Below are 45162 nucleotides of genomic sequence, written 5' to 3' on the forward strand. Positions count from 1 at the left end.
ACATCTCTTCGTGGATCCCGCTCCTCGATGCGAGGAGTCGCCCGACCGGTTCGGTCGGCACTTAGCATTCTTCCTTCGACCGTCCTGTGTGGCGTGGTTCGTCTCAATCAACCTCGCGTCATGGTGCGTTGGCAGGCCAACGCCCAGATCCATGGACCACCTCAGACTGAACCAAGCCCACAGGGGCCTCTGCCTTGGCAGAGGCCAATGCAATCAGCTTCGCCGTTCGTGTTGTTTCTCCCCGTCCTTTGGTGTCGATCCTCATGCCGCAGGGGCGGCGGAATCCCCCTCCTTGCGCAACCGTGGCGGCGGTCCGCCAATCGTGTACGGTTCCTGATACGTGAGCATGTGCCACAGGATCGTCGTGATTCGGCGCATGACCGCCACGCGTCCGATCTTAGAGCCACGTCGCAGCTTTATCTTTCGATACCACTCGCACATCTTTGGATCATATTTCAGTACGTGCACCACCAGTTGCCCGAGGATGAAGCGTGCCGTCTTGCTTCCTTGTTTGGTAATCGAGCCCAACCGGTCCTGAGCGTTGCCGCTATTGCGGCACCCGGGCGTCAATCCAAAGTAGTTGGCCAGGCTGCGAGGCCGTGGAAAACGCTCGATCGGGCCGATGCGACTCGCCAGGGTCAGGCCACTGTAATGCTTGACTCCCGGAATGGTCATGAGGATCTGCGTGGCATTGATGAGGCCGACGGGGACAGTGCGACTCACGCGCTCGGCAATCTCGTTGTCCACCTGGTCAATCTGTTCGTCGCAGATCTCCCACTCCTTGAGAAGCATCTCCATTTCCAGTCGATCGATGGGCGGTAGGGGAACGTCAGCGAGCCAACGGCGCCCGGCTCGGGTTTGAAACGTCTTGGTTGGGTACTGCCAGATCAGATTGTGGCGATTGACGATCCGGCGAATCTTGTTGACCACGCGGATGCGACGTTGTCCCAGATTCTTCCGTAGTGAGGTGAGTTGCCGGTCTTCGCGCTCTTGCTGCGTCACCATGTAGACACGGCGAAGCCCCCGCACAACCTGGCCAGTAGCCAGACGCTGGCGATTTAGCCACAGCAGATCGGCCAGCTTCTGAGCATCCCTGCGATCGGTCTTCTTCTTGGAGGGCTTTTCGGGATGAATCAACACAATCTCCCGGCACTTCCATTTTCGCAGTTCTTCGACCAGCCAATCGTTGAAACCGCACACCTCGAGAATCGCCATAAACTGGGCGGCCATCTTGGTGAACTGCTCGAAAAACGCGGCGATCTTCTCGGGACGTGTGCTCACTTGTCGGCGCAATACGGTGTCACCGTCCTCATTGCGGACACAAACGGTGAGCTGCTTGGCATGTTGGTCGATGGCGAGGTACAACATAACTGGGTTCTCCTGGTGGTTTTGGCGAGCCAAACGGCGACGCCGTGTATAGTTAACTAAACCAGGAGAACCTATTTTCTTGACCCCGTCGCCTCTTTCATAGAATCAACTTCGTTCAGTTAGGGAGTTCGCCAAGTTGCAGCGGTGGGGTGTAGGCGAGGCTACCGCTGCGCTTTCCCATCGTTCACTCTGACTGGTGGCGGTGAACACCTCACGAGCCGCGCGTTGAGGATTCGGTCTCCGAGGTGTCTTCTGCAGAGCATCACCTCCGAGCTTTGTCGGGGATACCGTCGTACCGCTATGTTCGAGTAGATGCCCCCTAATGCCAATCGTCAAACACGGAGGCCAGCGATGATTCGAGGATCGCTGGCGAGGTTTGTCGTGGCTGCTCCTCGCTAGCTGAGTCGAAGTCAAGCAGCTGTGAATCGTCGCTATCGTCCTCTTGTTGTCGCAGCAGTAGAAGCAGCGATGGCTGGTCATTGATGCCGTTTGACGTCGATGATGATTTATCTCGTGATGTTCGGGAATCGGTCGAAGAACTTTCCGGTGAATTGTACGTTGCAAAGGCTACGTCAGCTGCAGGACTTGATGCGTCGCCAGCGGTTTCACCAGTTGCTCCCGATTCAGACGTAGCCGTTGCACTCAGCGTCGCGACGGGAGAGGTTGCTGCCGTGACTGATAATGGATAAATATTCCCAAAGTTGTCTTTCCACAGTTGGTAGTCTGCCGTGTCGACGCCGTTCATGCCGTCGCCATGATTGTTGATGCTGCTTTCGTCGGCCGCGCCCAGGTTGTTCCGCCAGACGACATAGTCGGCCAAGTTGACCGTGCCGTCGTTGTTGAAGTCGCCGGGATGTTCGACCAAGGCGACTTGCAACTCGAACGCGCCAATATCGATTCGGCCACCTGTCACACGATCAAACCCCCCGCCGCGTTGATCGAACTCGGGCACGTCGCCCACACCGGCAACGGCCGCCGGGTCGCCCGCGTCAATCGCCGGGCTGCCGGGCAGCAGGGAGTGGGTGAGAGTCGGCCCGCCGTTATCTTGCAGCGGCCCCAAAAGAGGATTGATCGGGCTTTCGCTGCTACCAACTAAATTGCCATCGATGCCGTTGGCCAAGCCTCCCGTGCCGATGAGATTGTGCGTGCCGCCGATAACGCCCCCTCCGATATCTGGAAAGCCAAAAGCCATGTTCCCGGCGATGAGACTGCCGCTGAGAGTCACGTAGTTTCCATTGAGAATACCCCCGCCATACTGAGCAGAGTTGCCCGTGACGGTGCTGCCCCTGACGGTTGCCGTACCTTGGTTTTCCATACCGCCGCCGTGCCAACCCGCCGAGTTGCCCGAGAGCGTGCTGTTGGTAATGATCACCCCTCCACCATACTGATTGGAGATGGCGCCGCCATAATAGGAGTAGTTGTTGGTGAGGGTACTTCCGATGAACGTCGCTGTGCCTGCATTGTTGTTATAGATACCACCACCATAGGTGAGCGTTAGGTTGCCCGAGAGTGTGCTGTCGAGGAGGGTCACCGTACCACTGTTGTAAATACCGCCGCCGGCATAGCCCGCCGAGTTGTTAGAGACACTGCTGTTGATTAGGGTTGCCGTGCCATCGTTGAAGATCCCGCCACCTTTGGAGCCCGCCGAGTTGCCCACGATGGAGCTTCCGGTGATGGTGAGATTCTCTCGATTGTAGATCGCGCCGCCATAGTCGAATCTGTCTCCGCCGGTGAGCGTCAGGCCGCTGAGTTGAACGACGATCTGGTGGTTGGAATCACCGTCGTTGATGTTGAAAATGCTGAAGCCGTCTCCGCTCAACGGGAAATGGTCGATACCGTCTCCCGCATCGATCGTCAACTCGGCGAGAAGGGCAGAGGCATCAATCGTCACGACTCCAGCAATACTCAGCTCGCTAAGCAGTTGGATCGCGCCGCCAGAGAGCGAGGCGGCAAAGTTGATCGTGTCGGCACCGGCGGTATTATTCGCTGCTACTATCGCTTCGCGGAGCGAGATACCGTCGTGGCCGTCGTTGTTTGTCAGCTTGGCAATCGACATGACATTGCCGTTGACCAGGTCATTGAGATTGCTGACTGTGACGATCGACAGCATCCGGCGGTCTTCTAGCGGTTCGATTGCCATTCGTCGCTCTCGTGCTTGGCGAGCAAGCTTCGAACTCTGTTTCAGGCCGCGCGCATATCGATCTCTGTTAGCCAATCGACCGAACATACGATTCACCTTCGCCGCGCTTTGGACTTGAAAGCTACATCCGCCGAAGACGCGTACGGCAATGGAGCTACGGGAGAGGGGCTACTCAGTCGCCATTCTGCGAACTGAGAAACTCACGCGAGCAAGCCAAACACTCTTGGATCAGCGTCGATCAGCCTGCGCAGGCAGCGAGTAGTGCGGAGAAATTCCAAGAAACGCCAGAGAGGCAGAGGGAGTGGTACATAGTGGCGCCGCTTCGCATTGGAGAACAACCGGGCCAAGCTTAAGTCGAATCAATCCTACACCCTTGGAGAGGGGTGTCAATCAGAGGTAGCTTTAGGCAGTCAAACCAGATTCTCAGGGCCGCCGTCATTTTTGCTTGTCTGCAATGACCTTCCCCCGTTTCTTGACCCAAGCGCAGTGCGAGATTATTCATTATCTCGCACTGCGAAGGATGCGGATCACACGGTACAAGTGGGTGTCAAGGTCGCTGTCTTCGCCCACATACTTGGCATTCAAACTGACTGAGGGTGCATCGGCCGAGGCGGCTGGGGGCTTCACCGAACTGACGGAGGTAGCCTCGGCAAGGAGACACTGCTGGGAATTCTCGCCGGGCGTAACTCGCAGCAACTGGTCCAGCTTCGGCAGATCCGATCTACCCTCAACTGGCGGCGGTGTCCACACCGCAGCAACTTGGCAAGGCCGATACCAACCCATGGCGACAACGGAAGCTGCTCACCAGCACGAGCACCGTCAACCATACGCTGGTACTCGGTTCGGGTACCGTGGCATTGGCAATGGAGTTTGGTGGCGGCAGTGTTGCCCCAAAGTTGTTCTTCCAAGCACCGTATTGTGCCGTACCAATTACCCCTGCGTTGGGGTCGTTCACCAGTGTGCCGGCAGCAGCACCAACGTTGTTGCGCCACACGGTGTAATCGGCCAGATTGACGATGCCGTCGTTGTTGTAATCGCCAGGCAAGCCGACAGTCCCCAGCAATGTAACTTCGCCAGTGGCGTAGAGCTCGGATAGATCCCAGTTGTATGGGCTCACGACATGAAACGCACCATTTGGCGTGACGCCGGTCCAATCAAAGAGATGAATCGTACGGCCGCTTTGGGTGGCGACGTTGACATCGGAGGCGAACCCCAATTCCAGCGTGCCGCCGAGTATGACGGAAATGCCAGGTTCAAACGAAACCGTTGAATCCCAGGTGTCCGCGTCGAACTCCATCCGCAGCGTACCAGTAGTGTCCATCGTGAAATACTCTTCTATAAAGATCGGCAGTGGGCCCGCCGGAGGACTCGCGACCGGATTCCCATCGTAGTCACGCACGGTCAGCGATTGATTGGTAGTGAGATTGAGCCCCGCGACGTGCCCGTCGGTTTGAATCAGATTGGTTGTAACCGCGTCGGTAGTCGTTGCAAATCGAAAACTGGCGCCTCGCGAATCGGCACCGGCTAAGTTTGCGCCGGTTAGGTCTGCACCGGCGTAGACGAAGTAACCGTAATAAGGATTGAATTCTTCCAGCCCCGCGAAATTCGCATTGGTCAGGTTAGCGTGGCTCAGGTTCGCGCCAGTCAGATCGGCACCAGGAGAGTAATCGAAAGCAGCGAAGTCGGCGTTTGTCAAGTTCGCGTGGCTTAGGCCGGCATTGACCAATGTCGCGCGTCGAAACCGGGCGTTTGCGAGGTCTGCCCCGGTGAGCACCGTGGAAGACAGGTTGGCAGTGAAGAAGTCTTGGCCGGCGAAGTTCGCGCCACTCAGATCGATGCCAAAAAGGTTGGTGCCGTGAAGATCGTACGCCTGGTAGCTCGCGGTCGAGTAGAGTTGTGCCGCTGAAATGCCAGTTGCGTCGAAGTCGGCAAGGGCAATGTTGGCACCTGCGAAATTCGCCTGGTCGAGAATTGCGAAACTGAATGTGACCCCACGCAGGTTCGCGTTCGAAAAGTCGGCGCCGGTGAGATCGGTGGCAACGAAGTCCGCAAACACGAGTAATTGGTTGGCCAGATTCACGCCACTGAGATTGCTATCACCCAGGTAGATGCCGTTCATCTTGCCCGTTTGATAGCTGGCCGTAGAGTAAAGCTGCGGCAAGGTGATTCCGGTCGAGTCCAGGTGGGCGAACTCAATGTTAACGCCACTAAGATTCGCTTGGCTAAAATTTGTGCCCGTGGCATTCGCGGACCTTAAGGACGCGTTTGTCAGGTTCGCCCCGATAAATGTCGCGCCCGCCAAGGCTGCGTCGTCAAACAATGCATTCGTGAGGTTTGCATGGCTCAAGTCAGCATTCGTGAGTGTGACGGAGTGAAAGCGTGCGCCACTCGCATCGGCGCCTGAAAGGTTCGCGCCGCGGAGGTCCGCTCCGCTGTAGTAGTAGCCATCGCTGGAGAAATCGGCATTAGTCAGGACGGCTTCGCTGAGATTTGCGTTTTGAAGCGTGCCGCCGCGGTAGCTAACGCCAGTCAAGTTTTGCCCGGCAAGGTTTGCGCCGGCGAAGTCGTTGCCGGAGAGCACGATGCCGGTCAGATCTTGAGACTGATAACTTGCGGTCGAATAGAGTTGGGCCACACTGATGCCAGCGCTAGAGCCATAGTATCCTTCGAAGTTCGCGCCTCGGACTTCGGCCCCGCTTAAGTTTGCGCCGGTGAGGTTGACTCCATAGAGATTGGCGTTGGTGAGGTTCGCGTGGCTGAGATTGACGTTGGAGAGGTTTGAGCTGGTGTAGTCGCCATGAAGCGTCGCATTCGTGAGATTGGCGTAGCTTAGGTCTGCCCCCGTCAATTCGGTGGCATCGAAGTCGACGTTCGAGAGGTTGGCGTGATATAGATTCGCACCGGCCAGCGTAAGCACATAGAACGCCGAACCGGATAAATTCTGGCCGGCTAGATCTACACCGGCAAAGTCCCAGCTCAGTCCAATTCCACGCAAGTCCTGGGCCTGATAGCTGGCGGTGGAATAGAGTTGTGCGATGGAAAGCCCCTCCCCCGTACCATTCATGAGATCCGCGCCGCTTACATACGCCCCGGACAGGTCCGCTCCGGTCAGTCGGGTGAAGTAGAGGTTTGAATTGCGGAGATCTTGGCCTGACAGGTTTGCACCGCCAAAGTCCAGGTTTCGGAGACTGATTCCGGTCAGATCATGTGATTGGTAGCTGGCCGTCGAATAAAGTTGTGGCAACGAAATGCCCGTGCCATTCCAGTTAGCGCCATCGTTAAAGCGGGAGAAATCTGCCCCCCGAATCTCAGCCCCGGAGAAACTTGCGCCAGTAAGTGTAGCGCCGTTGAGGGACGCGTCGATAAGAGACGCCTGGCTGAAGTTGGCGTTGTTCAGCTTTGCCCGAAAGAAGTCGGCATTCGTCATGATTTGGTCAACGAAATCTGCTCCCAATAGTTGGTTCCCGGCGAGACCGATTCCTGCAAGATCACGGTTCTGATAGCTCGCCGTCGCGTACAGTTGAGCGGCGGTGATGCCAGTGCCACCGGAATAGCCATCCAGCTTGAAGTTCGCGTCCCGCACATCTGCATTTGTAAAGTTCACGCCAGTCAACGTAGCATGCTGAAAGTCCGCTCCGCGCGCATTGGCATTGCTCAGGTTCGCGCTGGTCATTGTAGAACCTTCGAAGGATGTGTCCGTCACGTTGGCTTGGTTGAACTTTGCGCTGGTCAGGTCCGAAAACCTGATGAAAGCCCGCGTCAGATTGGCCTGGCTCAGATTGGCACCGGCCAGGGTGCCATAGAATCGCGCACTTGTGAGGTTCTGACCGACCAAATTGACGCCGGCAAAGTTGTCAGTCAGGGCGATACCTGACAGGTCTTGCGCCTGGTAGCTTGCGGTGGTGTAAAGCTGCGTCGCAATAATTCCGGTATATGAGAGACTCGTCCCGCGCACATCGGCTCCCGTCAGAGTTGCACCCGTTAAGTTTGCGGCATCGAAGTCTGCATTGGTTAGAACCGCGTTGGTGAGGTTGGCATTGGTAAGTGTCGCGTAGTGAAAAGTTGTGTTGGTGAGGTTCTGGCCGGCGAGGTTGACGCCCATCAGGTTCAGGTCTGCTAAGATGATTCCGGTCAAGTCGTGGGCCTGATAGCTGGCCGTTGTGTAGAGCTGTGCCGCGGTGATCCCGGTGCCGCTGATAGCTCCGTAGGTACGGAAGTTCGCCCCGCGCACTTCGGCCCCGCTTAGGTCGGCGCCCGAAAGATCGGCGGCCCAATTCGCGTAACTGTTGTTACCGACGGTAATGCCCCAAAATGATGCGTTGTTCAGATTAGCCTGGCTTAGATTCGCCCCGGTCAGGATGGCGCCAAACAAGGAGGCGTCGGTGAGATCGGCCTGGCTAAGATTCGTGCCAGTTAGATTGGACGCGTAGGCTTGGTCGGACCAGTAATCGTGATAGGCACCGAGAGACGCACCGACGAGGTACGCTTTGGTGAGGTCTCGATAAGGGAGGTATGCACCGGATTCAATATTCGCTCCTGCGCCATCAGGTGCCAGTATCGCGCTCTGTTGCCTACCCATACCGGGGTTTGCCGGATCGATGTACTCCCACTGATAAATGTCAGCGTGGGCAACTAGGGTCGGACCGAGCAGAATTGCCAGCGAAGCGGTTTTGAAGACTTTCCTGTTAAAGTACATCGGAATCTTCTTTCTCGTTTTTCCGCGAGCCGCAATAGATCAACGACATGGCACCAATGGCCGCGAACAGAAATGAACGTGGTTCGGGCACTTGCGAGAGCCGAAGCACCTGACCGCCTCCAGGCGAAGTTCCCAAATTCGAGACGTAGAGCGCTCCATCGGGTCCAGCAAGAACGCTTGTGGGGAAGAGGAGCCCGTCGCTCACAATAAGGGTGCGTTCGTCCGTCATGCCATCAATCTTAAATAGCGCGCCTGGCCCTGGACCCATCATCGACGCCAGCCCGTTCGACGAAATCTGCAACACATAAAGGTTGCCCTCGTCATCGAACATGAGGTCGATAATGTTGGTGAAGCCCGCGTGAGCGACCGAGAGCTCGTTAGTATCTGGGTCAAAACGGTAAACGTTGGCCGCACCAGGCGGGAACGGAAAGCCGGTAAGTTGCCCGAAGTAATAGGCGTCGTCGGGACCGATGGTAAGCCCGGTGGGCACCGATTGGTAAACTGGTGGACCAAACGGCAACGGATTGGGCTGGGCCGGCAGCACGGCCAGCGTCGACACCACCCCCAATGGTGTTGCGCGAAGCAGGTCGTTGGCGCCAGCGTCTGTTACTACGAAATCGCCACTGGCCGTGCGCGCCATCCCGAATGGATTGCTGTCGAGACTTCCGCCGGCAGGATTGAATGTCCGTTCGTGGGCGGCGATGTCAGCGATAGGCTCTATCGTGCCCGTCCCATCCAGCGAAAGTCGTGCGATCGTGCCGAGTGGGGCGCCCGCCGGACCAAGATTGTCATCTCGCTGCGTGGCGTCCGCACCGAACGCGAAGAGCCCAAATGCCTGTCCGCTGCCATCGAAGGCGATTTCCTGCAACCCTCCCGCATCTTGCCCTGAGGCCGTGGCGACGGACGGCAGTCCGTTTAGCACGCGCTCCTGGATACCACCCACAAGTCGAGACAATCCGCTCGTGGATCCGAGAAGCGCCGTACTTCCATTGCCCAGTACGACAATGGGGCCATCGCCTCCGCTACCGGCTTCCGCCACGTACAACCCGCCGTCGGGTCCCCAGGCCAGCCCACGAGGACTAACGAGGCCGCCCATTACTTCTTCCATCACGTAGGTGGCGGCAAAAAGCTCTTGCTGAACCGCCGCCATCCACGTCAAAGAACAGACCGCTATCGCGAGGCAACGACTTACTTTCATGACAAGGCTCCAAGTGAAACGCACGATAAGGCCGTCGGCCCGTGGGACCGAAGCTCCAGACCTCATTAGTCAGTGCGACGTCTTGCACGAGGTCGCGCAAATAAACTGGAAAAATAGCCGTCCAGTTCGTAAGCAGCCAAAGGTGGTGTCTAGCTGGCAGTCCGATGCCCCAAGCGAAGGTGCTCCCTAAGGACGCTCATAGCTCCCGAAAGAACTGCCCGATAGGCAAGATGAGGTGGTAGTTGCCGTCGTTCGAATGCCTTTGTGGTCGGGTTAGTCCTCGTCAGCCATTGTTCTGGCCAATTTGCGGACAAGCGACTGGAAGTCATCCCTACCGAGCAAGCTAGAAAGATCGCTGTCATGTTGAATCTGTGCGACGTCGTGGTAGCCAACCGCAACGGCCTGAGTAAGCCAAGCCATAGCGCGATCGGACTCTTCCTTGGCAAACCGGGCCGATTCGACTTCCGAGGTGAGTGAGTCCTGTGCGACGACCGTGGCGGTAATCGCTCGGAAACAGGCTGCACAATAGAGGCCGCTCGCATCGGTACGACCAAGGTTCTCCCACATTTCGACAGTCCTTCGGCAGCCGTCGCTGTCGCCAACGGTTTGGAAGTGTCGCATGCGGAGCTTCAGCAAACGCCAGATCATTGATGGCTGAATTGGTTTGCCCTCCGATCGCTTCAGGCATTCGTCAATCAGCGGCCACGCCTCTAAGTTACGATTTAAGTCCGCGAGGCTAGACGCCACGCCCCACATCGACATCAGGGTGTCGGGATGATCGGAGCCAAGTTGGGCACGCTGAAATTCCAGGGTGGCTTCGTGTAGTTTCAGCGCGTCGTCGTACAGTCCGAGGGCGGTGTAACTGGTCGCCAAGTTATGCATGTCGCGCCAGGTGGAGGGATGGTCTGACCCAAGCCTTGCCTTGTCGAGCATTAGCGTCTCTTCGCGGAGTTGGAGCGATTCGGAGTGACGGTTGAGATTGAAATAACTTGTAGCCAGGTTACCCATGACCCTTAGTGTGTCCGGGTGGCTCGGCCCCAGTTTGTTCCGAGTTAGAGCCAGGGTTCGTTCTCGGAGCATGGCGGCATCTGAGTTTCGGCCGAGATGAGAGTAGCTGTTGGCAAGATTGTTCATCGTGAGAAGCGTCAAACGATGATCGGGGCCAAGCGTGATTTCTTGCTGCGCAAGGGTATCTTCCCGTAGCTTGCAGGCTTTCTCATGCCGACCGAAAGTTTCGTAGCTATTGGCCAAGCCGTGCATGCTCACCAGCGTGGCGGGGTGTCCAAGACCAAGATGATTTCTTTGCAGCTCGAATGACTTTTCTCGCAAAGAAAGAGCATCTCCGTGCATTCCAGCTTCATCGTATCGGTTGGCCAATGCATCCATACTCCAGAGTGTGTCCTTGTGAAGTGGGCCAAGCTCGGTCTTTTGCAAAGCCAATGTTCTTCTCTGAAGCTCCAATGCCTCATTTCTTCGACCTGCGGCCGCGTAGCTGACAGCCAAGTTCCCCATGGTCTTAAGCGTGTCCGGATGCACCCGGCCCAGATAAGTCTGGAATAGCAGGTAAGCTCTTTCCTCATGCTCTATCGCCTTCGCAGTTTCCCCGAGGTCGGAGAACGCCTTACTTAGCGTGGCCCTAAGTCGCGCTTCAACGATCGGTTGATCGGAAAAGCTTGATTCGATGTCAGTTACAGAAGATTCGATGGCCTCTTGCAGCGTCACTTCGCGACCAAGCCCCCCGTCCGTACCTTGCGGCCCAGCAGCTGCCAAAATCTTATTGCGCACGAAATCTAGTACAACGCGGGCCTCGGCTTCGCGGGACTCCGCGTTATGACGCTGGCTCGCTTCTGCCTGACGAGCCCGCTCCGCGCGGAGGAAGCCGATCGTGGTGCCGACTACTCCAATGAAAAGCGTTAGCAGTAGAAGTGACGCCACTATCACCGGCCCTCTATTTCGCCTGATCGCCTTTCGAAATTGATACAGACGCGATGGTGGACAAGCCTGCACAGTATCGTTATTCAAATAGCGTAGTATGTCCGCGGCTAACCCATTCGCGCTGGCGTAGCGGCGGTTGCGGTCTTTCTCGATCGACTTTAGAACGATCCAGTCCAGCTCACCTCTAACTAACTGGATTAATTTCTTACCGTCGGAACTTCTGTTAGCTGCAATCGCGGACAACCCTTTTGCCGTGGAGAGTCGTGTGCTTGGTATAGGGGGAGTCTCATCTCGAATAATTCGCAACAATTCGTCGAAGACGGCTGCATGCAATCTTTTACCATCAAACGGTAGCATTCCAGTCAGGAGTTCGTATAGCAGGACGCCGAGCGAATAGATGTCGCTTCGCGTGTCGACATCGATTTGATTTAGCCCGGCCTGCTCGGGACTCATGTATTCCAGTGTCCCAATGAGTTGCCCCGTTTCGGTAAACAGCGTGCAGTCTGTCAAACACAGAGCAGTGGCCTTAGCAACACCAAAGTCAATGACTTTCGGTATGGGGTGGTTGTCGTATTCCGCTACAAGGACATTCGTGGGCTTAATGTCGCGATGTATCACTCCTTTTTGATGGGCATGCTGCACTGCTTGACATACTTTGAGAAACAAATTCAGCCGCGTAGCCAATGGCAGTTGCTTTTCGTCGCAGTACTCTGTAATCGGCACACCTCTTACCAGTTCCATGGCGAAGTATGGACGACCATTGTCGGTTGTGCCAGCATCGAGCACCTTCGCAATGTTGGGGTGATCCATCATCGAAACGGCTTGCCGCTCAGCATCGAACCTGGCAAGCACTTGTCGCGAATCCATGCCGGGCTTGATGATCTTTAGGGCGACGGTCCGTTGCAGCGGCTCCGCCTGCTCGGCCATGAAGACCACCCCCATTCCACCTTCACCGATTAGGCGCAAGAGCTTGAAAGGCCCGACCACTACACCAGGTTGCTCAAAATCAGGCTGATCTGTCTCGGTGCCCCCAACGACCGGTGGTATGTCGAGTATGAAGGTCTCTTGACGTTCGTGTTCGGCAAGCAGCAGGTCGACACGGTGGCGCAAATTGGTGTCGGAACTGCATTCCAGGTCCAGAAACTCTGTCCGATCGGCCGAATTGTCGAGGGCAATCGCTTCAATAAAAACATCGCGTTCGCGCATGGCCGACACCAATCCACGAGTATGACACATTTCCTACACATTTAGTGCGACAATAAGGGCTTAACCGCGCAAAGAATTTTGTCACCATCGCTCTAGCGTGGCTACGACGACTCCATTTCATGCCTCAGCCAAGCACGAGCAAAGGACCACATAAAATCCGCTTTTCGGGGAGATACACCGAGTAACTCCGCGGCTCGGGGCACGGTCATTCCAGCGAAATAACGAAGTTTTACTAATTCTGCAGATTGAGAGTCTTGCTCCGCTAGTCTCGACAATGCTTCATCCAAGGCGAGCAAATCGTCGCACTCCTGGGGGGCGGCGATAGAGGAGATATCCAACTCTTCCCATTTTCGATTTCCTCCGCGTTTAATCCGCGCGCGTCGCCGAGCGTTCTCCACCATTATTCGCCGCATGGCTTCGGCAGCCGCGCCAAAGAAGTGTGCTCGCCCGTTCCAATTTTGGTCGGGATTCCCCTTAACCAGCCGCAGGTACGCTTCATGAACAAGTGCAGTTGCTTGAAGTGTTTGACCGGGTTTCTCCTGGGAGAGTCGTGCGGCTGCGAGCCTACGCAATTCGTCGTAAACCAATGGCAATAGCTCGTCGGCGGCGGACGGATCGCCGCGTTCAATCTCCGATAAAATGTGCGTTACTTCTAACAAGGACGCCCCTGTTTTTGTAAGGTTGCCCCTTGGTCACGACGCAGCGACTCTAAGCCAATGGTCGAAAGTGGTCGCCGACTGACTCGACGTCGGATTTCGCGAGAGGGATTAGCAGCTGACCCCAGAAGCTTCCGGCGTGGACGCCTCACTTCTCGATTCAAGCCAATCGGTTCGGCAGAGCACCACGACCCTGCAACTTGCGAAAGGAGTGGTTTGAAGTGACTACATTATCCGATGACACAAGTCCGTGGTCAATCGGACAACCCGAACCGCGAACATAAAATCCCAAGTTTGAATGGTCCCTTGGGATGACAAATCCCAGGCGACTCGGCGGGAGTTTCCCCCGATCTGGCTCGGCGTCTTCAACGAACTCCGATGCCGCGGTTCCTTCTTTGCAATACAGCGATGGTCGGTCCCACGGCCTGCAATTCCGCCTTGCCCTATCTGCAGCAGTCGGGTGCATCGGCCTTTGCGGCCAAGTATTCCGCGGAACTACTGGTGGTGTCCCCCAGAGACAGACCGCTAAGACTTAGCTGCGGGCTACTTAGACAAAATTGGTCCAGCCGCCTTTACATCGGAATCTCTCGAAGTGAAGTAGGTGGCTCGAACGCTCAACCATTGCGACAGGTCCTCAGTGAGTCACGCCGCGCCGATCTCAGCGAATAGGCAGGAAAGAACTTCCACGTCGATGACTTTCGTAGCGGCCGGCTCTATTGCCAGACGTCGATTGGGCACCAGCCGCGATTTAGCGGTGCGGGCGGATTGAGACAGGTCCATGGTCTCCAAGGCCATGTCTTGAGCGCGAACCCACGGTGTCATCTCAGGCATCGCGATGATGCCTTTCTTTGCCTGTTGCAAAGCAGCACGCCTTAGAGCGGTGGGAGCCGAAGGCATCGGCGGAAGTGTGGACGCCGTGGAATCGACGTCAATCGGATCGGCCATGAAGCTGGCCGATAGTCCATCCTCCACTAGAGTGGATACTTCTGCCAAAATTGCGGCCCCCAGGTGATTACGCCATACTGTATAGTCGGCCAGCGTAACGACGCCGTCGCCGTTGCCGTCGCCCTGCGTCCCAGGTGACACGTTCGAGCCGAAATTGTCCTTCCAAATATCATAGTCCGCGGCGTCTACAGTACCGTCGCCGCTGTAGTCCCCCGGCAGGTAGGCGGTCACCGTTTCGATGCCCAAATAACTAACCGGCATGGCATTGTCGAAGGTGAACGCCCCCGCTCCCACGCCGGTGGGTGTTTGCGTATAGCTACTTACGCCGGTCAGCGCCACCCTGAGTGTATCGCCTGGCGAGGCAGTCGGGTTGTTGCCTAGCACCGTCACGCCCGCGTTGGGTAACGGCTCGGCCAAGATGATGTCGGCCCCACTTCCCAGGCTGAGGTAAATGCCTGGCGCGGCGGCACTTAAGAAGATCAGGTCTTGGAACGTCAACGAGCCGCCAGAGCCGAACAGCGTATCCTCCAATCCGGCCCCCACGCTCGACTGACCGACGTGCACCAGATCGCCCGTCGTATCAAGTCCGTCCCACAGGCTGACGTAGCCGCCTCCGGCCCCGGCGTTGTAGAACACCGGACCGTGGATGTTCTCGAGGGTGCTGACATTGTAGCCGAGAGCAAGGCCGTCCACGCCGCCGCCAGCATTGAAAATGGTGGTGAAGCCGGGGCTGGCCGCATCGACGTACAAGCCGTCGACCGCCGAACCAGCGTTTAGTTCGAACACTTCGGTGTTGGCATCGGTAAGGTGAAACTGCAATCCTGCGGGTACGTAAGCGTCGGTCGTCCCGACGTTGCGGTAATAGGTTTTGCCCGAAGTGTTCCCTGCGTCGTTGAACCGCAGCGTGTCGGTACCGTCTTGTCCGTTGAAGTGAAACGAAGCCATGAGGGTCACCTCGTTTGCCACCACACTGGCTCCGAAGTTCACCGCGTCGTTGCCTCCGCCGCCGTTGACTGTCAAATTGCTTCCTGATTGAAAGCTGTTGATGCTTACCGTGTCGTCGCCGCCACCCGCGCTGATAGTGATATTCTCGATGTTGCTGCCAGCCCCGAACCCGGCTGCTCCCATGCCGCCGATATTGGTCGTGCTGGGGCCGAATTGATTGTAGAACGTGTAATCGATGGGGAGCGACGAGGCGGTGTCGTTGATGAATAGCGAGTCGACACCGCCGCCGCCTGAGATGCCCAAGTTACCATTGATGGTCAGATTGCCGTTGTCGTCGTGCGGCCGGACGTCGAAAATGTCGTTATCGGGCCCTCCCAGGATCGTCATTTGCTGACCAGCGGGGATGTCGGAGGAGGTGCCAAAAACAAGATAATCGTTGTAGTATTGCCCCGCATACAGATTGACGGCCTGGAACGAGTCGTAGTCGAAACGCATTCCCAGCGGCCCGCCATCGTACCCGGTAATTTGCTCGGGCGAGATAACGTACGATCGCGGACCCGAGGTCGCGTCGTCGATCGTCAGGACATTAAATCCAGTCCCACCGTCGATGGAGATGGGATGATTGAACGGCGGTTCTTCGTTCTGGGTGTAGAAATCGCGGAAGCTGGAGATGTCGTTCAGTTCAACCGTGTCGTTTCCACCACCTGTGTTCAGCGTGACGTCCTGCGCCATGGTGCCGTTGATTTGCACGTTGTTGTTGCCATTGCCGGCGAGCACGGTTACCGCTTCATAGCCTTCCAGGTCGTACGCCTGCAGGCCCAGATAGACGGTTTGAGGGTCGAAGCTGTTATCTCCCAGGATAGCCCATGGCAGGTCGTGGGTGCTGAGCGAGTCGTTGAGCGTGAGCGTATCGACACCGTCGCCGCCGTTTCCCGTAAACAGTCCGATACCGCCGGCCAGATTGTTGCCGTTGCCGATAACGAAGTTGTCATCGCCGCCGTTACCGTTCACGATGGCACTGGATATAGTCGTGGAGTTAATGGTGACGGTGTTGGGTCCTTGCGAGGCGCTGAGTTCGATCGAGCCCACATTGAAGTAGGTCACTCCGCCGAAGAAAAACGGATCGCTCCGCGTGATCGTGTCGTTAGTGATCAGGTAGTCGACGGAGAATGCGTTGGCGCTGTCGTCCAGCTTGATCTTGCCACTGTCTGCGCCCGCGGCAAAAGTAACGAGACTACTTACGGCGTGCAATCCGCCACTGCCGACATTCAGGGTGTCGAAACCGGCTTCGCCGTTGACCGTAATCGGGCCTTCGAGCTTCGAAATCGAGAATGGGTCGTTCGGTGCCAGATTAATGGTGTCGTTTGCCGGTCCACCATATACAGTCAAGGCAACGCTCGCGGGCAGTGCCGAAACGTTGAACGTGTCGGCACCGTCGAATGCCGTCATCAAGACAGTCTCCACCGAGTAAAAAGAGAATGGTGTCGAGTTGTTCTGGCCGTGGGTGCTATCAAGTATCCATTGCGTATCGGCGTCACTGGTACCCTGGAGCACCAGATGATCCGTGCCGCTGCCACCGTAGACAGAGACTGGTATCGACAGCGCACTGAGCTGCCCGAACAGGTCGATGGTGTCGTCACCGGCTCCTGGGCTGACGACGATGCTGCTGACCTGAGTGCGGGGAAACTGCTGGATCGCCGAGCCGCCAAAGATGTCGTCCTGCACCACGATCATATCGGGGCCAGAGTTCCAGCTGATCTTCAGGTTGTCGGCCGCCCCCTCGAAGCCGGTCACCGTCAGCACGCCACCGCTAAGTGTCGCGAACGAGCCCGCGTTGCCGCTTATAGTGTACTGCCCGATGCTGCCGTACGCGTTGTTCTGCGGGCTAACTCGGAGTACGAAGCCTTGCCCGGGCGTTGCGTTGGTGGTGCTTATGGTGGCAGACGTGTTGGTGGTAGTGAGCGTTACCGCTGGTGTGTTTCCGCTGATGGGAATGAGTTCCAGGGTCGGTGCCAACATGCCACCGAGCGCCGCGTTATTGACCGTGAAACTAAGAATTGGGCCCACCGCGACGAAAGTAAACGCATCTTGATCGCCATTGGTTTCGATAATCCCGGCGCCGGTCACAACGCCCGTCTGCGGGTTAAGATTAAGCGAACCACTGCCGCTGTAGCTGCCGAAATCGTCGGCTCGGTAGGTAACCACGTTACCCGGCCTGATAAGTGTCGCGAGGTCGTCTTGCGGACCAGTAGAGACTGGATTTCCACTGGAGTCGCTCGAACTTGTCGGACCGCTGAACCAGATGCCGCGTTTGGCGGAATTGTTGGAGGATCCCCCCATGATGGGAGACGTGATAGAATCGCCATCGGAGTACACTTTGACCACATTGTTCGAACCGTCAATCACACTCTGATGGCGGAGCCCCAAGACGTGTCCCGCTTCATGGGCGACCGACTCGGCAATGAAGTGCCGATCGCCGGCGTTAAGAGTGACCGAGCCGGCGTCAACGGCATCGGCTGAGAAGACGAAGCCCGTGTTGTTGAGGTCGTTACGCGTAAAGGATTCTCGCCACGCTACCCCGCCCGCGCCCTGATTGTACCAATCGGCGTCACTACCGCCGACGACGATTTGCAACGCAACTAGGTCGTTGTAGTTTGGCGGCGCAATAGTCGTGACGTTGATGTTGAACGGCGAGTACTTTTCGGCGACATGTTGCCAGATGGCGGTCATTCCGTCGAGTTCGGCCTGCGAAAAATCATTGACGTTCCCATCGATGGAAAACGCCGGAATGGGATCCGAATTCCCCGCTGCCGGACCGCTCGCGAAAACGCCCGGCGCCCACTCGAATGCTGGATTCCCATCGAAGTCGATGTGGATTGTAACCGGCGCGCCCGGCAGGCTGCTGAGTGCGGGTGGGATCAGGGCCAGGAGACGGCGGTCTTCCAGTGACTCGGCGGCTAATCGACGCGAATGAATCCCCATGCTTCTACCTCGCCGGTCAGTACGGCGGGCGCTGGTGCGATTGTGATTCGAGCGATGGAAGTGGAACATGATTAAGAGTCCGAGAGTGACTTTTTTGGGGAGGGGGCAGTTGCACGACGCTGGGATCGCTCGTTTAGACGAGGCGCAACAGAAATCGACATCCAATGTGGGTAGCAACGAAGAGATGCCTGACGCTGGTCTTGCCAGCGAAGTAGGCGAGCGCTTGAAAAAGGGAAAAGACTGCCCTAGCCCGCGATAGCGACCAACAGGGAGCAGAACTCCCAGGATACCGTGCAGAGATGATTTGCCGTATGCACTTCCAACCCTCACGCAAAGGTTCAGGGTTCGCGGCAGCGTTGATCCAACTGGAATGTAACAGCTTCCAGGGGGATGTCAATCACGCATCTGGCCGGGCAAACGCGACTGGACCCCTTAAGTGAACGTGACCGGGGGCGACGTAATCATCACAACTGCCAGCTTTCGGACCGCAAATTCTTCAGTTCTGTCTTCCGGCGTTTTGCTTGTCATCAACGTAGGCGGAGCCTGGCATGCCAAGTTAAAGTGGGTTGCAGCCGCCCCAGAGGGGCTCTGACCGGACTGCACGTCCACCAGCAGGTGCAGAGGTCGCGCCACCGCCGGTATTTTGCTGCCACTCTAACTCAAGGCGGGTGCATCGCCTTCGGCATTTAAGCTCGGGGCGCAACTCGCGTCGGTCTTGACGACCTATGTAGTTAGCCAGCCCGGCAGACCCACCCTTATGGGGGACTATCGAGCCCGATTCATGTCTTCCCCAATCTGCAGCGGTGCAGCTCACCTCGGTCAGTTCCGGAAGCCTCAAAACTGCGTCGGCTTCATCGGCCGACGCAGCTTCGGGCTCACTCCCAATAGCGAGCCCCCCTATCCATCGGTGCCAAAACAGTCGAAGTGGCAGGCCAAAATCGCTTTTGCCTCCTACTGTGTAGTTGGGGCCAGATCGACCGTGAAGCAGCCAGCCGGATCGCACATTTTGCACATCATCAACCCAAAGGATACGAAGATGATCTTTCGCACCATGCTATTGCTATCACTCGTCGGCGGGACAGCCGTCGCTGCCGATGAGGATGCGGCTCGAACTGTTCTTAATTTCGAGAACGACGAGGCTTCCAAGCAGTGGGGGACGGTCAACGATGGGGTGATGGGGGGCCGATCGGATGGGAGGTACGAAATCACCGACGACAATATGCTGCGATTCTTCGGCACGCTGTCGCTTGCGAATAATGGCGGGTTTGCCTCGGTTCGTTCGCAGCAAACTGAATTTGGTCTCGTCGCAGGCGACAACCTAGTCATGCGTGTCCGCGGCGATGGCAGGACCTATTCGATGAATCTCTACACGTCGGCTCGCAGGATGGCCTTCTCCTATCGGGCCTCGTTCGAAACAGTCAAAGACGAGTGGGTCGAAGTCAGCATTCCTGTTGAAGATTTTGTGGCCATGTCGTTCGGTCGCGTGGTTCGCAACTCGCCTCTCGACCCTACGCAGGTCAACCGGGTTGGCGTCGTGCTGGGTGATAAGAAAGCTGGCCCGTTCGAATTGAAAATCGAATGGATCAAGGTCTCGCCAGCGTCAACAGCGACAGAGGCTTCGCATTCCAAAGAGCAAGAGCTTGCTGAAAAGTGGAAGGCATTTTTGGAGAAGGAGTAACCTCAGGTTGTCACAGAGGTAAGACTGATTTGTTGCTGCGCCGGCTTCATCGTCCGACGCACTTTCGATGAGCGGCAGGGCAGCCTGTTAGGACGTCCACCGAGTGGTCACTCGGTGAAGGTGGCGTGTAGGTCATGCTTCGGTTCGTAGCTGTCGCCAGACATCCGGGACTCCATGGGGCCTATTTCGACCCGGTCAGGAAGAACCTGGTAGTGGGCAACCAGGTGTACAGTGGTGATTGCCCATATCTGGTGGGGATGATCGGGGTAGAAGAGAGGGATAGCCCGGTCATGCTCGTATGCGATGGTGTCTTGAAGTGTCTCAAGGAGAGTGGTGGGGTTGACGGCGCACTCACTCCAGGCGAAGTAGTTAAAAGCTTCATCGAGGTGGACGTAGTCAAATTCTCTGTCTCCGATGTCTGGGTGTTTGTGTCTCATGTTCTCCTCCGTAAGTTAAAAAGTTTCACTCAGCACAACTTTTTCTTACGGGGGAGAGCGTAAGCTCGGCTGGCCGTTTCCCACTTTGCCGAGCAGGGGGAATGACAGGCTTCGACTGGCGTGAGCCCTGCCGGGCGAGGCTCCGGATTGGCCAGCCGTTGAGCGTGACTGAGGCACAAGTAGCCAGACATGCCGAGTAAGATGACGCAACGTCCTTGTCTGATGAATCGATTCTTACCTGTGCGAGTGGGAGGATGGGCGGCGGTCCATCCGTAACGTGAAGACGTGCTTGATGGTCACTGCAAGAGCGAGAACCGCAAGCAAGAGTAGCGAGAGCAAGGCTCTCGCCACCATTTCGCTTCGGTAGCTCACAGTGCAGCCTGCTCGCTTGCCCTGGGTTCTAGCGTAGTGGGGCTAGTCATCGCTGACGCATCCTGGTCGATGCCAGCGTCAAGCTCAGAGCATTTCTGAGCGGCCATCTCCGCTACCTTGGCAACAGCCTCTGCGTTACGTGGGTACATCCGGTCGGTGTACTTAAACTGTCCGCTCGTCTGGTTCTTCCAGCAGCGGCTCATCGTAAAGTAGTGCGACTGATTACCGTCCGGTGACTGGGCGACAAAGATGCTCGCTCCGATAGCCCCTTCACGTACGGTTGCAACTGGCTTTGTCCCCTGTTTGGGGTTGGTTTTATTCTTGGTGTCCATGTGCGTTACCTCCATGCATTAGTGAACAGCAGAGAATATCACAGCACCAGAGGTAAGCAACCTTCTCGCGACAATTGCTGGGGGGAAGCAATTGCGGGTCCAGGCCTCCAGAGACCAAGACGGTATAATGTCGGGACAGGCGAACGACGGGGCTCCAATAATGAAGGGCAGTTAGATGGCAGAGGGCAAGCAGGGTCGCACGGTAACCGAAGGGCAACTACTACTTGAGTTCATGACCGAGGAGCCAGAATACGTGAGGGCAACCGCCAAACGGGTTATCGAGCGTTTCGTGGAAGCAAGAATCGGCGAGCGGCGAGCAGAATTTACTGACATCATCGACAGTGCTATCAAGCAGGCGATGATACGCGTCGCGGCTGACGAGTCGCTGCAAGCCTACGCGAAGTTGCAGCAGGCTGTAGGCGAAAAGCCACTCGCGGAAGAGTTTAGAGCCGCCGCACAGGAGGGCCTTACAAAAACACTCCAGCTCTTGCTAGGAGAAATGGCACGAATGAAAGTGAATCTTCGCGAGCTACGTGAAGCGGTCGAAGGGGATAGCGAGTGGTGGCGCAATGGCGGCGAACCACCAGGAGGTGACGACTGATAAGGCGTAGGGGCCGAAAAAGCCCCGCGTCACTAGCTCCTAGCAGGTGACGCGGAGCAAAAGGAGTTCAGCGAGTGTTCGTTCTCGCCGTGCGGTCAATTATCGCAGGACCAGGCGGCACCAGTCCAGGCGGGTATAATCTGCACCAGGAGACCGCCGTACTAGCGAAAGGAGCGTAGAGCATGTCCGCCGACCATCACCTGCAACGATACCTGAAAGAACACCCCGAATTCATCGACGCGGCTGTCGAGCGGACAGTCGGTCGCTATGTCGAGGAGATGCTGGAAGACCGCAGAGGCGAAATCGAACGAGCGGTGGAGCAGGCCCTTGCCGAACATCTCCATCAGCTGGCGCTGCGTGAATTCCTCGATGTGTTCTTGCTCTCTGAGAAAGCAGGGCAGTACGTCAAACCACTTGGAGACGCGGTGCGAGACGCCACCCGCGCCAGGGTGGCCCGTTCGATGCGATTTCAGTGGCAAGAGCTGGCCCATCTGAAGGTGAAACTGCGTGAACTGCGGGAGGTCATGGAGGGTGAACGCGAGCCGTGGACCTACGACGACAAATGGCCTTACGACGATGAGCCGTATGAGTAGGTCCGGGCAGGTCTAAGCGTGGCGGGCTTGCTTCAGGTAGTGTTGCAGCTCTTCGATGGTGAACGGGGGAGACCGCCTGTGTAGCATGGCGTGGCAGTTCGGGCAGACAGGCCTGAGGTCTTTCACCGGGTCGACAGTGTACTCGCCTTGGAGTTCCGCCAGTGGCGCGAGGTGATGGACGTGGACAAAACCGTGGCCAAGCGGGCCGTAGGTCTTTTCAAAATCGAAGCTACAGGCCATGCACTGGCAGCCGTAGTGAGCGATGGCCAGTGCCCTGGCCTGTGGGTCACGTTCGTAGCGGTTCACCACAACCCTGGTTGCCTCTCCTTCCGTAAAATGTTCCGTTGCCGGCAGTTCATCGGGGAAGGGCAAGGCGTCACCTTTGGTAACAATGGTAAATCCGTTCTCTTCGAGAACGCGGAATCACTTGGACTTAAGGCCCCCCCTTAAAGTCTTTGGGCCCCAGTGTGGTGCCGGTCAGATGTCCGGCGGCCAGCCCGACAACCGCCTTGGGCGGATAACGACGGTTGGCGTGCAGCACGTCATACGTTGTCGAGTCAGCAAATTTGTGCGGGACGTTTCGGTCAAGGTCCTCAAGGGCCTGTAAGACGTGGGTAGAGGTAATGCCGTGGGGGATGTTGTTCGACATATTGCCGGTGCTGAAAATAGGGGGAAGGTGTTGGCACGGGATGTAGGCCAACAACGCAGTAGCGAGAGCGGTTTGCAACCGTACGCGAAGGAGCCATTGGAGCGAGCATCTTTGTCGCCCAGTCTCCCGACGGCAACCAGTCGCACTACTTCACAATGAGCCGATGACGGAAGAGCAACTGATAGCGAAATTTGTTGAGCAGCGGCCTGAGCTGGTCGAGGAACTTGTTTCGAAGGCCATCACGCGATTCGTGGAGGAATGAATCGAGCTATGGCGTGATGAGTTTACCACCATGACCGGGCCAATCAATTTTGTAGGCGGGGGAACAAGAGAGGCCAGGCAGCGTGTGCGCGCGTTAATCCTTAGCCTCTGTCATCTCCAGGGGGTGCGAATCGTTGACACAGCTTTCTGAGCAGTAAATGCCCGCGAAAGCTTCCAGGGCCGCATCCCCCACAAGAAGCGGTGTACCACACCACTGGCAGGCTGTCTCTTGTTGCCAGTCGGTCACACGGTACCAATCAGCGTTCGCAACGCGAGGAAGGGAAGTCGGTTTCATCACCCTACCTCCTCAGCCCGCAGGCAAACCACGTATTCGGCGTCGCGACCGGCGAACTCCACGAGTTGTTCCACGTGGCCGCCAGTGGCGTAGCCGGACTCGACGTAATGCTCGAGCAGTTCGACCATTGTCGTCACGTCGTCATCGGTCGGACGTTCCGGGTAGACGTAGCGGGCAGGGCCCTCTTCGCCGTCATACAAAACGACTCGATACTCTGATGGGGGTGTTTTGCTCAAGGGAGCCTCCTTTCATCAGTTACAGGACGGTCACAGACAGTCCGTAAGAAGTGTTGTGAAGTGCCGCGAGGAGATTCTTTTTCTCATCGGACACCGAGTACTGGGTCCCGCCAGAGACAATCATGTCTCCATCAAGGCCCACAAACGGAGCTTCTCCGTAGAGGAGAAATCTGCCGTCTTCATCTCTGTCCGCACCGAGTGTTCTGAGCACATGCTCCACTTGCTCGGGGCTTCCAAACCAACCATTTTGCATTTGTCGTATCCTCCAAATAAAAACCATCCAAAATGCACGCACACAGCTGCCAGCCTCGCCCGGTCGCAACAGCTTGCAACCCGGCCTGACCAGCAGCCACATAGGGGCGTCTACCCAAAAGCAGTGATGTGAAAGAACGTGCGGCGTTAGCTGGCCTTGTTGAGGACCACGAGCCGCGTGCGAACGCCCGTCTGGCGAAAACTATCGGCTCCTTTAAAAGCGTCTTCAGGGAGCTTGAGGGTTTCCCCTCTGCAACTGCCAAGCCACCTTTGAAACTCAACCGACCTCTGGTCGCTGCGGCCAAACACCCCTTCGCTCATAACCGATACCAGTCGGCCGCCAGGAGCGAGAAGTGAGTAGGCATGCATCACGTGCACCGCGTCCTGCCCTTTTTCAAATGGCGGGTTCATAAGAATGCGGTCATAGGTGCCGTGGTGCTCAAGGAAGTCTGCAAACTTTGCTTCAATGCCCTTGGCTGCGAGTACTTCAGCGAGCGTGTGGTTTCTTTCGATAGCCGTAATCCGGGCGTGAGGCTGGGTCCGCTCTATTTCGGTGACGATGTCACCTTTACCACAAGAAGGTTCTAGCACCGTGTGGCCGTCCCCGATTTCAGCCAGTTCAAGCATCTGGTCGATAACCGGCTTAGGAGTGGGGAAAAAGCCGGGCAGGTCCCGGCCGATGAGTTCCCGCTCAGCGACCAGTACCGGGTCGTCACTTCGGGTTGCGGCCCGATGAGGCAGGTATTCTCTAAGGGCCGAGCGAAGCTCGTGAACGGTATGAATGTTTGCCCGCTGCAGCCTGCGGTAGCTCTCGAACCCCGAGGCCACCGACTGGACGTCGTAACCGCTTGATTTGGCCCGAGTAAGGTAGTCCTCGCATTCTTTGATATCGCTATCGTACGTTAAGGTGACATAGTCACGCGTTTCTCGGCGAAGAAGTTTCTCGATGCGGCGGCTTGCCATTGTGAGGCCTTTTTTGCCGGCACAGGCCCTCACCATGTCTTCCAGGTGACGACGGTAGAAGTGCGGGTGGGGGTACTCGGTGAACCGGATGTCGGTTTCCCCAATGGGCTGCTGTTCAAGCTCCCCGGTCCGCAGGTGGTAATCGTAGTGCGATTCATCGTCCGTCTTCTTGATGGCCCGCACGCGAGCCCAGCGGGCAAGGCGAAGGGTAGTGTCGAGCGTCTCTATATGCGTGCGGTGACGCACGCCGTCAAGAAACTGGGCCTCGCCGCGAGACAGGGCTTCGGCCACCGAATGCATCGTGCGAGCGAGGGCCGCTTCCGCAAAAGCCCGGCCGCGAACACCAGCCTGGATATCCGCACGTCTTGCCGTGTTTTGAAGCGACTGGTTACTCTGTTCGATGGTGTCGTCAGACCGGCGAAGCATCTCGTTTGCCAGTTCGTGGAGCCTTTCTGAGGTGGTCTGCTCTTTGTGAGCCTTCCGGTCTGCTAGTACGTCCGAGCGGTCGACGTCCCCGGAGAGAAGCTCAGTGAACTTCGTGGCCGCGTCCTCGGTTAAGAACTGAAAACCGGCATCCGTCTTTCTGAAACTACTCCACCAGCCTCCGAGCATCCTGGCCTTGGCCTTTAGTTCGCCGAATGTCTCGCGTTCTACGCGAGTACTGAGCTCCACAATCCAGAGCGGGCATTCACGTTTGGTGTGGTAGCCTTCTTTGATGGTAAAGCCGACGCCGGAGAGTTCCTTGCTTTCAAACCGAGGCACCTCGGTTGGTTTCTGGCTGCGTCGCTGCTCGCGAGTCATGTTGGCATGAAGCGTGTCCCAGCGGGCAAACTGCTCATCGGTAAGGGCGGCTTCGCCCCGGGCGTCGATGAACTTGCGATAGTCCGCCAGATTCTGAGGGTCAGAAATGGATTCCTCGTAGGCCTGCTGTTTTTCGCGAAGCTCCTCAAAGTGAGCGTTGAAGCTCTCTTTCGTGACGGCCCGGACTTTGCTTGCGACGGCGTCTTCGTACTTTTCTCCCATCGAGAAACGGACCGTGCCGTCTAGCAGGAACATGCCAAGCATCTTGCGGTAAATGCTTTCCGCGTTTTGCAGTTTGGTATTGCTGCGGGCACTGAAGTCGCCGAGATTACCGGCAATGTTTTTCAGCACCGGAGCCTTGTAGCTCGACTGAAGCTCAGCAAGAATCTCAACCCGGCTTGCCATCACTCGCTCAAAGTTCCTCTGGTAGGCAGCAAAGCTCTCGTGCTGGCCGCGGCGTTTCCACAGTTCCTTAAATTCTGCAAACGTGTAAGGGACGGCATCTGTCGGTGTAGCTTCTACGACCGTACTGCCAGTCGAAGGCTCTGCCTTTGGTGTCTCAGGTGCGTCGGGCGAATGAAGCGATGCCTCTATCCAGTCGTGGACGGCGTTTTGGTCAGCCAGGCCTCGGACAAAAACCTGGCGGACATGTTTTTGCGTGAAGCCCCACCGCTCAGCAAAAGCCTTGATGGTCCACCCGTTTGCACGAAGCAGCCGTCGCACCTCGGGTCCTGCGAGTGTCGTTGGGCAGTGAGCTCGTGTGAGCTTGCTGACTGACTCGGGGAGCCCTAGCACCGAAAAACGGGCCTCACCAAAGCGGGGCTCTTCGACGTGGACGAGCCCGCGGTCTCTCAGGTTGTTCAGTGCCTGATGGACCGGGTTATCGAGCGGAGCAGTGGGGTCGAAGTTTAGGTGGCGAAAGTGTGCACGAAGCTCTGACGCAGCGAACTCTTTGCCGGTTGAGGCTTTGAGGTGAGCCAGGACGTCATCTGGGCCAGCGGGGAGTGGAACAAGGTCAGCGTCGTTAAATCCTTCGGGCGGTGCGTGCTTGTTGTTGGCCTGGGTGATGCTTTCCGAGAGCGGCACTGAGTGCGGCGTGGGCTCGGTCAGTGGTTCGGGGCAGGGGTAGATGGCACCGACAGCAAACCACTGTCCTTCCGTGCCCTCAGAGAAACGGACACGGACCTCCTTGCGGGCGTGGCTGATACCGACAACGATGCCGCGGTGAAGGTTATCCTTGCCGAACCAGGCTTCGACATAGTCACCTCGCTTGATGATAAAGCGGTGAGCTGGCCCGTCGATGTCCGTACGCACCCGGTCGACCGTTATCGTGTCATGGTCACACAATGGGGCCGCGTCAGGCCACGCGTCGGGATTTGCCGCGTCGTAGACAATTTGGCGGTCGGGCCGCACAAGCGGCGGCGGCATTGACGTATCACGAGCGACTTGTTCTGGCTCTTGCTGCTTGGAAGTGGACTCCTGCTGCGAGGCAGCAGGAGGGTCAAAGCTGAATGTTTTCTGGTACTGCATGGTTCGTTTTTTAGTGTTGTTCATCGTGTTATGTCTCCATGTAAGTGTTGTGTGACTTATCGGGCTAGCGGGGCTTATAGGCCCCGGGTGCGAGCATCTGTTCCGGGCGGGCTTCGGCGGCCGCTTCGGCGTACTCGACTTCCCAGTCATCGTGTTCTAAATCCCAGTGGTCAGTATCTACCCCACTGCCGATATCAAGAGCCTCGTCTTCCGAGTCGGCTTCGACGTAAATGGCGTACCGGAAGAAGGAAGAGGCCACGACGCGATAGACTTGTTGTGTACCTTGCGGGGAAGGCTCTTCCACGGCAGTGGTACTTCTTGGGGAGCGTCCGCCTTCTGGAAATGGATAGACCTTGCTTTTCCGTTCAAGCGAGCGGTGGATTGCGGCCCCCGGTGCTTCGATGGGAAGCGTTTCGAGCCATTCTTCCACGGCCAAGATAGACCAATACAGCAGGTCACCGGTTGGTTCCCCCGCTTCAGCGAGGTTTTCGTAGTGAGCTTCGTGGACCTGGCCAAGGTCTTCTACAAGGTTCCAGATGTGCAACACGGTCTGCCGTGAGATAGTGGTTTTGAGTTGTGGATTGAATATGTTCATGGTTGATTCCTCCATAAATGATTGAACGCTTTGAGAGCGAATCTCTCGCTGCATTCGAAGAAGTTGCACGCGAGGTCAAGGGGAAGCCTTTGCGAAGCAAAGCAGCAGCGTTGCCACCGAAGGTGGCACAAGCGGCCCTTGAGCCGTGTGCTACAATCAGAGAATGTCGAGAGAGAGTTATTATTAACTCAGAGAACGAGCGAAGAAAAAAAGGCGGCCTCTCACGTGGAGAGACCGCCTGGTGAATGGTCAATATTCACTGGGGAGAAACAGGGTCCACTGGTGGCCATTCCAGGCAGCCCAGACGTCCACCGAGTGGAGTGGGAAGTCTGTCTGTTGGATGAATTCGCGAATGAACGGCTCGCCCGAAGCGTCCACACGTGCTTCAAGAACAGCCGAACGGTCGGCGTCCACCGTAAGCTTCCAGAAGTGCATCTCAGCGATGCGGGGGTCTTGTTCGACGTGCCGGGCAAGGTGCGTCTCCTGGAGCCACGCGGCAATCGCGTCTAGCAGCCAACAGGCATTGCCCGCTTCAGCAACGTATTGAACGCCGTCGGTGTAGACGACGGCTTCGTTGATTGAGTGTTGGTAGCGGCTGACGTCGGGAACAAAGTTGTCAACGGTATGTCTGTCTAAGGTAGTCATGATGTAGTCCTCCATTGCTAATAGTTATGCTCGAAACAGCTCATCGTGATACTCACGAAGGCTTAGTGACCCCTCGCGAGCGAGAATGATGTGGTCAAGGAGCGGAATGCCCAGCAGTTTCCCTGCGTCAGCAAGGCGTTTAGTAACCTCCTGGTCGGCTGGACTTGGCTTTGAGTTCCCCGACGGATGGTTGTGGAGAGCAATAATTGCTACGGCCGCGTCAAGTATCGCGGGGCGAAAGACCTCGCGGGGGTGCACCTGGGTGGTGTTGGCAAGGCCCACTGTAATCGAGTGAGTGCGGATAACTCGGTGGGCACCATCGAGCGAGAGGACATAAAACTCTTCTTGAAGGCTCTGCTGGGTGATGTGTCGGAAATGCCGTTCGCAGAAGCGAATTGTTTCGTCTCCGCCAGAAAGTGTGGCGGTGAGCGGGCATCGAGTCCGTGCTTCTCTTTCTGTCAAATACCTCGCAGTGGACGCCTCGCTGACAAACTGGGCAGGGGGGCAAGTGGTGCGGCTCTCATGAGGCCGCTGTGAGAGCTTGATGCCGGTGGCCCGAAGCTCGCTAAGAACCTGGTTGGCGTCTTGCCGTGATAAAGTGATGTGGTTATCGCTGATTCGTTTCATGTGTGATTCCTCCATGAATGATTAAACGCTTTGAGAGCGAACCTCTCGCTGCATTCATCGAGGGGTGCACGCGAGGTCAAGGGGAAGTCTCAGCATCGCTGAGCAGCAGCGTTGCCACCGCAGGTGGCACAAGCGGCCCTTGAGCCGTGTGCTACAATCAGAGAATGTCGAGAGAGAGAAGACTAGAATTCCTCGTAGTCACCGCTCGCTGGTAACGAGCACGGAAAGAGCACTTTCCGTCTACTTGGAAATCGACGTGGATGGCCCCTGGATAAAGACGATCCGCCCCCAGCGGATGCCGTGTTGGAACGGGCCGAGGTGAGCCGAGACCGGTATGCTTGGCCGTTTCGCCCTCGCCCGCTAAGTACAGAGGTCGTCAAGACCGCTGCGAATTAGAGAAATCGGCAACTGACCGAGGATGATGCATCCGACTGCAGGAAGAAATAGCGAGATTGGTATTGGTTGGACTACCTCAGTAATTCTGACGGCCCACGGTCGAATTTGCTCCACCGACCCAAATCTGCTGCAAGGTCAACTCTCTCGGCGCTTACTTCAAAACCTCCGAGTCGAGCTTTTTCAAGAGTGATCGAAACGCTCCTTCCTTGGGAGGACGCCGGAGGTGACTCCAGAACTAAAACACTTCCGGAAGTTGGGCATGACTCCATTGAACAATCGCATAGAAACCTCGTGCGCCGCAAAACACGGCACAGACGATGGTGGCCAGCATGGCCGAAAGACTGTGTCGCCGTCCATGAGCCCCATGCGAGTCGGGGATCTGCTGGAGTCCCGACAGCAAACTCCCTGCGTGAGCGGTATTCAGGACAAAAAAATCCTTGAAACGCAGGTCGAAAGTCCATTCCCCCCCCCAAGGTAACCCGCAGGCGGCTGTTTCAAGAAATACTCGATACTGACCTTTGGGCGGCCAATGGTATCCGCCACCGCGAATCCCGTAGCGCCGTCGGGCCCGTTTATCGATCTCTTTCCGCAGTTGCTGTACAGGCCGGTGTTCCGCACGTAAACTTGAGATGCTCATTTCGAGCGATTGCGGTTCTCGCGTTCCGTGGGAGGAAAAACCATGTCTCGAAAATCTGTCGGATCTGTATTTGCCTTAACGCTTTGCCTAGTCGTGTCGGTTGCCGCCGCCGCCCAGCGAGAACGCGGGGGTGATGAGCGCGGCGGAGGACGCTCGGGGGAAGCGCGGGAGCGCGAACAGCAGGAAATGCGCGAGCGCGAGCAACGCGAGACGCAAGAGCGCGAGCAGCGCGAACGTCAACAACAGGAGGCGAGAGAGCGGTCGCAGCGCGGTGCCGCAGGGCGCGGGCGAGCACCGGGAGGGGCGTGGACCGAGCACAATCCAAACTGGCGACAAGGCGGATCGGGTGCCGCGAACTTCCGCGGCGGGACGGCGAATGCGGGCGCTGCCGCCGGCGCGGCCGCAGCCAACCGACGCGAACCCAGTGTGCCGGGCGCTGAAGGCGCTGCCGCCGGCGCGGCTGCAGAGAGGAATCGCGACCCGCGGCTCACCGGCGCTCAGGGCGCAGCGATTGCCAATCGCAACGACCCCGCCGTCTCGGGCGCGGCCGGTTTCGCCGCCGGACAACGTGCCGTTCCCCATCCGGGCAACTACGATCGCGGTTGGTACGCAAGAGGCGCGACGGCCTGGGCGCCGGTCGGCTATGACGCCGCTGCCGCGTGGGCGCCGGTTACGTGGGATGCCCTGGCCAATCAACTGGGTTACGCCAACGCGGCCCCGGTCAATTACAACTACGGCGACAACGTCAACTACGCCAACGGCAACGTGAACGTGAACGGCCAACCAGTGGGCACTGCCGAAGAGTACAGCCAGCAGGCGGCCGACATCGCCCAGCAGGGCGTTGAGGCGCGACCCACCGACGACCCCAGACAGTGGATGTCGCTCGGCGTGTTTGGCCTGGTCCGTGATGAAAAACAGCAGCCGCATTTGATCATGCAGCTTAACGTGAATCCGGACGGCGTCATTCGGGGTTATTTCACCGACGAAGTGACCGCTGCCACTCAGCCAGTACAGGGCTCTGTCGATAAGCAGAAACAGCGCGCGTCATGGACGGTCGGCAACAACCAGCACGTCGTCATGGAGGCAGGACTGTACAATCTCACCCAGCACGACGTGCCGGCACTGATTCACAAGAATGGCACCACCGAGAAGTGGCTGTTGGTGCGGCTGAAGGATCCTGAGGCAGGGAGTGGTGAAGCGGCCCCCGCCGGGGATACGCCGGGGTCGGCTGCTGCCGCCGGGCAGGACAATTCGAGCGGGAATCAGTAGGGGAATCTTTCGCGTGATTGCCGCGTATACAAGAGACAAACCGTATCACTGAGTAACATTTGCTACGGCACAATTACAAAGGGGATAGAGCAATGAAACGACGTTGTCAGTTTTTTGGAAGCACTGCACATCTGTCGCTTGGACTAAGCGTCGCGCTCTTTTTGAGTGCGACGGGTTGTCAGCAGGCCGCTAGTGAATCGCCTGCGAAGGGATCGACAGCGGAGGCGAAAGCCGCTGAAACTCAACAACCGCCGGTTCAGACAGCGGCCTTCAAACCGCGGGTCATCGGCGAACCAGGCTCTCCCAGCGCAACCACCACCCTGGATGGAAAGCAACTGCCCCCGCCCGCGCCGAAGTTCGGTGGCGTGATCAAAGACAACGCGATGGAATCCAAGCCCTGGTGGCCGCCGCGTATAGTCCCCCCGAAGGAATCGCCCGATATCCTTCTGATCATGACCGACGATGCCGGTTTTGGCGTGCCAAGCACTTTTGGCGGCGTCATTCCAACGCCGACGATGGACCGCCTCGCTATGGCGGGGCTGCGCTACAATCGCGTCTGTTCTACAGCGCTCTGCTCTCCCACACGGGCGGCACTGATCACCGGGCGGAATCACCACTCGGTCGGCTTTGGTGTGATCGCCGAGCAAGCCACGGGCTTTCCTGGTTACGACAGCATCATCCCCCAGAGCAAGGCCACCATCGGCCGCATCCTCCGCGACAACGGCTATGCGACAAGTTGGTTCGGCAAGGACCACAACACGCCGACGTACGAAGCCAGCCAGGTAGGCCCGTTCACGCAGTGGCCAACCGGGCTGGGTTTCGACTACTTCTACGGGTTCGTCGGCGGCGACGCAAACCAGTGGGGGCCGAACCTGTTTCGCAATACAACGCAAATCTATCCGTTCAGAGAACACCCAAGCACTCTGAAGATGGATCGATCGGATCCGGACGCCAAGATTTGGCCGGTCACCGGCAAAGAGAGCGACTGGAATCTGATCACCGCGATGGCCGATGACGCGATTGACTGGATGACGCGGATTCACCAGAGCGATCCCAACCAGCCAATCTTTATGCACTACGTACCCGGCGCCTCGCACGCGCCACACCATCCGACGAAGGAATGGGTGGACAAGATTGAGGCCATGCACCTGTTCGACGATGGATACGAAAAGCTCCGTGAGCGGATCTTCGAGAATCAGAAGCGGCTTGGCGTCATCCCCAAGGACTTGGAATTGACGCCCTGGCCGAAAGACCTCCTGACGCCGTGGGATGAGCTCTCGCCCGAGGCCAAAAAGCTGTTCATCCGACAGGCCAATGTGTTCGCCGCCTACGTTGCCTACAACGACTATGAAATGGGCCGCGTGATCCAGGCCTTCGAGGAGCTGGGTAAGCTCGACAATACGATCGTTATCTATCAAAACGGCGACAACGGAACTAGCGCCGAAGGCGGACCGCTCGGCACGTTCAACGAAGTCGCGTTCTTCAACGGAGTGGCACCGCCTGTGGAAGAGCAGATGAAGTTCTACGAGGCTTGGGGGACCGAGTTCGCCTATAACCATATGTCGGCCGGCTGGTCATGGGCTTTTGATACGCCGTTTGACTGGTTCAAACAGAATGCGTCCCGCCTCGGCGGCACCAACCAGAATATGGTCATCTCGTGGCCAAAAGGGATCAAGGACCAGGGGGGATTGCGCGAGCAGTTTGTCCACGTGATCGACTACGTGCCGACGCTGCTGGAAGTTACCGGCATCGCCGCGCCCGAATACGTGGATGGCATCAAGCAAGAGCCGATCGAGGGCACGAGCTTCGCCTACAGCTTCGACAAGGAGAACGCCGAGTCACGTCACAAGACCCAGTACTTCGAAATGATGGGTCAGTACGCCCTGTATCATGACGGCTGGTTCATGAGTACCAAGGTCAATCGCGCGCCATGGGAGGCCTTTAGCGCCGCCAACCCGGATCCACTCAACAACCAAGTGTTCCAGCTTTACGACCTGAACACCGATTGGAACCAGACCAACGACATCGCCGCCGACCATCCCGAAAAGGTCGAGGAGATGCGGGCGATGTTCCTCGAAGAGGCCAAGAAGTATCAGGTCCTTCCGCTGAACGCGTCGGTCGGAGCCCGGGTCGCGGCAGAACGACCGAGCCTCACTGCGGGCCTAAACACGCTGGTCTATACCCGGCCCATGACCGGGCTGCCGCAGGGTGACGCACCGTACCTGCTCGATACCTCCTACACAATCACCGCGGACATCACCGTGCCCGAAGGCGGCGCCGAGGGGATGATCGTTACCTCCGGGGGGCGATTTGCCGGTTACGGCTTCTACTTGCTCGACGGTAAGCCAGTGTTCCTGTGGAATCTGGTGGACCTGGAGCGGATCAAATGGGAAGGCCAGGACGCTCTCTCACCCGGTAACCATGTCTTGGAATTTGACTTTAAGTACGACGGTAGCGGGGTGGGCACGATGGCCTACAACAGCTTCACCGGCATCGGCAAGGGCGGCACGGGAACGCTCAAAGTGGACGGCAAGGTGGTCGCCACGAAAAAGATGGAAAAGACGGTTCCTATCATCCTGCAATGGGACGAGAGCTTTGACATCGGGTCCGATACCATCACCGGCGTGAACGAAGCGGACTACACGCCGCCATTCCCGCTGACTGCCAAGTTTAACAAATTGACGATCAAGATCGATCGCCCGCAGCTTTCGCCCGAGGAGATCAAAAAGCTGGAGGATGGCCTAAAGAAGATGGAGGCCGGCCGCGAGTAATCCGGGTTGGAGAGCCGTAGGGTGTATATCTATTAGGCTTAGCTGGGTGTACGCTTACCACGGCGGGTGGATTCACCGCCGCACGTAGCGCTTCAAGTCTGGCACTTAGAGCGTGCGAGTAAGTACATTTCCTATCAAGTTTGCGGCCTTCGATACCCGTCAATGAATTTGCGCATCTTTGGCATAAGCGATAGCTCAACGCTGCAGCGACTGGACGAGACGGCCCTCTCTGCGGCTTGGCAGGAGGATAACCAACACCGCTGGATCGACATCGAAGCAGCTACGCAGGAAGAATTGATAGAGCTGCTCGCACCTCTGAACCTACACGAGGCAATCATCAAAGCTTGTCTCTCCAGTGAGCGGGGCGCGAGATTCATCTCTCACGTCTCCGCGCTCTACTTGGAGATTCCTACGCATCTAGGTTGGAACGAACCTGACAAGCCTTACGTCTCCATCCTGTGCTTGAATACGACGCTGATCACGATTCATCGCGATCCGTTGCATACCGTCGAAGACATCATCCGCGATCTAGACGTGGAAATCCCTTTGTATGCGCGAAGTTCCTCGGCCTTGCTTTACTTATTCCTCGTCGGGATTGGGAGAGGCAATGTCGACTCGGCACTCGACGTTCGAGCGGAAGCGGAAACCCTCGACCAGGCTTGTCACGAGCACCCCGAGTTATTGGATCCTAGGCAGATTTCCGCATTGCGTCGCAAGGTAAGCCATTGTGCGGCCGTGCACGATGATCACATTTATACAGCAGGCATTCTACAAACTGTCGAATCCGAGGCATTCAATGTGAACCAGGAAGCGCCCCACTTTCGGCAACTGCTCAAATTGGCCGAGCTTTCGGGCCGTCTCATTGATGGGTCGGAATCACGCGTCGCAAGCCTCCAGCGCGATTACGAACTCTCCGTGCAAAACAGTGTCGACAACCGCCTTCAGTTTCTCACGGTAATCTCGGCAGTATTTTTGCCCATGACGCTAATTACTGCCATCTACGGTATGAACTTCAACGATCTGCCTGCGATGGGCGTGCCGTATGGGTACATCGTCGTGCTCGTGCTGTTGGCGCTCTCGGCGCTCGCCACTGGGGCGTACCTCTATTGGCGAGGCTGGTTCGATTAGCTAGCAGCCACCACAAGGGCGATCGGGCCTGCCTGCAGACTTTTCCTAACCGTTGCTTCTGAGGTAATTAGTGCAACGGTGTGGTGCACACCGCAAACGCGTCGATAGGTGGCAGTACAGTGTGGAATGAGAACGGATTTTGACCTCTCATGAAAGTTTGGTGATGAGTCTATTTCGATTTGGCAGACTTTGCGGGCTAGTATGCATGGTAGGCGTCTGCATGGTTACAGCCCCAGCAAAGAGCAACGAGTGGGGTGACGAAGTAGAACTTGAGTCGTGCTTTTGTGAATGCGATGGCTGCTCAAATCACCGTGGTTGCCAATGTGGCCGCGACCAGGGCTGCTCCGGCTCGCGTGCGGCGTGTGATTCTGGCTATTGCTTCAACCCGCCGTTATGTGACGAACTCATGGCTCGTTTGACCCCCCTGATGGAGCAGATGAAAGCTAGCGGGTTCGTCTATGACCTTGTGGCGACGCAATTCTACCAGGGTGTCGCGAGCGGTGGCGTGCAGCAGGACTTTGAGTACGGTGGCAAGGTCGACCAGTTTGTCATCCTCGATAGTGGCAAGTTGGGGCTGTGGCAAGGCATGACCATGACCATGCACGCCGAAACGCGATTCGGCGACGACGTCAATCAGGACGCTGTCGGCTTCGCGCCGGCGAACATCGCCATGCTGTATCCCAAGTCGGGCGAGCATGACACCGCCATCACCGGGCTGTCGTTCGCCCAAGCTTTGAATCAAGATGTGCAGGCTGTCTTTGGAAAATTCAATGCGGTCGACCTCTTCTACAGCCTTTATCCGCAAACCGGGAGAGGCATTGACGGGTTCATGAATGCTTCGATGGTGATTCCTGTTTCTGTCGCCCGGGTGGCTCCGCTGTCGTTCATGGGTGCCGGTGTTCAGAAGTACCGGGGTAAGCAGGTGCAGGGGGCCTTCTTGGTGTACGACACTCAGAATACCGCTACAACCAGCGGGTTCGACGACCTCTTCGACAACGGCGCGAACATCCTCGCCTTCTGGCGGTTTTTCACGGACGTTGGCGGACTACCCGGCTCGCACGGGTTTGGCGGCATTTGGTCGACAGGCGAGTTCGTGCCGTTTGACCCGGCCGGGTTTGTCTTCGTACCCGAAGAAGGAATCGTGGCAGTTCCGCAGGACGGAGCCTATACGTTGCTCTATATCCTGGAACAGACACTGTGGATGGATTGTTGCCATCAGGAACGGAACATCTCGTTGCTCAGCCAATGGGGCATCGCCGACCAGGCCACCAGCCCTATCGGCTGGTCGGCCAATATTGGCCTGCAGGCCACGGGATTCAGTGACTCACGCCCACACGATTCGTTTGGCGTGGGCTACTTCCATACGGGCATCAGCAACGATCTACAGGATCTGTTCAGTCCACTGCTTCCTCTGCAGGACGTGGATGGAGTTGAGATGTACTACAGCGCGGCGATCGCCAAGGGAATTCAACTCACGACAGACCTGCAAATTATTGAGCCTGCCTTCGTTAATGATGATACGGCAGTCGTGTTTGGCCTGCGACTCAGTGCGGGCCTGTAAGCTGCACCACGCAGTGGCAACCGAGGAACTGATGACCGTGAATTTCGAGACTTTGTGCTTGAGATTGACGGAGTCATACCCATTCCAGAACCGAGTTCCGCGCTGCTGGCCATGTTTGGATTGGAGGGCTGCGGTTCCTCGCTCTGCATCGTGCAAAGACGCCGTTTCTAACCTTGCAGCGGTCGCGCCACCGCCTGCAGTTCGGAGTATTTCTGCGGCGCAGCGGGTGGACCAGTTTCAGCAAGTTCGCGGCTTGGCTAAGCCGCAGAGGTGACCAGCCGGCGGCGACACCTCTGCAGCTAGGCCGGGAGGTGCCGCCCTGGTCGGGTTTTCTACGCCTGGCGGAATCTACGGCGGCAGCACGGACACTCGCCGTCGAAACCGTGCATCAGCGCGGTGAACGCCGTTGGCTGCGGCAGCGACATGATCGCCTTGAAGGCGAGTGGATCTCGGTGAGCGTAATGCCGGTAGGTCACCCCGCCCACGGAATGCCCGAGGATTTCGATGGACGACTCCGGCATGTGCTCGTCGTAGTAGGTTGCACATGTCTTCCGTAGGTCCTTCAGGACCCACTTCTTTTCTTCGCCCGTCTCCACGTCTTGCTTCGGCTTCACACCTGCTAAAGTGCAGAGACGCTGGAACTGCGCGTTCGGGCGCGACGTGCCGCAGTGGAATACTGGCGTGTCAGGCTCGACGGTTTCAGGTAGAAGACTCTTGAGGTGAGCTTTCACGACCCGATTCATCGGTCGATAGAACTGTTTTTTGGTCTTCACGCGACGGTAGTACAGCCAACCGTAGCGTGAGTCCTTGCCCTGGCCATTCGGTGGCTCGGGCCGCCAACAGACATGCCGCCACAGGATAGGCTCGTGGAAGGATGCCGTCTTGAACACCGTCCCCGTGTCGACGCCGTAGTTGAAGAACACGACCAAGGCAGCCCGCCAATAGTGGCCGACCGTCAGGGATTGCTTCCAGCCTCGAGGCCGTTCCAATTCGTACGTGGCGAAGTAGATCGCATTCAAGTCCGCCTTCGTGAGGTAGTGCCGTCCAGCCACGTCACGCTGCGGCTTTGGTTTAGGGAACCGCGGCAGCTTCTCCAGGAAATCCTGCTCCCAGGCCCACGACAGGATCGCTCGCACGGTCTGTCGGGACTTGTTGGCCGTGCGTCCGGCGTTCGATCCGCCGTCTGCGGTAGCCTTTTCATGGACCCAATCGAGGAAGTCCCGCAAGTGAACTCTACCAATCTGGTCGACGTCGACTCCTTTTCCCCAGGCGGTCCACTTGGTGACGGTGCCCCGGTACTCCTTGCAGGTGCCGGACGAGAGTTTCTTGGCAGCCAGATACTTGGCGGCGACTGACTCAAAGCTGTGAGACATGGTGACTGCTCCAGGCCGTCGGCATATGCTTCCGTCCCAGGCTCCGCCATCCGATGGCCAAAATCGGCCTCCTGCTGAACCTCCTGTCGCTCTGTGATGAGGTCAGGCAGCATACGCTAGCTGCACAGATGACCCCATTCTAGTCGAGAAAATGGCCAAATGTGCGAGTTGGCCGTTGGGCTCGTCTGCGTCGGCTGATGCACCCGTGGTGACTTCGCAAACCAACAAAATGCGGGCGGTGGTCAGGCCGCCGCAGGGAACTTTCGGGTGTCCGTGACGCACGATTTATTGCCTACGGGTCATTCTAGCGCGACGGTTACTTCCTTGATGACACCATTGAACTCAAATGGCCTCCGCTTCGCGTAATCGCGTGAGACCGGTGAGCCAAGGTCAACGCCCACGTCGAAAGTCTCGCTGGCAGTGAAGGCAGCCGGAACAGTCCTTTTGACGCTAGTACGAGCCACCTCCTCTCCGTCGACGTTGATGACGACGGTGGCGGGAGCACCGGGTCGGGCCAGGGTTGTAGTGACCTCAATCGAGTGTTCGCCTGCCGGAAGCGGCTTTGCAGATTCGGCTCGATACCGTTCGATGAGGAGCATGTTGTATTCGTAGACCAGCTTTCCCTGGTCCATGTAGAGCGTGAGACCCCCCGAACCACCACCGAGTGCGTACAGTACCCCCGAGGCATTCTCGTCGACTTCAACGTTGACGGTGACTACGTTGCTCTTCTTGCCAAGTCCCGGAGCGGTAAACTCGGGCATGCGCCGGGTGGTCGCGTCGAATCGCCACGACTTATAGGGCGTAGAGATCACGTCCTCGGGATGAAACCGTGTCCAAAGTCCACCGCCGATAGGCAGTGCCTTGTTCGCCTTAGCCTCGGCCAGGAACAACTTCTTCATCTCAGCAAGCCGCTGCGGTTCCTCGTCTGCAAGGTCAGTAGCCTGTGAGAAGTCCTCGGTCAGGTCGTACAGCTCCCAGACCTCTTGCGACGGGTTCCACGCTTTGAGCCGCTCGCCCGTGCTGGGCGTGTCCCACGGCAGGAACGGTCCGAAAGTGCAGGCAAACCAGCCGTCGTGGTATATACCTCGGCTAGCGTTATTTTCGAAGTACTGCGTCTTCTTCTGACCTTTCGCGTTGGCATGGGCGAACGTGTACGCCATGCTCACGCCGTCGATGGGGTCTTGTTCAAAGCCGTTCACCTGCTTGGGCTGCTTGATGCCGATGATATCGTAGAGAGTTGGCACGACATCGTTGACGTGGTGGAACTGCGAGCGAGGCGTCTTGTCCGGTTTGATGCCCTTTGGCCAAGAAATGACAAGCGGATTCCGTGTCCCGCCGAAGTGTGCGGCGACCAACTTCGTCGAACGCAGTGGCGTATCACCTGCCCACGCCCAACCAGCGTGATACATGTTGTCGGTCTTCGCTGAGCCGAGCGCTTCAAGGCCACCGAGTTGTTCGAGTGCCTCCATCTGCTGCTCGACCGTGTTTGGGATGTTGTTCTGTGCAAGCAGCTCGCTGATACTGCCTTGCTGTCCCTCGGCACTTGCCCCGTTGTCTCCCCAGATGTAAAGCACAATGGTGTTATCGCGTACCCCAAGCTCTTCGAGTCCGTCTATCAGCTTGCCGACTTGGGCATCCGTGTGCTCAACAAATCCTGCGAACACTTCCATCAATCGTCGCTGAAAGGCTCGTTGGGACTCCGGGATGCTGTCCCAAGACGCGAGGGATTCGGGACGCGGCGTGAGTTGCGTATCAGCTGGAATCCAGCCCAATTCTTTCTGACGTTGGAATACCCGCTCGCGGTAGGCGTCCCAACCACCGTCGAACTTACCCTTGTACTTGTCGGCCCACTCTGAGAAGACATGATGCGGACCATGGGCTGCGCCGGGCGCCCAGTACATGAAGAACGGCTTGTCCGGCGAAAATGCTTGGTGCTGCTTGAGCCAGGCGATAGCCTTGTCGGCCATGTCCTCGGTCAGGTGGTACTCCTCGTCGTGAGGTGGTTCCACTGGATTGAGGTTTTCGTACAGCCGCGGTTCGTACTGCGACGTTTCTCCAGCAAGGAAGCCGTAGAAGTAATCAAAACCATGACCGGTCGGCCAGCGGTCGAACGGCCCCATCGCGGTCGTCTGGTTGGCAGGCGTGTTGTGCCATTTGCCGAAGGCTGCCGACCGGTAGCCGTAATGATGCAAGACCTCGGCGATGGTTGCCGAAGTTTTGGGGATGACGCCCGTGTAGCCGTCGAAGTCTGATGCTCGCTCGGCAATCGTGCCGTTTCCGACGCGATGATGATTGCGACCGGTCAACAACGCTGCCCGAGTCGGGGAGCAAATAGAAGTGGTATGAAATCGGTTGTAGCAAATTCCTTCGTTCAGTAGTCGGGATAGGGTCGGCGTGTGAATCTCTCCACCAAAGGTATCGTTCTGAGCGAAGCCGACGTCGTCTATCAGCACAATGAGGACGTTGGGGGCGTCGGGACCAAGCCGCTGCGGTTGTTCACGCCATTCCATCGTCGAGTCGAGGATGGTCTCACCTGCCTCGCTGGCCGTAGGCGTTGGCGGGAACGGCAATACCGTACCGTATTGAGGCTGCCCATGGGCTGGCGACAGAATAGCAAGTAGTCCCAGGTAGGCGGAGAGCACAATAAATCGATGGCGATGCAGTTTCATTGCGAGGTCTATTCTTCGTTAGAGTCCAACTTTTTTCGGCGGATACTTCTTGAAGGTCATGAGGTGGGCTTTCGCCTCGGCCCCGAGTGACGCCAGCCACGCGTTACGGCGATGTCCAACGGGCAACTCTTCCTTCGGGTCGATGTACAAGTTGAAGAGCCAAGGAGCGGTGCCAACGTCTTGTAGCACCGCCATGTCGATATGCATAAAGGTCGACTGTGGCAGCAATACCTTTTGGTGCCACTTGTATTCACGCATCCGCAACGCTGTCAGCTCGCTCTTCCACCAGAAGAAGACACATTCGCGGTTCGACTCCCCTTCGTCGTGCAACAGGAAAGCCGTTTGGTCGATGCCGTCGATATACACTTCACGCGGCAACTCAGCGTCTGCCCCAGCGAGGTGGACCGCCGTATTGAACAGGTCCATCAGGTCAAAGACGCCATCGCTTACCCGACCCGGCGATATCATGCCCTTCCAGTAGGCGATCCCTGGGACGCGGACTCCACCTTCCCACGTAGTCCCTTTCGCTCCACGAAACGGGGTATAACCGGCATCTGGCCAAGCATCCATCTGCGGGCCGTTGTCGGATGTGACAAACACAAAGGTATTCTCAAGCACCCCGGCGTCGTCCAAAGCTTTCACGAGTCGGCCAATCAGTAGGTCGACTTCACACAGACTGTCCTTGTAAGCGTACTTACTTGCACTGAGACCTTTGTACTTAGGATTGGCGAAGTTGTCCGTGTGCACTTTCATGAAGCAGTGCTCAAGGAAGAACGGTTTTTCTCCTTTTGCTAACTCCATGATTCTTTCTACAGAGAAATCAACGAGTCGCTCGTCCGCGGCGCCCATCTCTTCGAGGGACTTTACGGTCGAGACCGTCTTTGTATCGCCCATGCTGAAGCCGTGAATGAGGGCGTGCTCCGCTCCGATGGACTCGTAGCGCTCAAGTTTGTCCGCATCGAGAGTGAGGTCCGGATAGCGACGAGTGTCTAAAGCTTGTGTTATCTCCTTCTGTGCCGGCAGATAGCCGTAATACTCGTCGAAGCCGACCTCGTGCGGCCGCATCCCTTCCCCCTCGCCAATATGCCATTTGCCGGTAAGCAGGCTGTAGTAACCCGCGTCACCAAGAATTTTGGCGACGCTCGTCTCGCCATCCCACGGATTCACAGTCAGCGTATCACCGGCGAGAATCGGACGGATAAGCCCGGTCCGAACTGGTAGCCTTCCGGTAAGGATGGCGGAGCGAGTTGGAGTGCAAGTGTGCTGCGAATAGCAGGAGGTCAGACGCAAGCCTTCGCGAGCGAGGCGATCCATGACCGGCGTGTCGGCCCCAACCGCTTTGCCTCCTCCATAGCAGCCCGGGTCTCCGTACCCCATGTCGTCAACAATAATCCACACGATGTTCGGCCGTTTGCCGGTCGTTCGCCGAAGCTCAGCGAGTTTCCTTTCGGTCTCGCGTGCTTGCTCCAAAAGAGGAATCGATGGCTCAAGGTTCTCAGCGGTTCGCACCGCCCGGTTGAGCTTCGAAGCCTGGGGATAGGCGGGCGTGGCGAAAACCAAAAACAGGAGCAGACTAAGCGTTGCGGTTCGGGCCATGAGGTGGTTCTTCTTGGTTGGGTATCAGCTTGCGTAGTGCGGGCAATGGACACGCCGCCTTTATCTGAAAACTACCTAGTATACCAGAGTCCCTAAGACCCGGCGCCCACCTTTGCAGTGCGATGACAGGAAATCAGCTGGGGCTCGCAATCGGCTCGGTGGATTTAGCTTGAGGAGTTACCGCAATCTCAGAAAAGCCGCATATGCCAAGCCAGAAAATGCGGCTCAAGAGGAATATCCCTGAAGGCAAATCGCCCTTCTCTGACTAGTGATGGTATTCAGACCTGAGGGTAGAAGTCGAAGTTCGTTGCCGCAGCGGTCGCGCCACCGCCTTCAGTTCGGAGTATCTCTACGGCGCAGCGGCTGGACCAGCGAAAGCGCCGGGATAAACCGGCTTGGAGTCAGGAATGAAAGAGTCCCACGGAGAAGACCTAGCCAGTCACTCCGGCCTTGAGTCGTACGCTGACCGCGGTAACGCGGTGGGTGTAGCATCGGCAAGAGGTACAGGCAGGCCAGCTATGGAGCTCCGAAATCATCGTGGTCCCGTATGCCCACACTGTGTTGGTTGTGGAAGGCAACACGTGAGGTTGCGTCGAAGGCAAGTGATCTCACGATACGGCGGAGTCGTAGATCCTGAGCATGTCTGGAAACTTCAAGCGCGAGAACCGGGAGATCCCCATGGTTTCCAACTCGAATGACGAGGAACGGTCAGTGAACGTTTCCGACGGTACTGCTGATATGTACGCCTTGGGGAAGTCAGATGGGTCCATAGTGTGCGCTGGGCAGCGCATGAGTCAGGAGGGTTGAAGTCCCTCTGGCGCTCGGATGAGGAGCGTCATATCCGAAAGCGGCGGTAATTCGTCGCTGGCCGGGGAATACCAATAAGATGAACTCTAAACGGGCACGAAGTTGGAAACAATGGATACTGCCAAGAATGAATCTAAGTTGGTGTTCTGTTCGCTTGCGGACAACCGGAGGACAGGGTGTCCATCGTGAGGTGGAATCCGAAGGGTTTGAGGAGAAGTACCGGGCCGTAATCAAGGGAGCGATCCCAACGATGAACCGGTCGGCCAAAGGTGAGGCAAGGTCGAGTCTGCACTATGGAGACGAAGGCGTTTCTCATTCACTCACCGCACCAAGGTGTTTGCGGTCGGCACGGTACGGAAGATTCATGCGTGACCCCAGGAGGGCTCGTTCGGTTTTCGAGTGGCATCGGAATAAGTGACCCTATAAGCAACCGCGAAATGGGAAGCGATGCCGAACGAGTCGTCGGACAACTTCATAGTACTTCAAGCATGGTGAAAGCCGTGTGACCGAATGCTCCTCATGTGGTGGCAAACGGCAGCTCTGAGTGAGCTGGGGAAGGGAGTTGGCAAAGATGGTTGGCGACAACAAGAAAGATCAGCGAGTAAGAGCGATGACGCGGACAAGTTCCTTTAGTGAAAGACCCATAAGTGATCGCCCGAGGAGACTGTCGGACTGGTTGAATCCAACAGATGAAAGGAAGGTCCACTCGTTGGTGGACAAGGTTTACAAGCGGAAGAACTTGGAATTGGCCTGGCACCGAGTGAAGCGGAATAAAGGTGCTGGTGGTGTTGACGGAGTCACTTTGGCAGAGTTCGAGGAGCACCTTGATGTGCATCTCGACCGCCTGCACGAAGAACTCAAGACTGACACTTACCAGCCGATGGCTGTTCGGCAGAAACTCATTCCCAAGGCTGGCCAACCGGGGAAGTATCGCCCGCTCGGCATTCCCGCGATTTATGATCGCGTGTGTCAACAGGCGTTGCAAAATCGGTTGGAACCGATCTTCGAAGCGGTGTTCGATGAAGCCAGCTTCGGCTACCGACCGGGAAGATCAACGAAGGACGCTTTACGCAAGATCTGGAACGAGATCGAAGCAGGCTATGAGTGGATAGTGGACGCAGATCTCTCGAATTTTTTCGGAACTGTGGACCATGATAAGCTTGTCGCCTTGGTCGCCAAGCGAGTGTCAGACGGACGCGTGCTGCGATTGATTCGCAGTATGCTCAAAGCCGACTGCCTGGTCGATGGCAAGCGATTGCCAACCGAGCAGGGAACTCCGCAAGGTGGTGTGGTCTCGCCGATTTTAAGTAACGTCCTACTCACTCCGTTTGACCGAGAAATGCGTCATCGTGGTTATCGAGTCACACGTTACGCGGACGACTGGGTTGTGACTTGTCGCAGCCGTTGCGAAGCGGAACAGGTGCTGAGAGAAGCCACGAAGATTCTGACCTCGCTTGGCGTCGAACTGAATCGAGATAAAACTCGCATCGTGCACGTTAGCCATGGATTCGAGTTTCTTGGGTATAAGATCAAGCGAGGGACGCGTCCCTTGCGCCTGTCGCCCAGGAAGATACGCAGTGGAGCGCGGCAAAGCGCACTCTACGCGATTCCTCGTCAGAAATCGGTCGAGCACTTCAAGGATCAGATTCGCAAACGTACTCGGCGAAAAGCCCCTGTCAGTACGCAGCAGCTCATTGCTGAGATCAATCCGGTCATTCGCGGCTGGGGCCTGCACTACAGCAAGTCTCACGTCCGCAAGCTCTTCAACCATCTCGACCGTTGGATCGTTCAACGTCTCTGGTCGCACCGCCACCGGCGGTGGCGATGTATGGGCTGGAAGACGCTGCCACGATCAAAGCTTTACGGCGAGTACGGGCTCGTTAATCTTGTTTCACTTATTCCTTCCTTGGCATCACGTCACTGACGCATCTTTGTGAAAGCCGGATGCGGGAAAACTGCACGTCCGGTTTGAGCGGCGGACGGGGGCCAGCACTGCGGTGCGCCCCCTCCGACCCGA

At 57.2% G+C, this 45162-nt stretch carries 28 protein-coding genes; 8 read left to right on the forward strand and 20 right to left on the reverse strand.

What is annotated here, in order from left to right; genetic code table 11:
• Window positions 1-261 precede the first annotated feature (261 nt).
• The 7 genes from NG895_RS02375 to NG895_RS02405 form a co-directional block, all read right to left on the reverse strand.
• Window positions 262-1368, reverse strand: coding sequence for an IS110 family RNA-guided transposase (locus tag NG895_RS02375; protein WP_252850844.1), 1107 nt, complete (start codon window positions 1366-1368; stop codon window positions 262-264).
• 319 nt (window positions 1369-1687) lie between these two features.
• Entirely contained in the window at window positions 1688-3508 is a 1821-nt protein-coding gene (locus tag NG895_RS02380; protein ID WP_252850845.1) for a right-handed parallel beta-helix repeat-containing protein, read from the reverse strand.
• A gap of 727 nt (window positions 3509-4235) precedes the next feature.
• Window positions 4236-8204, reverse strand: a complete 3969-nt coding sequence (locus NG895_RS02385) for a pentapeptide repeat-containing protein (RefSeq protein WP_252850846.1) — start codon at window positions 8202-8204, stop codon at window positions 4236-4238.
• Window positions 8194-9402: a ScyD/ScyE family protein gene (locus NG895_RS02390; RefSeq protein ID WP_252850847.1), complete on the reverse strand. Its 1209-nt coding sequence runs from the start codon at window positions 9400-9402 to the stop codon at window positions 8194-8196. The genes NG895_RS02385 and NG895_RS02390 overlap by 11 nt, the downstream gene beginning before the upstream one ends.
• Window positions 9403-9675: 273 nt before the next feature.
• Entirely contained in the window at window positions 9676-12543 is a 2868-nt protein-coding gene (locus NG895_RS02395) for a serine/threonine-protein kinase (RefSeq protein ID WP_252850848.1), read from the reverse strand.
• Between the two features lie 101 nt (window positions 12544-12644).
• Entirely contained in the window at window positions 12645-13202 is a 558-nt protein-coding gene (locus tag NG895_RS02400) for an ECF-type sigma factor (protein ID WP_252850849.1), read from the reverse strand.
• 639 nt (window positions 13203-13841) lie between these two features.
• Window positions 13842-18140 carry a hypothetical protein gene (locus tag NG895_RS02405; protein ID WP_252850850.1) on the reverse strand — a complete coding sequence of 1433 codons (4299 nt, stop codon included), beginning with the start codon at window positions 18138-18140 and terminating at the stop codon, window positions 13842-13844.
• Window positions 18141-19107: 967 nt separating this feature from the next.
• Between NG895_RS02405 and NG895_RS02410 the strand changes: the two genes are divergently transcribed.
• The gene (locus NG895_RS02410) at window positions 19108-19749 is read left to right on the forward strand and encodes a CIA30 family protein (protein WP_252850851.1); all 642 of its coding nucleotides are present in this window, start codon (window positions 19108-19110) and stop codon (window positions 19747-19749) included.
• 107 nt (window positions 19750-19856) lie between these two features.
• Here the strand turns inward: NG895_RS02410 and NG895_RS02415 are convergent, their stop codons facing one another.
• Window positions 19857-20186: a hypothetical protein gene (locus NG895_RS02415; RefSeq protein ID WP_252850852.1), complete on the reverse strand. Its 330-nt coding sequence runs from the start codon at window positions 20184-20186 to the stop codon at window positions 19857-19859.
• 368 nt (window positions 20187-20554) lie between these two features.
• Entirely contained in the window at window positions 20555-20890 is a 336-nt protein-coding gene (locus NG895_RS02420) for a hypothetical protein (RefSeq protein WP_252850853.1), read from the reverse strand.
• A gap of 175 nt (window positions 20891-21065) precedes the next feature.
• Between NG895_RS02420 and NG895_RS02425 the strand changes: the two genes are divergently transcribed.
• Together NG895_RS02425 and NG895_RS02430 are read left to right on the forward strand one after the other, a co-directional pair.
• Complete coding sequence (locus NG895_RS02425) at window positions 21066-21491, forward strand: hypothetical protein (protein ID WP_252850854.1); 426 nt, start codon at window positions 21066-21068, stop codon at window positions 21489-21491.
• Window positions 21492-21673: 182 nt separating this feature from the next.
• Window positions 21674-22084, forward strand: a complete 411-nt coding sequence (locus tag NG895_RS02430; protein ID WP_252850855.1) for a hypothetical protein — start codon at window positions 21674-21676, stop codon at window positions 22082-22084.
• Window positions 22085-22096: 12 nt separating this feature from the next.
• Here the strand turns inward: NG895_RS02430 and NG895_RS02435 are convergent, their stop codons facing one another.
• The 8 genes from NG895_RS02435 to NG895_RS30770 form a co-directional block, all read right to left on the reverse strand.
• Window positions 22097-22456 carry an HNH endonuclease gene (locus NG895_RS02435; RefSeq protein ID WP_252850856.1) on the reverse strand — a complete coding sequence of 120 codons (360 nt, stop codon included), beginning with the start codon at window positions 22454-22456 and terminating at the stop codon, window positions 22097-22099.
• 61 nt (window positions 22457-22517) lie between these two features.
• Complete coding sequence (locus NG895_RS31025) at window positions 22518-22733, reverse strand: ScoMcrA-related endonuclease (protein ID WP_482758164.1); 216 nt, start codon at window positions 22731-22733, stop codon at window positions 22518-22520.
• Window positions 22734-23288: 555 nt separating this feature from the next.
• Window positions 23289-23525, reverse strand: a complete 237-nt coding sequence (locus tag NG895_RS02440; RefSeq protein WP_252850857.1) for a hypothetical protein — start codon at window positions 23523-23525, stop codon at window positions 23289-23291.
• Between the two features lie 399 nt (window positions 23526-23924).
• Window positions 23925-27095, reverse strand: coding sequence for a methyltransferase (locus NG895_RS02445; protein WP_252850858.1), 3171 nt, complete (start codon window positions 27093-27095; stop codon window positions 23925-23927).
• Between the two features lie 40 nt (window positions 27096-27135).
• Window positions 27136-27666, reverse strand: coding sequence for a hypothetical protein (locus NG895_RS02450; RefSeq protein WP_252850859.1), 531 nt, complete (start codon window positions 27664-27666; stop codon window positions 27136-27138).
• Window positions 27667-27915: 249 nt separating this feature from the next.
• The gene (locus NG895_RS02455) at window positions 27916-28311 is read right to left on the reverse strand and encodes a DUF6876 family protein (RefSeq protein ID WP_252850860.1); all 396 of its coding nucleotides are present in this window, start codon (window positions 28309-28311) and stop codon (window positions 27916-27918) included.
• Window positions 28312-28335: 24 nt separating this feature from the next.
• Complete coding sequence (locus NG895_RS02460; RefSeq protein WP_252850861.1) at window positions 28336-28938, reverse strand: JAB domain-containing protein; 603 nt, start codon at window positions 28936-28938, stop codon at window positions 28336-28338.
• A gap of 631 nt (window positions 28939-29569) precedes the next feature.
• The gene (locus NG895_RS30770; RefSeq protein WP_425267193.1) at window positions 29570-29971 is read right to left on the reverse strand and encodes a transposase family protein; all 402 of its coding nucleotides are present in this window, start codon (window positions 29969-29971) and stop codon (window positions 29570-29572) included.
• A 42-nt stretch (window positions 29972-30013) separates the two neighbouring features.
• Between NG895_RS30770 and NG895_RS02465 the strand changes: the two genes are divergently transcribed.
• From NG895_RS02465 to NG895_RS02480, 4 genes are all read left to right on the forward strand, one after another.
• Window positions 30014-31240 carry a hypothetical protein gene (locus NG895_RS02465; protein WP_252850862.1) on the forward strand — a complete coding sequence of 409 codons (1227 nt, stop codon included), beginning with the start codon at window positions 30014-30016 and terminating at the stop codon, window positions 31238-31240.
• Window positions 31241-31332: 92 nt separating this feature from the next.
• Window positions 31333-34011: an arylsulfatase gene (locus NG895_RS02470; protein WP_252850863.1), complete on the forward strand. Its 2679-nt coding sequence runs from the start codon at window positions 31333-31335 to the stop codon at window positions 34009-34011.
• Window positions 34012-34173: 162 nt separating this feature from the next.
• Window positions 34174-35139, forward strand: a complete 966-nt coding sequence (locus NG895_RS02475; RefSeq protein ID WP_252850864.1) for a CorA family divalent cation transporter — start codon at window positions 34174-34176, stop codon at window positions 35137-35139.
• A 406-nt stretch (window positions 35140-35545) separates the two neighbouring features.
• Window positions 35546-36700: a carbohydrate porin gene (locus NG895_RS02480; protein WP_252850865.1), complete on the forward strand. Its 1155-nt coding sequence runs from the start codon at window positions 35546-35548 to the stop codon at window positions 36698-36700.
• Window positions 36701-37032: 332 nt separating this feature from the next.
• On the opposite strand, the gene NG895_RS02485 is transcribed toward NG895_RS02480, so the two are convergent.
• The 3 genes from NG895_RS02485 to NG895_RS02495 all read right to left on the reverse strand — a co-directional run bounded on the left by NG895_RS02485 (window position 37033) and on the right by NG895_RS02495 (window position 42338).
• A complete protein-coding gene (locus NG895_RS02485) occupies window positions 37033-38073 on the reverse strand; it encodes a tyrosine-type recombinase/integrase (RefSeq protein WP_252850866.1) in 1041 nt (346 codons plus the stop codon).
• 299 nt (window positions 38074-38372) lie between these two features.
• On the reverse strand, window positions 38373-40742 hold the full coding sequence (locus tag NG895_RS02490; RefSeq protein ID WP_252850867.1) for an arylsulfatase: 2370 nt from the start codon (window positions 40740-40742) through the stop codon (window positions 38373-38375).
• An 18-nt stretch (window positions 40743-40760) separates the two neighbouring features.
• Complete coding sequence (locus tag NG895_RS02495; RefSeq protein ID WP_252850868.1) at window positions 40761-42338, reverse strand: arylsulfatase; 1578 nt, start codon at window positions 42336-42338, stop codon at window positions 40761-40763.
• A 1519-nt stretch (window positions 42339-43857) separates the two neighbouring features.
• Between NG895_RS02495 and ltrA the strand changes: the two genes are divergently transcribed.
• The gene (gene ltrA, locus NG895_RS02500) at window positions 43858-45069 is read left to right on the forward strand and encodes a group II intron reverse transcriptase/maturase (RefSeq protein WP_252850869.1); all 1212 of its coding nucleotides are present in this window, start codon (window positions 43858-43860) and stop codon (window positions 45067-45069) included.
• The last annotated feature ends 93 nt before the right edge of the window (window positions 45070-45162 follow it).

The sequence above is a fragment of the Aeoliella straminimaris genome, assembly GCF_024054565.1.
Classification (GTDB): domain Bacteria; phylum Planctomycetota; class Planctomycetia; order Pirellulales; family Lacipirellulaceae; genus Aeoliella; species Aeoliella straminimaris.

Bases quoted from the DNA above. Each gene is read 5' to 3' on its own strand.
- NG895_RS02375 (WP_252850844.1), bottom strand. From the start codon at position 1,368: ATGTTGTACCTCGCCATCGACCAACATGCCAAGCAGCTCACCGTTTGT.
- NG895_RS02475 (WP_252850864.1), top strand. From the start codon at position 34,174: ATGAATTTGCGCATCTTTGGCATAAGCGATAGCTCAACGCTGCAGCGA.
- NG895_RS30770 (WP_425267193.1), bottom strand. From the start codon at position 29,971: ATGAGCATCTCAAGTTTACGTGCGGAACACCGGCCTGTACAGCAACTG.
- NG895_RS02460 (WP_252850861.1), bottom strand. From the start codon at position 28,938: ATGAAACGAATCAGCGATAACCACATCACTTTATCACGGCAAGACGCC.
- NG895_RS02495 (WP_252850868.1), bottom strand. From the start codon at position 42,338: ATGGCCCGAACCGCAACGCTTAGTCTGCTCCTGTTTTTGGTTTTCGCC.
- NG895_RS02385 (WP_252850846.1), bottom strand. From the start codon at position 8,204: ATGTACTTTAACAGGAAAGTCTTCAAAACCGCTTCGCTGGCAATTCTG.
- NG895_RS02390 (WP_252850847.1), bottom strand. From the start codon at position 9,402: ATGAAAGTAAGTCGTTGCCTCGCGATAGCGGTCTGTTCTTTGACGTGG.
- NG895_RS31025 (WP_482758164.1), bottom strand. From the start codon at position 22,733: ATGTCGAACAACATCCCCCACGGCATTACCTCTACCCACGTCTTACAG.
- NG895_RS02425 (WP_252850854.1), top strand. From the start codon at position 21,066: ATGGCAGAGGGCAAGCAGGGTCGCACGGTAACCGAAGGGCAACTACTA.
- NG895_RS02455 (WP_252850860.1), bottom strand. From the start codon at position 28,311: ATGACTACCTTAGACAGACATACCGTTGACAACTTTGTTCCCGACGTC.
- NG895_RS02490 (WP_252850867.1), bottom strand. From the start codon at position 40,742: ATGAAACTGCATCGCCATCGATTTATTGTGCTCTCCGCCTACCTGGGA.
- NG895_RS02445 (WP_252850858.1), bottom strand. From the start codon at position 27,095: ATGAACAACACTAAAAAACGAACCATGCAGTACCAGAAAACATTCAGC.
- NG895_RS02470 (WP_252850863.1), top strand. From the start codon at position 31,333: ATGAAACGACGTTGTCAGTTTTTTGGAAGCACTGCACATCTGTCGCTT.
- NG895_RS02465 (WP_252850862.1), top strand. From the start codon at position 30,014: ATGTCTCGAAAATCTGTCGGATCTGTATTTGCCTTAACGCTTTGCCTA.
- NG895_RS02450 (WP_252850859.1), bottom strand. From the start codon at position 27,666: ATGAACATATTCAATCCACAACTCAAAACCACTATCTCACGGCAGACC.
- NG895_RS02430 (WP_252850855.1), top strand. From the start codon at position 21,674: ATGTCCGCCGACCATCACCTGCAACGATACCTGAAAGAACACCCCGAA.
- NG895_RS02405 (WP_252850850.1), bottom strand. From the start codon at position 18,140: ATGTTCCACTTCCATCGCTCGAATCACAATCGCACCAGCGCCCGCCGT.
- NG895_RS02480 (WP_252850865.1), top strand. From the start codon at position 35,546: ATGGCTCGTTTGACCCCCCTGATGGAGCAGATGAAAGCTAGCGGGTTC.
- NG895_RS02410 (WP_252850851.1), top strand. From the start codon at position 19,108: ATGATCTTTCGCACCATGCTATTGCTATCACTCGTCGGCGGGACAGCC.
- NG895_RS02395 (WP_252850848.1), bottom strand. From the start codon at position 12,543: ATGCGCGAACGCGATGTTTTTATTGAAGCGATTGCCCTCGACAATTCG.
- NG895_RS02485 (WP_252850866.1), bottom strand. From the start codon at position 38,073: ATGTCTCACAGCTTTGAGTCAGTCGCCGCCAAGTATCTGGCTGCCAAG.
- NG895_RS02380 (WP_252850845.1), bottom strand. From the start codon at position 3,508: ATGGCAATCGAACCGCTAGAAGACCGCCGGATGCTGTCGATCGTCACA.
- NG895_RS02420 (WP_252850853.1), bottom strand. From the start codon at position 20,890: ATGGACACCAAGAATAAAACCAACCCCAAACAGGGGACAAAGCCAGTT.
- NG895_RS02415 (WP_252850852.1), bottom strand. From the start codon at position 20,186: ATGAGACACAAACACCCAGACATCGGAGACAGAGAATTTGACTACGTC.